Below are 57,056 nucleotides of genomic sequence, written 5' to 3'. Positions count from 1 at the left end.
CTGTCCTGGGGGAATTACTATGGTGCTCTTTATTTTTTATTTATAAACACCCTCTTAGAGATTGATGAGTATAAATTAGCCTTAGAAGCAGCGACACTTGATATCCTTGCTCAAGTTGAGATTAAACAAGGAAATTATGCCAAGTCTCTAGAATCCTCTCAAAAAGCTAGAAAACTGGGGCGAGAATCCGGCTTCCGGGAAATAGAGGCGAATGTGATCGCCGGAACTGGTGAAGCTTACGTAGCCCTTAAACAACCAGAGAAAGCCATAGAAGCCTATAAAGAACAACTTGCTCTCTATACTCAAATGGGCTTACGTTCTGAACAAGCCCAAAGTCTCTACAACATCGCCAAACTGCAACGCCAAAACAGCCAACTCCAAGCAGCCCTCACCCCCATAGATCAAGCGATCGCAATCATCGAAAACATCCGTAAAGAAGTCGTTAGTTCCGACTTACGAACCTCCTTTTTTGCCACAGTACAAGATTATTATCAACTTAAAATCGATATCTTGATGGAACTGCACAAAAAAGAACCATCTAAAGGATACGACGCTTTGGCACTACACATGAGTGAGCGATCGCGTGCCAGGGTTCTTTTAGAACTATTAACAGAAGCCAATGCCAAAATCCGTAAAGGCGTTAACCCGCAACTACTGGCAGAAGAACAAAACTTGGAGCAGCAACTTGATGCTAGAGATCAACTGCGTCAAGAGTTACTGAATAAAAAAGCACCCACAACCGCAATCCAAAACCTCGAAAAAGAAATTGCCGACCTCCGTAGCCAATACCAAGAACTGCAAACCAAAATCCGTACAAGTAGCCCCAAATATGCAGCACTGAAATATCCTGAACCTCTGAAATTAGCTTAAATTCAGCAACAACTCGATTCAGACACCCTGCTATTGCAATATTCTTTAGGTAAAGAACGCAGCTATCTTTGGGCTGTCACTCCCAATTCTCTCGATACTTATGAACTACCTGGACGCGAACAGATAGAGAAAGCTACAAATGATTTTCGCCAAAGTTTGGTAGTAGTTACAGACCCGAAGGGAACCGTCAAAGCTGCAACCCAACTGAGTCAAATCATCCTTGCACCTGTCGCTAAGAAGTTAGGGAAAAAACGCTTGGTAATTGTCGCTGATGGTGCTTTGCAAAATATTCCCTTTGCGGCATTAACTGACCTAAACCCCCAACCTGCTTCTCTACCAGGGAAGAAGGGGGAGCAGAATAAACTCCCATCCCCTAGCGGAGGCACAAAGTTCAATTACCAACCCCTGCTTATAAATCATGAAATCGTCAATCTTCCTTCTGCCTCAACCATAGCCATACTCAGACAGGAAACCAAAGGACGCAAAGCCGCACCCAAAGCCCTAGCCATCCTCGCTGATCCGGTATTTAGCGCTGATGAGTCGCGGGTCACTGGTAAACCAGATAAAGATTCCTCAACTCCCGCATTCGACGAACAACGTTCTGCTCTAGCACGATCTGCCAAAAATCTTAACCGCGACGGTTGGGGACGACTTGATGGTACTCGCCAAGAAGCAGAGGCAATTCTCAAACTCGTCTCGCCAAAAGATAGCCTGCAAGCTTTTGATTTTGATGCTAACTACAAGTGGGTAACTAACCCACAACTAAGTCAATACCGCATCATTCATTTTGCAACTCACGGCTTTGCCAACAGCAGCAACCCAGAATTATCAGGCATTGTACTTTCGTTGGTAGACAAACAAGGTAAGCCCCAAAGAGGTTATCTGCGGCTCAACGATATCTTCAATCTGGATTTACCCGCTGATTTAGTGGTGTTGAGTGCCTGTGAAACTGGGCTAGGTAAGGAAGTTCAGGGGGAAGGGTTGGTAGGATTGACAAGAGGATTAATGTATGCAGGTTCACAACGAGTAGCGGTGTCTTTATGGAGTGTTGACGATCAGGGAACTAAGGAATTGATGAGCGAATTTTATCGCCAAATGTGGCAGCAAGGTAAATCTCCTATTGCTGCTCTGAGAGATGCACAACTGTATTTGTGGGAACATAAAAATTGGCAAGATCCCCGTTATTGGGCTGCTTTCACTCTGCAAGGTGAATGGCGAAATAATTACTAATTCGTAATTCGTAATTCGTAATTAATGATGAAATTGCAAGTATTAATTAACTAATACCAATTCTGTATGAAGATGCACATAATCAGTCCCCCCTTCACAAGGGGGGACGGCGTAGCCGGGGGGTAAATATATGCAGCTTCACAAAGAAACGGTATAAGGAGTTCAAACAATGACTAAAAAGCCTATCTACAAACAATTTTTTACTCTCTTTTTTGCTGCAATTATTGGTGCGATAACTTTGGGCGGTTGGGTATCAGTTCATGCACAAGCACAGACAGAAACTCAACAAAGTAAACCACCAACATTCAGCAAATTTCAAGAAGCATCTCAATTCAAGCTACCCGCGAATGGAAAGCCTTTTAAACCTTCTGACCTCAATCAGTCGAAAAAGGCTGATGAAGTTAACCGGGGAATACCTCGCGGTGTCGATGACCGTATCCCCATGACTAGCAGAAAATATCCTTGGTCAACTATTGGCCGAGTTCAGGGTACAACAACTGATGCCAAAAGCTATCATTGCACGGGAACTTTAATTGATGATGATATAGTTTTGACAAATGCCCATTGCGTTATTGACCCTGATACCCATAAATTAAGTCAAAAAATTCTGTTTATGCCAAATGTGATTAATGGTGTTGTGCAGGATGAAGTTTTAGTAGAGCAAGTTGTTTACGGTACAGATTTTACAGATGACAAGCTCACAAATCAGATAAACGACTGGGCACTTCTCAAAATTAATCAGCCTCTCGGTCGGAAGTATGGTCATTTAGGCTGGAAATCTTTGCGTTCTTCGACTCTTATTAATAACCCAAAAACGTTATCCTTTGTTGGCTACTCTGGCGATTTTCCCAATCCCAAGAAAAAAGGCTATGAAGACCTGACTGCCGGTAGAGGATGGACTGCAAGCTTTGAAGCCGGGTGTAGCATTGTTGGGGAGGAGTCAGGGGTACTTTTGCATGATTGCGCTACTGGAGGTGGTTCTTCTGGCGGGCCTCTTATCACCTATGTTGGTGAACAACCCTACATTGTTGCCTTGAATAATGCTGAAATTAAGAACTTGGAAACCAATCAAGATATAACCAATCTGGCTGTAAAAATCGATTTCTTGGATAAGTTGGCTGCTGGTAATTAATCCTTGGTGATTTGAATTTTGTAGGACACGCATCTTGCCTGTCCTACGAAATGGTTGATTTCTGGGAGTTGATTAAGCATATTGTCTGTACATTGTCAACCTTATAGTAAATAAATAGAGGATTCTCTCGTTTGCCAGAGTGTCAGGCGATCGCTCCTAAAACCGATAAAATCTATTTGATATAGTTATGGCAATTAGTCGCTCTGTGCTAGGGGCGGTTTATGCAAACAATCTCTAACTAGTGCGATCGCTCACCGTATTTGTGACAGCAGCACGATAAAATTCTAAAACTATAATCGTACTAAAAGGTCTAAATGGCAGAAACACTATTCTTCAACGCCTTACGGGAAGCCATTGATGAAGAAATGGCGCGTGATTCGAGCGTATTCGTTCTCGGTGAAGACGTCGGACACTACGGCGGTTCCTATAAAGTCACCAAAGACCTGTACCAAAAATATGGCGAACTCCGCATTTTAGACACCCCCATCGCCGAAAATAGCTTTACCGGCATGGCAGTGGGAGCCGCAATGACTGGGTTGCGTCCGATCATCGAAGGCATGAATATGGGCTTTTTATTGCTCGCCTTCAACCAAATAGCCAACAACGCTGGGATGCTGCGCTATACTTCTGGCGGTAACTTTAAAATTCCGATGGTAATTCGCGGCCCTGGAGGTGTCGGACGACAACTAGGGGCAGAACATTCCCAGCGACTAGAAACTTACTTCCAAGCTGTGCCAGGGTTAAAGATTGTTGCCTGCTCCACACCAAGAAATGCTAAAGGACTACTAAAATCCGCTATCCGCGATGATAACCCTGTGTTGTTCTTTGAACACGTTCTGCTTTACAACTTGAAAGAAGATTTACCAGAAGAAGAATATTTACTACCCCTAGATAAAGCAGAAGTTGTGCGTCAAGGAAAAGATGTCACAATTATCACTTATTCCCGGATGCGGCATCATGTGCTGCAAGCGGTAAAAACTTTGGAAAAACAAGGTTATGATCCAGAAGTTATTGATTTAATCTCGCTTAAGCCATTAGATTTTGATACCATTGGCGCATCAATACGTAAAACCCATAAAGTGATTGTAGTGGAAGAATCGATGCGAACTGCGGGCATCGGAGCAGAAGTCATCGCCTCAATAAACGATCGCTTATTTGATGAATTGGATGCGCCAGTACTGCGGCTTTCTTCCCAAGACATCCCCACGCCTTACAACGGCAATCTGGAACGATTAACAATTGTCCAACCAGAGCAAATAGTAGAAGCTGTAGAAAAAATGGTAGCGTTGCGGGTTTAAAAGTTAGGAGTGAGGAGTTAATAATTTAATGAATTTACAACTCTTAACTCCCAACTCCTAACTTGCAACTCATAACTCCTAACTTGCAACTCATAACTCCTAACTCTACAAAAGAGCGCTATTATAGCCTTTGTCAGTTGCGAGTTATGGTATGCAAAGACAGCGATCGCTTTTAATTTTGATTGTAGTCCTGATAATCGCCGCCATTGCGGTGATTAACACAATTTCGATTCCGCTAGGACTAGACTTGCGCGGAGGCTCACAGCTCACAATTCAAGTGAAAACAACACCGGAGATTAAGCAAATCACCGACCGCGAATTGGAAGCCGTGAAAAAAATAGTTGAAGGTCGCATTAATGGTCTTGGCGTTTCTGAACCAGTGGTACAAACTGTAGGGAAAGATCAAATCCTAGTGCAGTTACCCGGAGTCAGCGATCCACAGCAAGCTGAACGGGTTCTAGGGGGTACGGCGCAGTTAGAATTTCGCACGCAAAAGCCTGGTACGGAAACCCAACTGTTTGCTTTCCAATCATCACGAGCTGAATTGAAAGCAAAGCAACAAGATTCGATAAAGAGTAACGATCAAGCAGCAATTCTCAAAAATCAGCAAGATTTGCAGAAAAATAATCAAGCGATCGCTGAATTATTTGAAAGCACAAACCCCCCACTCGCAGGAAAATTCCTCAAAGATGCAGCCGGTGAACCCACTCAAAACAACAATTGGAATGTTGCCATTCGCTTCGACCAAAAGGGTGGTGAACTGTTTGCCGAACTGACGAAAAAACTTGCCGGTACAGGACGCAGCATTGGCATTTTTCTAGACAATGAACTGATCAGCGCTCCGAGTGTCGGGCCAGAATTTGCTGCTAGTGGTATTAGTGGTGGTGCTGCTGTAATTACAGGTAGGTTTACCGCCCAAGAAGCCAACAACTTAGGTGTGCAGCTACGGGGTGGTGCTTTACCCTTACCAGTGCAAATCGTCGAAAACCGCACTGTTGGGGCAACTTTAGGTAAAGATAGTATTCAACGCAGTATTTACGCTGGTAGTGGCGGATTGCTGTTAGTATTGATTTTCATGTTAGTTTACTACCGACTACCAGGGTTAATTGCCGACTTTGCTTTGATTATCTATGCGCTATTGACCTATGCCACCTTCGCTTTGTTAGGCGTGACATTAACTCTCCCCGGTATTGCTGGGTTTATCCTCAGTATCGGCATGGCAGTTGATGCTAACGTATTGATTTTTGAACGCACCCGTGAAGAACTACGCGCTGGTAAAACTTTATATCGTTCTGTAGAGGCAGGATTCTACCGAGCTTGGTCTAGCATTTTAGATAGTCATGTCACATCATTAATTTCTTGTGCAGCACTGTTTTTCTTAGGAGCAGGTTTAGTTAAAGGCTTTGCTTTGACATTGGCGCTAGGCTTGGGGGTAAATTTGTTTACTGCCATTACTTGTAGTCGCACACTGCTGTTCCTATCATTGCAATTTCCCAACTTGCGTAAGCCAGAGTTGTTTTGTCCTAATCTCTCAACGTCAATTAAGTCTGGTGCGGAGGTGCAGTCATGAAATTTAGTGTGATCAAACAGCGAGGACTATGGTGGACAATTTCTGCCACCCTGATGATCATTGGCATCGTGGCGATGGTGATTTCTTGGCAACAACTAGGCGCACCACTACGTCCCAGTTTAGATTTTGTCGGTGGTACGCGGCTACAATTTGAACGCGATTGTACACAACCAAACAACTGCACTCAACCGATTGAAATCTCTAACGTCAGGGAAGTAATTGACGCTCAGAAGCTAAATAATAGTAGCATCCAAGTTGTTGGTCAAAACCAACAGGGAATATCGATTCGCACGAAGACATTAGATGTCGAGCAACGCACCCAATTGCAAACAGCTTTGACTGAAAAAATTGGAGCCTTTGACCCGAAAGCCACCCAAATTGACACCGTTGGCCCGACACTTGGTCGTCAATTACTTTCCCAAGGGTTATTAGCTCTGGTTGTCTCCTTCGCAGGGATCGTTATTTATTTAAGTGTGCGGTTCCAGGTGGACTATGCCGTAATCGCAATTATTGCCTTGTTCCATGATGTTTTGATTACGGTGGGTGTTTTCTCCATCTTGGGATTAGTAGCAGGTATTGAAGTTGATAGCCTTTTCGTCGTTGCTATTTTGACTATTACTGGTTTCTCGGTGACAGATACCGTGGTAATCTACGATCGCATTCGGGAAATACTGAATCTACATCCTAACGATCGCATTGACAAAGTGGTTGATGATGCAATCAATCAAACTTTAACGCGATCAATTAATACCACGTTTACCGTTTTGCTAACATTATTTTCCCTATTCCTATTTGGCGGCGAAACTCTGAGAAACTTTTCTTTAGCTTTGATTATTGGATTCACAATGGGTGCATATTCAAGTATTTTCATTGCCGGTTCTCTTTTAGCTTGGTGGCGAGAGCGTAGGGAGAAATCCCAGGTGGTAGGCGCCGAGTCGATTGATACATCTGCCAGTTCCCAAGATAGTTAAACTTGTGTGTATTTCACAATTGGGTTAAAGCATTTTGAATTGCTCATCTATGCTTTGCAATTTTATTCCCCTATGGATCAACCGGAAGAACCATTAACTACTGTCCCAGATTTGGAGAAATCTGACCCATCGTTTGCTCAACAAGTACAAAGGCTACATCAGCTGACAGTATATGGCAGATGGCTGTTTGTGGGCTGTTTATGGCTGACCATTGCGCCTGTTTCCTTGTGGGGTCTACGTGAAGAAATTTCTCTGTGGCAACAATATTTTACCTGGGTGGCAGTGAGATTTGGACTCTTTTACCATCCACTGTCTACCTTCGGTTTAGCCTTCTGTATTGGGATGACTGCTGCTGTTTTAGTTTGGCAAAGTCGGAATATTCTACTCGGACTACCACAGCAGGAAAAACAACGTTTAGAAAAACAAGTTTATCGGATACGTCAACAGGGGCGGACTCATCCTCTGTGGAAGTGGGTTTGTGATTAATTTTTCTTTCTCGTTGCATATACATATACAGGTACAGCAAGTACAGCAATTTCCAGCAAAGTGGGATTTAACCATACAAAGATACTGCCAAAAGTGGATGCCATAAATGAAAGAGTCTCAGATTCAATTTAGCGAACAGATGCGCTGCGCCAAAGGCGAACGCAAGTCTGAAATTGACCTTTACCAACTCCAAGAACTGTTAAACGTTTCAGCTTTCTGGGCAAAGGGACGCAGTATTGAGGATTTAGGTATAGCCATTGCCAATAGTGAGCCAGTAATTTCCGTCTACGATCGCGATCGACTCATTGGCTTTGCTAGAGCAACATCTGATGGCATATATCGCGCCACGATTTGGGATGTTGTGATTCATCCAGAGTATCAAAATAGTGGGCTGGGAAGCAAATTAGTAGAAACCGTTTTGAGTCATCCCCACATCAGGGGGGTTGAGCGGGTTTACCTGATGACTACTCACCAGCAGGGTTTCTACAAAAAGATTGGTTTCCAGCCCAACACCACCACTACGATGGTGCTATATAACCAAGCTAACCTTGGTTTCGTTCCTGCTACAGAAGATCAGCTTCAGGAATCACTAGGGGGATAGAGATTTGCAGTCTGGTAAGCTGCTGAGTTGGTTCCTTCGCAATGGTCGAAGGGAGGATTTCCAACTTTCCTCCCATAACTTCCACCAGAGTCTGATTGATCAATAACCTCATTCCTGGGGAAAGAGCAGCCTTTTGTTGGTAAATCTGGGTCGGCTGATCTTCAGATTTGATCAAATCAATCGGCTCGCTCCAAAGTATGGCATGGGTTGGTACATCCAGCCAAATGTTGACAAAATTACTTGTAGGGATGCTGGTAGAAATACAGATGCTGCCTTCGTCCATTTGAGTAATGGCAGTGTCTATTAAACTTATCAATATTTGGCGAAGCCAGAGGTAATCTGCCAAAACATAAATTTCTGGGTCTGCGGGTAACAATTGCAAGGGAAAATTGCGATTAGCCGCCAGCATATAAGTTAAGTTATGAACCTCCTCCAAAATTTGGGCTAACGGTCTGGGCTGAATATCTAATTTATTCATCCCGTGTTCAATTCTAGCAACGCCGAGAATTTCATCCATCAACTTCAGCAACTTCAGTGTTCGCTCCTGAGCTTGGGCAATAAATTCTCGTTCTTCAGCTGGATCTTCACACAAATCTGACAAAATTAACTGATGCAAGCCAATCAGACCATTAAGGGGCGATCGCAATTCATGGGTAGTCCGCGCCAAAAAACCGGCTTTAAACTGGCTCATTTCCCTTGCCATTTGGTATGCTAGCTGCGTTTGCTGTAGCTGTTGCGATATTGGTGGCATATCCTCTTGATCTAATGGCGCTACTGGGGATGAGCTAGATAAAACGTTTGACGATGCCTGCTTTGGGCGTAGCCATCGCACAAATAACCTAGAAAAAAGCATATTTAGTGCTATTCCTGCTCCTAGATATATCCAGTTGCTCCAATTCATAATCTGGCAATTATTAACTTGTTAATTAACCACAACAGCGCAAACTAAAGTTTTTGATTTCTCTGTTGTTCAAATCAGGAAAACAACATTATAGCTACCTATATCTGGTTATCACTCGAAATATCTAACTTGATCGCACCTGGCCGCAAAATTTGCCAATTTATCCCTGTCCATTTAGCAACGGTGGAAGGTACACCTATACCCAGTATTTCACTCTGGTATTCTGTCATTGCTAGAGTCAGAACCTTGGGAAACTGAGCCTCAATTTCTGCGATCGTTTGCAAAGGCGGCTGACCAGAAAAATTAGCGCTAGTGGTGGCAAGAGGGCCTGTTTGCGCCAAAATAGTTTGAGCGATCGCACTGTTTGGTACTCGGATACCAATTGTCGTTGGGTCAATGGGGTTCATAACTTTTGGCAGGCGATCGCTTGCTGGCAAAACTAATGTCAGCCCTCCTGGCCAATATTTCTCTGCTAGTTCTTGCCAAACTTTATACTCCTTTTCACTACCTTTGACATAAAGCCACAAATCTTCAGCACTAGCAGCCATCAAAATCAAAGGTTTGTCTTGACTGCGTTGCTTCGCCGCAAAAATTAATCCTGCTTTTTCTGGTATCGCTGCAAGTGCAGGAACAGTATCGGTGGGAAAACTCACTAATAGACCAGCGCGTGCGCCAGCTATTAGATTCGTTAGAGAAACTTGTGTCATATTTACGAACTTAGGAGTTAGAAGTGAGCAATTTCATACTCATCACTCCTAACTTTTATACGCCAGGGCAAAGCGTTCAATTCCAGCTAAATCAGCATGAATTTGAATTTTACAATAGCTACCTTGATTTTGCAAAAGTTCTCGCACTAAATCCGCCTGTCCTGCCATCATCTCAATCAACCACACGCCACCAGGTTGCAAATAGCTAGGGGAGATTTCTATCAAATGGCGAATGCAATCTAAGCCATCAGCGCCACCATCCAGGGCTAGATCTGGTTCATGGTTAACTACTTCTGGTTGCAGGGTAGGTAAGGTACTGGTGGGTATGTAAGGGGGATTCGATACCATACCACTGAACTGACCTTTTAAAAATGCCAGTGGCTCCCACCAGGAACCTTGATAAAATCGAATCCGGTCAGCAAAACCCAAGTTCTCGGCGTTGGCTTGGGCGATCGCCAGAGCTTCTAAACTGTAATCAACTGCATGAATTGTTGCTTTTGGCAAGACATCTGCTAGTCCCAGTGCGATCGCTCCACTCCCAGTACCCAAATCTGCCCAGTGTCCTGATGCATTGCTAGCAGCTGCTAAAGCTAAATCAATTAAGGACTCTGTTTCTGGTCTGGGAATCAAAACCGCACTGGACACTGCAATATTAAACTGACGCCAAGGTGCAACTCCGGCAATATACTGCACTGGCAAGCGGTCATTTAATCGCCTCTGCCACAATTGATCTAACTCTTGTAGCGGCAATTGCAGCTGAATTTGCGGCCAGTTTTTGAAAGACTCCAAACGCAGTGCCAAGCGGTCTAACCCAGCCACCTCTAGAAGCAGCCAATCTACCTCCCTTGCTGGGATATCAGTGGCGATCGCTGCTTTAATCGCTGCATTCCGCCACTGCCAAAGTTGTAAACCAGAGATCAGATGTTTCTCCCCCATGCTTCAACCTTGGAGTGCATATCCGTTATTTTTTCGGAGCGGCGGCAGGAGCGGGCTTGCCAGCTGGTGATTGATTCGGCGCAAGCGATCTAATAAAATTGATTGACTCCCGCGATGGATACAGAACAATTTTATTTATACCAGGATCGTTGCTACTATTGAGAGCCTCCAGAACACCGTACAAATCCACCACCTGAATCTCAGTGTTGTTTGCTTCCTTTGGCACGGCTTTTTTGAATTGGTCTAACAGAGCCACTGCTTGTTCTTTTTCAAAAAAGAATGGGATTAATCGCTCGTTGCCTTTGGGGACAGGAATGGTCAAATAGCTATTATCTTTCTTAAATTTAGGTACAAACAAGGGAATACCATTGAATTGCTGCCCTTTTTTACCATTTTGATTCAACATACTTGTTGCCGAAGCTACTTGTTGTTGCGTCGGCACTAAAGTATAAATTACAGAGTCTGATTTCTTTTTGCTTTCTTGGACTATTTTATAGTAGTCTGCCAAGGACAAAGGTCTAACCTGTAAGGTGCCTGCTAGCTGGGGATTTTCTTTTTTGAGCCGATTGTCAAGGAATTTTTGAGCATCTTGCTTGCTAATAAAAAATCCTACTTGAGAGATCGGCTTGGATGCGTTGTTCCTCGAAAGAACTACGAATTCGCCTTTAGGATTGGTCAGCGTAAAGACAGGTACTTCTTGAAGTTTTTTCACTACCTGATCTTGTGGCAAAGCGATCGCCTCTAGATTGCTTATTCCTGGTAGATTGCCTATTCCTGAAAGTCCCGCTAAAAATACACTGCCAGCTATACCCAATGTTGCGCCCAAGCGAATAAATGATTTCATGACTGCTCCTCGCATCAATAGTCCAATTGAATTAAACAAATGGTTGGATTTGCACAGCACCAACTAGCTTCAGTTATATAGCAATCTATTTCAGTTGTGAAAAATTCATTGTGCGCGTTGAGGTTGAGTGTTAATCATCAACGGCCAAAATCCAATATTCCGCAACTATTTAGGGTTGCTGTAGTCTCGTTTTCACAAATGGATTGTGCTAACGTTGTGTTTTTCTCGGTTTCGCTTCCCTATTCACCGCGAAATGCCGTAGATGCCTATTATATGTCTTCTCAAACAGTGAAAATTATCTCCATCTCTGGGACTTTGGAGATGATAAATGCCATTTTATCGGCTTTTTGTAATATCGAGTGACGCTATTACTTAATCAATCGTTCCATCTGCGCTTGCTTCAATATCTTCTTAAATCTATACAAAGCTCAGTGTCAGCAATATTTTACTGCTTAAGGACAAAATTTGCTGGTTAAGCTTCAACAACCAACCCAACAGCAGAACAGCCTAATTGATCTTCGCCGTAAAAATATGCAATTAAATTGCACATCTTAGCTAAAAAACCCTAGCCAATCCGCCCTAAATGTTAACTATACTAATTAAATCGGGATGACAGGATTTGAACCTGCGGCATCCTGCTCCCAAAGCAGGCGCGCTACCAAGCTGCGCTACATCCCGGTTACACTTATCTACTTTTTCTGGTTTTGTTTTAACTTACCATCAAAGCGATCGCGCTTTACCAAAAGGCATTAATCTAATTATATCAGATAACACTGCTTATGTCTAATCTTTTTCATCTTTTGTCAAAATAAGATAGATTAGATTGTTAAACTGATAAAGGTTTTTTGCCGACTTAGTTTTACAAGATAATATATACTACTTGCGCCTTCGTCGGCTGAACCTTACAAAACCACATCAAAATAATAGATTTTTGCTATACCTGATTTTATTGTGCAAATCGGGTTTTATTTTGATTGAGCGCTAGTGAGGATACCAGAACATGCCTTTGATGCCTTCCGGATCAGCCATAAACCCCATAGTTCGGTAGAAATCTACAACATGCGGGTCAGCGAAGAGAGTGACATTACTAATTTCTTCACTCCTAAGTTTTTTGAGAACGTATTTCATCAGTGCCTTGCCCAGTCCTTGACTTTGAAAGTCTGGGTGAACCACCACATCCCAAATAGTGGCATTAAACGCGTGATCTGAGGTAGCGCGGGCAAAACCAATGAGCCGCTTTTGGTTTCCTCTCACCTGCCACATTGAGGCGACAAGAAAACTATGCTCAATAGCTTTTTTCACTTTTCTTAGAGGACGACGCGACCAACCAACTGCATCACAGAGTTCTTCTAGCTCATACAGGTCAATGTCTCGCTCCGTACTGAAAACGATGCGAGCGTCCTTTGAAGAAGCTTCGCTAATGCTGCTGGGGTTGGAGTTACCCGCAGTTTGCGCTGTATGCTCTTCAAAAGGATTTGTCCTAGTTGTAGCTACAGATTCAGGAGTACTAAACCAAGTTTTCCAAAAACCCATGCCAACGTGGTTCGGGTAGTATAACTGAATTGGTTTCCACTCTCAGGAGTGTTGATTTACGTTTAACATCGCTACCCCCATTTACTACCCCTGACACTCAAATTTTTTCGGTTGCTTTCGGGATTTGCAATGGCAACAGCTAGTTAGAGCGTGTTTCACACCAATCATTTTCAACTTTAGCATTTTGTTTTGACGTTCGCCCCGGCGTGAACGGGCGGGAATTCTAAATATTACTATTTAGGTTTCCTCTTTCATCGACTATTATTTCCCGGACTATCGTGTTTCACTTATTTAAGTCGTCCTGTATTGGCGGTTATTCTACCTGAGACACCTGATCCTACCATAAAAGCCGTCTTATAAGTCCGGGGCTTTAGACCCAATTTTTCGGTAAAGGCTAGGAGAAATTCACCAAAAGGGTAAGGATATAAACAATTCACTCATTCACTCATTCACTCATTCAAAATGGAAAACTTAATCCTGGCAATTGCTCGTATAGAGCTTAAATGCACGTTAGCTTAGGAGTGAATTGTATACAAGGGATTGGGCATGGAGCATTGGAGATTGGGGACAAGAGAACACTCTTTTGTTATCCCCCTTGTCCCCCTTGTCCCCCTTGTCCCCCTTGTCCCCCTTGTCCCCAACACCCAACACCCAACACCCAGCCCCTAGTCCCCAGGTGATGAAAGCAAGCGAGTCTTACCCTTAACAATGGCTTCTGGTTTAAAATCTTCAACACTGGAACTCCTAAAGCGCTTTAACCGAGCGTTTCCCCAGTTTTATGAGCAATTCGTCAGCAGTGAGATTCAACTGCAAAATTTACGGTTAGCCTACCGTCTTTATAAAACTAGACGCGCTGTTATTGAACTGAAACCGGAAGGTAGCAAAAGTGCCTTGCATTTTGCTTACCGCAACCAGTCTTTTCTCCTCAGCGATATTTTTGGTGTACTAGCAGCTTATGGGTTGACTATCCACGGTCTGAGTCTATACGGTCAGATCCGTCCGCCGATGTTAGTTTTTATCAAACTGTTGGTGTCTCGTGGTAGTAAAGCCTTGACCGACAAAACCGCAGAAAATGTCTGTCGCGCCATTCGCGAGGCTTTAGGAGGTCGGTTTGAGGTAGAAGAGATGCTAGCAGTAGAATTCAATCTTGATACTGGCTTAGAGCAGGTACAAACTGAATTCTATGTCGATCCGGTCTTTCATCTCCCTGCCCTAGTGATTGAAGCCGATAATCAACCAGGATTATTTTACAAAGTGATGTACGCCATCTGGCAGGAAGACTTGTTGGTAGTCAATGCCAATTTACTGGTTTGGCGCGGACGTACACGGCTAATTCTTTACTTGTTGGGGCCAAATGAAAGCCTCATTCCTGAATATCTCGGTCACAAAATTGCTGAAGGGGTGCGGCAGAGGTTGCTAGGTAAATGATAAAAGTGAAGAGTTATGAGTTATGAGTTAAAAATTAACAACTCCTCACTCCTAACTTCTAACTCTTCGCACTCCGTATTTAGTCGCACCCGCCCTTAGGGGTACGATATAAGTATGGCAACTATCGAAATCTTGGGCGTTCAACACGCATACGAGCTAACGGCTCCCACCTCCTGCCCCCATGCTTTAGTATTTATTCACGGTTGGCTCAATAGCCGTGGATATTGGCAACCTGTGATTTCCCGCCTATCAGATGATTTGCAGTGCCTTTCCTATGATTTGCGGGGTTTTGGTGAATCCCAGTCCCAGGTAAAAACCGATTTTAGTCGGGCACAAACGTCTCTGAGTCTTACGTCCATCTCCGGTAGTGCGGTTGGCTCACCTTTCGATTCTGTTTATACTCCTGCTGCCTATGCTCAGGATTTAGCAATTCTCCTGAAACAGCTGAATATTAACAGTGCTTGGCTCATTGGTCACTCTTTAGGAGGTACGATCGCTCTTTGGGGAGCAGATCAAATACCTGAGTGTGTTAAGGGAGTTATCTGTATCAACGCTGGCGGTGGTATTTACCTCAAAGAAGCTTTTGAGCAGTTTCGCTCCGCGGGTCAGAAATTTTTGCAAGTCCGCCCGCGTTGGCTGTCTCAAGTGCCTTTGATTGATTTGCTGTTTACTAGAGCCAGTGTGGCACATCCTTTGGAGCGCTATTGGGCACGTCAGCGCCTGATTGATTTCGTTGTGGCTGACCCGGAAGCAGCTCTTGGAGCTTTGTTAGACTCCACAACTGAGGAAGAAATCAATCGTTTACCTGAGCTAGTATCGCAATTGAAGCAGCCAGTTTATTTTTTGGCTGGTGCTGAAGATAAGGTTATGGAACCCAAGTATGTGCGCCATTTAGCTAGCTTTCACAGACTGTTCCAATATTGTGGTGACAATGTTTTGGAAATTCCTGATTGCGGACACCTGGCTATGTTGGAACAGCCGGATGCAGTAGCTGATCACATCCGGTCAAGAGTCAAGAGTCAATAGTTATTGGGCATTGGGCATACTACTCAACTTCTTTGATACAACTTCATCACCTGGGTAAGCGCTAACCTAGACTCAACGCCGAGTGTCAGGGGGGATGTATGACCACAAGATAGATGGTCAGATGCGGCACAGCCGATCATGGCGGCATTATCAGTACAGAATTTCAGGGGAGGAAATAGGACGCGTAGGTTATTTTCAACGGCGGCGGCTTGGAGGTTTTTTCTCAACCCGCTATTAGCTGCTACACCGCCACCAATAGCAATTGTGTCTAGACCATAGTCTAGGGCACAGGCGATCGCTCTTTTGGTTAGCGATCGCGCTACGGTTTCCTGAAAGCTAGCTGCTACATCTGCCACTGGCACTTCTCCACCATCTTTCTCTAACTGCTGCACTAAACGTAATACAGCCGTTTTTAACCCACTAAAACTCGTATCATAACGATGAAACCCACCGCCCGGTAGAGAAACTTTTCCGGATGGCAAAGCGAAGGCTTGAGGATTCCCCGCTTGTGCCAGTTTGTCAATTATTGGCCCACCCGGATAACCCAGCTTTAACAATCGCGCCACTTTATCAAAGGCTTCACCCGCAGCATCATCACGGGTTTGTCCCAAGGTTTCGTAATTACCACAATCTTTGACATAAATCAAGCTTGTATGTCCGCCTGAAACCAGTAAGCTAAGGAAAGGGGGATTTAAAGTTGATTCGCTCAAATAAGTTGCGTAAATGTGACCTTCGAGGTGATGAACTCCCAAAAATGGTTTGTTGTGTACCATCGCCAGGGTTTTGGCAGCAGTTAACCCCACCAATAGCGCTCCTACGAGTCCAGGGGCGCAAGTGGCGGCAATTGCGTCAATTTTCTCCCAGTCTAGTTTGGCTTGCTCAAGGGCTTGAGCGATCGCAACATTTATCGTTTCCAAGTGCTGGCGAGATGCTACTTCTGGCACTACCCCACCATACTGCTGATGGACAGAAATTTGGGAGGCGACGATACTGCTGTAAACTTTACGATTGTTAACAATTGCGACGGCAGTTTCATCACAGCTTGTTTCTATTGCTAAAACGGTTGCCATTGGGAGTAATGAGTGCTGAGTCTGGAATCCTGAATAATAGAGAGAAAATCTTCCTTCTTTACTACCCTACAACAACAATTCTTATACTCGGCACTCAAAACTCAGCGCTTTATTTTGGTTGAGAAACTTTAACTTTTATTTACTTAAACTTTACTCGGTTCCCACCCAAGAGTATGATGACTTCCTAGTTATGCAAATAAACAACTGTACAAGCCGCTTCGTTTTGTACAAAGAACTTTTTGTTTTGTAATAAAAGGAAACAACTCTATGCGACGATTGTTTGCTTTGATGTTAGCGATTTGTCTTTGGTTGAATTTTGCCCCCCCAGCAAAAGCTTTAGGGGCTAATTTGACACCCTGTAGAGACAATCCCGCTTTTCAACAGCTAGCAGCTAATGCCCGTAATACCACTGGTGACCCCCAATCTGGGATAAAGCGATTTGAGCGTTATTCTCAAGAGCTGTGTGGGCCTGAGGGTTACCCCCACCTGATTGTTGATGGTCGTTTAGATCATGCTGGTGACTTCCTGATCCCTAGCATTCTCTTTCTATATATTGCTGGTTGGATTGGTTGGGTAGGTCGTGCCTATCTGCAAACGATCAAAAAGGAACCTAACACTGAACTCAAAGAAGTCCAAATCGATCTTGGTTTGGCACTACCTATCATGGCGTCAGGCTTTACTTGGCCAGTAGCAGCACTCCAAGAGTTTCTCTCTGGAAAATTAACAGCCAAGGATTCAGAAATTCCCATTTCCCCACGCTAAATCAGCTTAACTAATTTATTGGTTTTGGAGACTAAATTCATGGCAGACAAAAGCGACCAATCAGCTTATTTGATTAAATTCCTTTCCACAGCGCCCGTGGCAGCTACCATCTGGCTGTCGCTCACAGCAGTTCTGTTGATTGAAATCAACGCCTTTTTCCCCGACCTACTTTTCCACCCACTGCCATAAGTGTCAAATGGGATTTAGGGCAGTTGAATGTCTTGCTTTTTGCCTAATATTGTGTAATTGATGTATTCAGCTTAATTAGGCAGAATTATCACCAAGATAGGCGGCAAAAATAGTTTTTTGAAACTCGTGATTTTCTTTACAGATCGCGAGTTTCAGAGCTAAAAAACTAGCTAAATTAATTTTTCTAAACTTCCTAGCTAAAAGACATCTTTAGCCACAATTATTATTAATATAAAAATGCCAACATTTTAATTTAGAGGCGAACATAAAATATGGCACAAGCAGTAGATGCATCAAAGAATCTTCCTAGCGATCCCAGAAATCGGGAGGTTGTTTTTCCCCCATTCGGCGATCCACAGCTAGGGAACCTAGAAACCCCGATTAATTCTTCTCCCTTAAGCAGGTGGTACATTAATAACTTACCTGCCTATCGCCCAGGTCTTAGCGCGGGTAGACGTGCGTTAGAAATAGGAGCAGCTCATGGTTACTGGATATTTGGCCCCTTTGCCAAATTGGGGCCACTGCGGGACACAAATAATGCTAACTTAGCTGGGTTACTGTCAGCTATCGGCTTGGTTGTGCTTCTCACGGCTGGTTTATCCCTGTATGCGAATAGCAATCCTCCCAAAGCACTTCCTAGTGTTACCGTACCCAAGCCTCCGGCAGATGCTTTTAACTCTAAAGAAAGCTGGAACAATTTCGCCAGTTCTTTTTTGATTGGTGGTATTGGTGGTGCAGTAGTCGCTTACTTTTTGACTAGTAATCTGGGACTAATTCAAGGTCTATTTGGTTAATTTAGAAGTTAGGAGTTTGGAGTTAGGAGTTTGGAGTTTAAATTCCTAACTCCTGTACAGACGCGATTAATCGCGTCTCTCCAAACTTATTTAAACAAAACCGCTTCAATCTCATTTAAAGCAGTTTCAAAATCGTCATTAACGATTTTAATATCAAATTCATCTGCGGCTTGAATTTCTACTTTGGCACGACGCAGACGACGGGCGATCGCTTCTTCGGAGTCTTGGGCGCGAGAGCGTATCCGTTTCTCCAATTCATTAAAGGAAGGCGGTAGAATAAAGATTCTCAGGGCACTGGGGAAGGAAGCACGAATTTGTCTTGCCCCTTCTAGTTCAATTTCCAGCACTACCAACTTACCGGAATTAATTTGGTTAAGCACAGCTTCACGGGGAGTGCCGTAATAGTTACCAGCAAATTCTGCCCATTCCAAAAATTCACCTTCAGCAACTAATTGTTGAAACTTACTGCGGCTAATAAAATAATAATTTTTGCCATCGATTTCCCCTGGACGGGGAGAACGAGTTGTTACGGATACGGAATAATATAGTTCCGAATGACGTTGTAAGAGCGATCGCATTAAAGTGCCTTTACCGACCCCACTGGGGCCAGTTAAAACAATTAACCTGCCTAAATGTAAATATTCTTCGGTAGTAGCACTACTTTGGATGGGTAAAACTGGCATCATCCCTTCAACCTGTGAATCAATCAATAGATATTATTCATTAGTCTTGTGTTCCTGGTCTAGCCCACTATTGACTAAACAATTTGTCGCAAGGGTGACAGAAAACTTGTCTAATTCACATGGTACTGCCGATAGGGTGCAAATAGAAGTGGGAATAACCCACTGCTAGTTAATTATCTACAGTCTGATGCTCGCGGGAAATCACAAAGCGATTCGCTACCGTTTCCGGCTGAATCGCCGACAGAATTACGTGGCTAGAATCGGTGATAATTACAGCCCTAGTCCGACGACCGTAAGTTGCATCAATCAGTTGACCTCTGTCCCGTGCATCGGTAATAATCCGCTTAATTGGGGCAGACTCTGGACTGACAATGGCAACTACTCGGTTGGCAGACACGATGTTACCAAAACCAATGTTGATTAACTGAATGTCCATAAAAAAACTGACGCTAAACGCGGTTTGAGAAGCTTAAAATCAACTTATTCCCATGTTATCGCCAAAAAACGGCAGTTACAACGCTTATATTCAAGCCAGCATTCGTTTTTAAATAATGTCTGCTTTTTTTTACCTATTTATCAGCTATATTTCCTAAAAATCTTCCCAAATACATAGGTCAAATCATACTGATACAGGCTAGTTAGCTGATGCATCATTATAAAAGGAACTAGTACACTGTGGTGCAAGTTTGCCTACCTTTAACAAGGGGCTATGCCGCGCCAGAGTATTTCATACCAATTCTGTATGAAGATGCGCTAAACCATATTTAAGTACAAGAAAGAAAAACGAACCGCGAAGGACGCGAAGGACGCGAAGAAAGAAAGAAAGAAAGAAAGAAAGAAAGAAAGAAGTTAAAAGGGTTTGGCGCAGCTTTACAAAGAAATGGTATCAAAGTAATGGCTCTTAAAACTTTTTTTTATCAATAAAGCAAAGGCTCTCGTGTCGCCCACCCCACAAGAAGTAGTTGAGTATTTTTTTATTTGCAAGTCCCTAAACAAATGGTGGTAAATAATCCACATCTAAAATTTGCTCAATGCTATAAGGACAAGTTTGTGGAAAACAATTCAATCCACTTTTCTTTTTTGCTTGTCGTAGCGCATCAATGTAGACTTCTTCAAGCACTGTGAGCAGATAGCTGTAGAGGTTTTGAGATTTAGTTAATTTCCTGAGTTCCACCCGGAAATTATCAATTTCCACTTCCCAATGATTTTTACATTCAGGAAGACTCCAATGTTGATACAAAAGCAAATGTTTGAGAAGTTGCAGTAGATAACTTTCGAGCTTGTATTTCTGTTCGTTACCCAATCTTTCAATCTCTTCAATCAAATGATCCCAATCAAGATACTCTAAATCTCGTTTTTGCAATTGTTTCAATGTAGTTTCTAACCACAAGTGATAATCCTGTTCATAGAGAATTTGAGTGAGTATTTTAGACATTATTTAATATTCTCCTAATTTACGAAGATTTGGAATTAGGTTTTTTTTGACGTACACTTCCCGCTTGACAATCCCGTAACCAAGTTTTAACCCCTTGGGCAACGGTACCGTTACTACTATCGCGTGGCGGGGATAGTGGTTGCTGTGCTGAATGGGAACCAATTTGAGAAAACATCATCACTAGTTGCCAACCACTTTTAGTTTTAGTCAACAACAGCCAGTGGAATTCCTGCAATTCTACCGCTTTCTTTGCTATGTACTGGCGCTCCAAGGTAGTAAAGAAAACTTGCTCAACTCCTGATGCAGTACTTTTTGGCGCATCTGCACTATATTCTTCAAGGTTAAGCGGCAGAGGAGTCAACTCCGGTCTTCCTGCCACTAGCATATAACTGTAAACATCACTGCTTCTACTGAGGCGGCGGGCGCGTTGACTAGCGCGATTAGTATAACTAGGTAAATCTTGCAGTAGCTGTATAGTTAATGTTTCTAAATTTTGCTCAGAACACAAAGACCTCACCCCACCGTTGACATTTTCCTTTGGTGCGATCGCAGAGAGTTTAGGGGCGAGATTTGTCGAGAACGCTGGATAAGCAAGGCTATTTGAGACTAAAACCCAGAATCCACAAGCTAAAAGGCAACTATAACTTCTCTTGGTGAGCGAAGAGGCAGAATTACTCTCGCCTACACCCTGCATGTCTGGCAGTTTTTCACTGACTCTTAGCTTCATGCCACCGTGCTTAACTCCTCAGAAATCCGCTTCCAGGCTAACTCCGGCTCAGTAGCAGTAGTAATGGGACGCCCAATCACTAGATAATCTGCACCAGCAATGATTGCTTGTGCTGGGGTGAGCGATCGCTTTTGATCACCTTTATCTGCCCAAGTTGGTCTAACCCCCGGACAAACAAGTAAAAAGTCATCTCCACAAGTTTGCCGTAGTTGTGCAACTTCTTGGGGCGAACAAACTGCCCCATCCAATCCCGCCTTTTGAGCCATTAATGCCATTTCTAGGGCGTATTCTGGTAATTCTAGGGGAATCTTTAAATCAAACGCCAACTGTCTAGCAGAAATACTCGTTAACAAAGTAATAGCAATTAACTTAGGCGGTTTTACACCCGCTTGGGCAGCCCCTTGTTGCGCCGCCTCTGTTGCAGCTTTGAGAGCATCTATACCACATGAAGCATGAATTGTCAACAAATCTACCCCATAATTAGCTGTACTACGACAAGCACCAGCGACTGTGTTCGGGATGTCGTGAAACTTTAAATCTAGGAAAATGCGCTTTTGTCGGGACTTTAACAGTTCCAGAATTTTCGGGCCAGTGCTGGTAAACAACTCTAAGCCTACCTTCCACCAAACGACTTGCGGAAGTTGATTTATAAGAGCGATCGCACTTTGTTCATCTGGCACATCCAAAGGCACAATAACTCGTTGTTCTGCGTTCATTTGCAATTCCCCACTCCCCATTCCCTACTCCCCACTCCCCATTTAAACTAAGCGCACAAACTTATTTTTCCCAACTTGTAAAACCTTACCTTGTAACTCACCGGGATCAGCAAAAGTAATATCGACATCGGTAATGCGATCGCCATCTAAGCGCACCCCACCCTCTTGAATTTTCCGCTTTCCTTCTCCGGTACTTTTGCACAAGCCAGTGACATTGAGAATATAAGCTAACTTAGTCGGAAACTGCTGCACGCCAGAAGAAAGAGAAAATTCTGGAACTGCACCTTCTTTGCCGCCGCTTTGCGCTGCTTCTTTTGCCTCTTGGGCTGCGGTTTCGCCGTGGTACTGTTTGACAATTTCCCATGCTAGGAGTGTTTGGCGATCGCGGGGATTTTCTGGCAGTTTATCCAAAGGTAAATCCGTCAACAGTTCAAAATACTGTGACAGGAGATTATCTGGAACTCCTTGTAACTTCTGGTACTTTTGCCCTGGATGTTCCGACAACCCAATATAATTACCCAAAGACTTGGACATTTTTTGCACCCCATCTGTGCCAATCAAAATTGGCAGTAGCATCCCAAACTGGGGCTTTTGACCAAAATGGCGCTGCAAATCTCTGCCCACAGCAATGTTAAATTTCTGATCAGTCCCTCCCAATTCCACATCTGCCTCAACTGCAACCGAATCAAAACCTTGCATCAACGGGTAGAGGAACTCATGGATAAAAATCGGGTTCTCTTTTTTATAGCGATCGGCAAATCCTTCCTTCGCCAACATCTGCCCCACCGTCATCGTCGAGAGTAACTCCAAAATTTTCTCTAAGTTTAGCCCAGACAGCCATTCGGAGTTATAGCGCACCTCTAACCTTCCTGGTGTGTCAAAATCCAAGATAGGACGTACTTGGTCAAGATAAGTTTGAGCATTTTGAGCTACATCTGCTTCTGTAAGCTGACGACGCACTTCAGATTTACCTGTCGGATCACCAATGCGTGCGGTAAAATCTCCAATAATTAGAACTGCTATATGGCCTGCATCTTGAAACGCTCGCAGTTTTCGTACTGGTATGCTATGACCAAGATGAATATCAGTACCTGTAGGATCAATCCCCAATTTGATCCTCAAAGGTTGGTTTGTAGTTACCAAGCGCTTTTCTAGACTTTCACTGTTAACATCAACTGGTTGTGGGAAAACTTCTACTACACCACGACGCAGCCAAGCAAAATCTTGCGTCATACTAGAAAATCCACTGTTAGCTATGTTTTGCACACTAGAAGTTAAGTTGGTTATAAACACTTGCAATTTATCCACTTTCTCATCTGCCAAACTACTATAATTGCAAAAAATTAACCGCCTTGCTTCGCCCAATCAATTACAGTTAAATTTACAAGTGAGGAAGTGTAATAGCCGTGTCGTCGTCTAGGACTTTTGAAGATAAGCAGCCACAACGTCGGGCTTCATCAGGTTTTGAGTTTATGAAAGGGGTCGGTCAGGTAACTGGCGGTACTCTGCTTTCAATCACCATGCTGGCAAGTTCTATTGTAGCCGGAGGACTGGTTGGTTTAGCCATTAGTTTCCGTAATTTGCCAGATGTGAGACAGCTACGTAACTTCTTTCCCTCAGAAACGACTTACATCTATGACGTTAAGGGTAAACTTTTAACGAGTATTCACGGGGAAGCCAACCGGGAAGTCGTACCCCTAGATAGAATTTCCCCGAATCTCAAACGGGCGGTATTGGCAAGTGAAGATAGCCACTTTTACGATCACCACGGTATTAACCCCGTCGGGGTTGGGCGTGCTATTGTAGTTAACGCCGCAGCAGGTGGAGTCCGAGAGGGTGGCTCTACTGTTACCATGCAATTGGTAAAAAACCTGTTTTTATCTCACAAGCGTGCCTTTACCCGCAAGTTAGCAGAGGCGGTGCTGGCAATCCGGTTAGAGCAAATTCTCAATAAAGACCAAATTTTTGAAATGTACCTCAATCAAGTTTATTGGGGTCATAACAATTATGGTGTACAAACGGCGGCACGCAGTTACTTTAATAAGTCAGCAGAATATTTAAGCTTGGGTGAGTCAGCAATGATGGCGGGTTTGATCCAAGCACCAGAAGAGTTCAGCCCGTTTGTGAGCATGAAGCTGGCAAAACAGAAACAAAAAGAAGTGCTGGGACGGATGCTGGAATTAAACTGGATCAGCCAGTCAGAGTATGACGATGCTCTCAAGCAAGAAATCAAACTTGGTAGAATCAAATCCTTTCAAGGTAGTGCCCTACCCTATGTAACCAATACTGTAGCGCAGGAGTTAGCTAAGAAGTTTGGGCGTGAGACACTACTCAAAGGCGGGATGCGAGTTCAAACTACAGTTGATGCCGACTTCCAAATGATGGCAGAAGAAACTGTCAGTAAGTGGCATAAATTACTACTAGAGCAGGGATTATCTAAGAATCAAATGGCCTTGGTGGCAATTGATCCGCGCACACATTTTATCAAAGCACTGGTGGGTGGTATAGATCCTAAGTCCAGCGAGTTCAATCGTGCAACTCAAGCTGAACGCCAGCCCGGATCTTCTTTTAAACCGTTTGTATATTATACTGCTTTTGCTAGTGGTAAATATACGCCAGACTCAACGGTAGTAGATTCTCCAGTTAGCTATCGAGATGGTAACGGTATGTACTCTCCGAGAAATTATGATGGCACTTTTAGGGGAGCTATGCCAATCCGCACAGCTATAGCCCAATCGCGCAACATTCCCGTGATCAAGGTTGGTAAGGCTGTGGGCATGAATAGAGTCATAGAAACCTGCCGTACCTTGGGGATTATGAGTCCGATGGCGCCTGTGTCTTCTTTGCCACTTGGTGCAATTGGTGTCACCCCTCTGGAAATGGCTAGTGCCTATGCTACTTTTGCTAATTATGGCTGGCAATCTCCACCAACTGTAATTGCCCGTGTCACCGATAGTAGTGGTAACGTGTTGCTAGACAATACCCCGAAACCCCAGCTAGTTCTCGATCCTTGGGCTTCAGCAGCCATTATCGATGTGATGCGATCGGTAATCTCTGAAGGTACAGGTAAAGGGGCTGCTATAGGTCGCCCAGCCGCAGGGAAGACGGGAACAACATCATCAGAAAAGGATATTTGGTTTGTTGGTACTGTGCCACAGTTAACAACTGCTGTCTGGGTAGGGAGAGACGACAACAGACAATTAGCTGACCATGCCACAGGTGGTGTTATGGTCGCTCCCATTTGGAAAGATTTTATGCAGAAGGCACTTAAGAACGTACCAGTAGAAAACTTCAAGCCAACTTCGCAGTTTTCTCGTCCCAAGTCACAATAATTTTAGATTTTAGATTTTAGATTTTAGATTTTGGATTAATTGCTAATCCAAAATTCAAAATCTAAAATTGACTAAGGCTGTTTTTCTAGCTCGGCTTTCATCCGTTCTAAAGTAAGGTGCATTTGGTCAAACATTTGTTGCGGAGTGACACCGAACTGACCTAATTGCGTTTTCAGTTGTTCTACTGTCATTTGTGCCATGAAATCTTCTGATAGCTCGAAGCGCTTCATAAAGATGCGATACCGATCCATCATGGCTTCCATTTGCTCAATAAACAGCTTTTTGCCATCGCGGTCAAATTTGCCGTAGTTGTTACCAAGCTTGATCAGCGCTTGATAATCCTCAAACAGCTGTTTTGCTTCTTGCTGAATTATCTCAGAATCGAAGAATCCCATATTGCTTATATTAAACTGAGTGCCCAGACTCAGTAGCTTAATAGTTTTACTTCTATTTTTATTTTAGTCTAGGGGAGTAATCTAGTCACGAAGCTTCGGTTTTAGTACGGTTTGTTACCGAAATTTCAACACTTGACTTGAGAAGGTTTCCCCTCGCTAAACCGACTTAAATAAAGGTCTGTGGAACTTACTGAAATTTCTTCAAATACTAAGTCGTGGGATTTCCGACTCCAAAAGTCCGAAGGGCAAGACAGGTTAGTTGACTAAAATGAATTTATATGGCCACTAGTAATTAGAAATTTGGCAATATAGCTAGGATGTTTAGTAGAATTACTTTTCTTCTGTAAGTGGTTACGCAAATTTATTTATGTCATTGCGAGCGAAATGAAATGTAGAGAAGCAATCCCAAACCCTTGCGATTGCTTCATTCCGCTTCTCTACGAGACGCTACCGCGAACGCTCCACTCGCAATAACAAATATATATTTAATTTTGCACAACTACTTACGAGACGCTACGCGAACATTTGGAATTTTGAATGAGTGAGTTTTGAATTGTTTCTGTGCCTTTTGACTGTCTTATTGTAATAACTGTGGTATTGGTATATTTGTTAGGAATATGTTGACTAAACGCAAAAGCCGAAGTGTTGCCGCCGTTTTAGCTTTTTCTGGCACACTGACAATTTCAGGATTACATAAATTCTATCTGGGACAGCCGTTGTGGGGTGTTTTGTATGTGTTGCTTTCCTGGACGCCGATCCCCAAGGTAGCTAGTGCGATTGAGGGAGTTTGGTATTTAGCTCAAGACGAAGAAGCTTTCGATCGCAATTTTAATCTAGGCAAGTTAGGGGTAAAGAACTCACTCAGGATGAGTAATCACGTAGGAGCGATCGCTGAGGCAATGCGTGAGTTAGATGCTCTACGCCAAGATGGACTAATCTCAGAGTATGAATTTGAGCAAAAGCGCCGCCAATTGCTAGACCAGATTTCTTGAGGTAAGCAACAATCATGAATAACTGGCTACCTTTGAACCCCAGGCTGCAAAAACTCCGTGCCAAGCTCCTCAACGATCCCTACTATCGCCTACAATCTGGGGAAGAAATTCAGATAGCGGCAAAATTAGGTATTCGCATTGATGCTAATCAAGCGACTGTAGATGATTGGTTACGCCTACCAGGTTTGTCAATTCACCAAGCGCGATCGCTTGTGGAACTTTCGCGATCGGGTGTGAAATTTTACTGTATTGAAGATATCGCTGCGGCTTTGGCTATACCAGCACCGCGACTAGAGCCTTTAACGCCTCTGCTGAATTTTATTTACTATGACCACGAATCTTTAGAAAATCCGACCCATTTAGTCAACCCAAACATAGCAACCGTTGAAAAGTTAGCACAGATTCCATTTATAGATTTGTCTCTAGCCCAAACAGTGGTGCAAAATCGGCAATCAGCCGGGCCTTACCGTAACCTGGCTGATTTCCAACGGCGGTTGGAGTTAACTGGTGATGCGATCGCTCAGATAATGTATTATTTGAGGTTTTAAGTTAAAAGTTAGAAGTCTTAAAATAACTCCTAACTCTAGCAATTTTGGATTGAAAGAAAAATCTCAAATCCAAAACTGATTAAATGAACCCAATGCGATCGAGAGGCCAAAAGCGAAACGTTGCCCGACCGATGACATTTTTTCTGGGTAAAAAGCCCCAATAGCGAGAGTCATTACTATCGTTGCGATTATCTCCCATAACAAAAAATTCGTCTTCTGGGACTTTTACTGGTTGATATGGCTGATTTGGAGGTTCCGCGATGTAGTCTTCTGCCAAGGGTTGACCGTTAAGGTAGACTTTGCCAGAAGCAACACTAATTACTTCACCAGGCTGGCCAATAACCCGCTTGATAAACGCTTGGTCTTTGGGATATCCTCGACGTTGTAGTTCTGCGGGTGGCTGAAAAACAATAATATCCCCAGTTATGGGAGGGTGAAAATGGTAGGAGATTTTTTCAACTACCAAGCGATCGCCAGTATGTAAGGTGGGTAACATCGAGTCAGAAGGTATATAGCGCGGTTCGGCGATAAAAGTCCTGATTAAGAATGCCAAACACAGTGCGATCGCAATTAAAATCAGATTTTCTTGCCAACTACGCCATACTTTTAACGACGCACGCTCTTCTTTTACATCACTTTCGTGAGGAATCATAAAAGTTTCTAGCCAGTTTCAGAAGTGGGACAAATACCTTGATTATTTTGACTCAAAAGGTATACTGATAGGGAAGGTGGGTTCTGCACGAATCCATACAGATATTAAATAATACAGTTATTGCATCTACCAAAGATAAGCAAAAATACTGTAAATAAACTATGACCTGTCTAAGGCAATATAAGCTGATGATTAGGATTCCTAGATAGATAATTGAAAATTTTAATTCTAATTGCTGCAATTATAAGGCAAGTTATGAGATAACTTACGCTTTTGTTTCTTCCTACTAAAAAAGCTGTTACCTATTGGTAGAGCGATACAGCCAGTCGGTTTTTTCTTTGAGCATAAAATTGGTCGTTGAGTGGCAAAAGAGTTTACCGAATGTCTGACAATATCTGCTTCACTTTACCGAAAAAAGGCAGAGGGCAGTCTTGCTGGAGGCTCAGTTGGAAGAAAATATATTTTGGTATTATTAAGTGATATTACATAAAATTCATCTGCATTTTGAGGTACTTTTAAATACATAAAATTAGCTTAATCAAGTGTAATTAATCAAAAATATGGGATTTAAATGTAGATTTCATGCTTCAATAGATACATCCCATACTATTACGATTTGAAAACTTTGCCTATATGAATGCGATTAAGTCCCGTAATTCTACGGTGACAGCGCATATAATATTGTACTATTAATAATATATCGAGAAAAACATTAACGGCTAAAATATCAGCATCAAGAATACAGCTAAACTGCCGAGAAAATTATTTTTGCGAAATGAGTCAAAAGTATCTAGATTAACGAATAAGTGCCCCTTGGCAATGAGAAACTATATTGAATCAATTTTCGTCTCTCTATTTCAGAGAAACTACAGGGCTAGATTCTGTCAGTTAAAAATTTAACTTTTTCTTAAAAAGGAAGCAATGGCAGCAGGGAGTAAAATATATCTTATCAAGAATAGAACTAATAGTTTATTAGACTCTTTTTTGAAAGACACTCCGCCCCTTGTAAATAGTTTTGTATGTTAATGAAATAATTCATTAAGTTATAAATTATACAACTTTCTTGTTAGGAAGTCTTGCTATAAAAACTTCAGCCCGCAAAAAGTGCAAATTGTAGGCGCGACAGTTTAGCTGATCTTATTTGCAAAGCTATAAAACTTGAAAGGATAATGCTGCCTTAGCGGTGAAGTGAAAGACAGTAACTAATTCAGAACTGCTATTAAGAGGATTTTGGGGTGTGACTAATTATCTGATTGTGCTGCTTCTGAGAGCTAGCGGCAAGAATGTGGAAGTGCAGACCCTGCCTTTTATGAGTGGGTTGGCATTAAACAGTACCAAGTATTGTATAAGCATTCGTCCAAATTTAGGGCATCTAGATTTCAGTTAAAGCCTATAGTCTCTCTTCTCGATTGTGAATTTCTGTTAGTCTCAATTCCAATTTTCAGGATTACCAGAAAGCAACTGTATCTAAATATCTAAAAAAATGTGCTATAACATACCGTCATAACCGTGGTTGATGGTTCGATCTTTGAAGGAGCTATGAGGTGGAAAACAATAAGTCGTTTCTGTGGCCAGAAGGCATATTAATTGCACTGCTTGCCTTATGTGGTGTTTTTAGCCTTGCTTTCATGATGCTTCTAAGGCCAAATGCTTCCGAGGCTCAGAATAGACAAAGTATAAATGTCAAGGATGTAGCTGCAAACGTTGGAACTCAGCAGCGCATTGAGAAATTAAAGGCGGCGATGCTTACAAGTTGGCAGCAAGAAGCACAAACAAAGGGACTATCCTACCCTGTGCCATCACGTTTTCAAGGGGCAATAATTAATGCTGCAAAACTCACTCAGGGTGAGAAAGTAATTGCTCTCACCTTTGATGATGGTCCTTGGCCTGAAACCACAGAGAAAGTGCTAGATATTCTGAAATCAAATAATATCAAAGGGACGTTTTTTGTCGTCGGGCAGAATCTGAAAAATTATCCAGAGATAGGAAAGCAGATTGTTGCTCAAGGTCACGTCATTGGCAATCATACTTGGCATCACTGGTATCACTTCTTTAATCCACAAGCAGCTGCTTTTGAAATTGATCGCACAGAAGACCTAATTTATCAGGTTACAGGTGCTAAAACAAATCTGTTCCGACCGCCTGGGGGCATCCTGCACAATGGATTAGCTGCTTATGCTAAAGGAGAGAAATATACTGTGGTGATGTGGTCGGCTGACTCCACAGACTACAAGTTGCCAGCTGTACCGAAGTTGATCAATAACGTGATTAAAGATTCAAAACCTGGTGGGATTGTGCTAATGCATGATGGCGGTGGGAACCGTTCTAGAACTATACAAGCTTTACCAGAAATTATTAGCAATTTTAGAAAGCAAGGCTATCGTTTTGTTACTATTCCTGAACTTTTAGAAATAGAAGATACTGACCAAAAGTTGCTTGCTAACAAAAAGCAATAATTATTTATTATGTGGCAACCAGACAGTCTAACATTATCAAGACTTCTCACAATATTATTTGGATCGCCTTTTCCTGAACCACCAAGCACTCTAGAGTTTTTAATATTTGTTACAACACTCTTTGGACTAATTTTTTTTGGAGGAGCATTTGCTGGGATAGCTACTCTAATTATCACAAAGAAAAGTAATTTTTTATTGAAATATTTAGACTATTAATTGGGGCTATAGGAGGGTATGAAGGTGCATTAATCTATATTTTGCTTAATTCTTCATTTAAAAATCCAAATGAAATATTTGAACTAATTATTGATTTTCATCATGGAATAGCTAAAATAATTATTGGTTCTGCCCAATTTCATTTGATATCTTTAATTCCGGGTATAGTAGGGGCAACAGGTGCAAGTATAGCTATATTTATGATCATAAAGGTATTTGGTTGGCGTTCATAAATCAATCCAGTTCAGTTAGCAAGAAAAGACTTAAGTAAGTCGGCGCTAATATTTCAATCTATACATTGAATTTTTCTTACCGAAAATCATTGGTAGACACAATTCGTGAATTGTGCCTACGTGATTTTTATTCCGATGTCTAATGACTAGTCACTAAACTGAACTCAGTTGTTTTTTCGGGATTAGCTTCTGGACTATCAGCTTCAGAAGGTGGAACTAACTGCCAGAATTTCGGCAAAAATTCTGGCCAGTTTTGCAGAATTTTCTTCGCCTTTGGTGAACCTGTGCGTTCTGCATGAGTTTGGATTAACTCTTGCAGCTGCTTTGCACCTACTTCTGTAATCACCCTCTGGATTTTGACAATTTCCGGGTTGACTAACTCACGAAATGAGTCGTCTTGATCCAAGAAGTATGCCAGTCCACCAGTCATTCCAGCTGCTACGTTACGTCCTACTTTGCCGAGGACGACAATTACACCACCAGTCATATATTCGCAGCAGTGATCCCCAGCGCCTTCAATCACTGCTATGCCTTTGGAGTTTCTCACAGCAAAGCGTTCTCCTGCTAGTCCGTTGGCAAATAACACGCCACCAGTAGCACCATAGAGGCAGGTATTGCCAACTATCACGTTTTGTGCTGCTTTATAGGTAGCATCAGTTGGAGGTTTGATGATGATTTCACCACCATGCATCCCTTTCCCTACGTAGTCGTTTGCCTCTCCTTCCAGGGTCAGAATTATACCAGGGAGGTTGAACGCACCAAAGCTTTGCCCAACACTGCCTGTAAAGTTGAGATTAATTTGTCCTTCAAAGCCACTGTCACCGTATTGAGAAGCGATCGCACCTGCTAATCTTGTACCCACTGTTCTGTCAGTATTGACAATAGGGTAAGTCTTGGTGACAGTAGATTGGTTGCGAATGGCAGCTTGAATATCGGGATCGGCAAGAAATTTGTCATCCAAAACCACGCCGTTGCTGTGGACTTCTTCATGTAGCAACCAACTGCGATTGTCTCTGCTATCTGGTAGCTGAAGTAAACAGTCAAGATTCAGCGATCGCGTTTTGGTGAGTTTTGCCTCTGGGCGCAGTTTCAACAAATCTGCACGTCCAATGATTTCTGATAAAGAACGGTAGCCAAGTCGGGCTAGCAGACTACGCACTTCTTCGGCGATGAAGTAGAAGAAGTTGACAACCTGTTCCGGTATTCCCGTAAACCGCTTGCGGAGTTCTTCTTTCTGAGTAGCAACACCTACAGGGCAGGTATTCATGTGACAAACTCGCGCCATAATACAGCCTTCGGCAATCATGGCAATGGAGCCAAAACCGAATTCTTCACCGCCCATCAATGCACCTATTACCACATCCCAACCACTCTTCAGACCGCCATCCACGCGTAAAATCACGCGATCGCGCAGGCTATTTTCCATCAAGACGCGATGCACTTCACTTAAACCCAGTTCCCACGGTGAGCCAGCGTGTTTAATCGAACTTAGTGGCGATGCACCTGTACCACCATCATGGCCAGAAATCTGGATGATATCAGCGTTTGCCTTAGCTACACCAGCCGCGATCGTCCCAATGCCAACTTCTGCAACTAGCTTCACCGATACCTTTGCTTTGGGATTAATTTGGTGCAGATCAAAAATCAGTTGTGCTAGGTCTTCAATAGAATAGATATCGTGGTGAGGTGGTGGCGAAATCAGCGTCACACCTGGTTTCGAGCGCCTTAACATCGCAATATATTGGCTTACCTTCGGACCTGGCAGTTGTCCACCTTCCCCAGGCTTGGCACCTTGGGCAATTTTGATTTCAATTTGTTTGGCGTTGACTAGATACTCTGGTGTGACACCAAAGCGTCCCGATGCAACTTGTTTAATGGCACTATAAGCTTTATCACCATTCCGCAATCCTTTTAAATGAGGTAGGGTTGGCGAGTGACCAAACTCGTCTACATCATCTAGAACTACATAGCGCACTGGGTCTTCGCCGCCTTCCCCAGAGTTAGATTTACCGCCAATGCGGTTCATGGCGATCGCTAAAGTTTCGTGGGCTTCTCTTGACAAAGCGCCTAAAGACATCCCACCAGTGCAAAAGCGCTTGACAATTTCAGTTACAGACTCTACTTCTTCTAGAGGAATTGGGGAGCGATCGCCTTGGAAGTCCAGCAAGTCCCGCAAGGCTGTTACTGGTCTGCCTTGGAGATGCTTTTTATAAACTTCGTAGTGGTCGTAGTTTTTGCCATCTAGAGCCTTATGCAGCGCCTTGACCAGTTCGGGGCTATTCATGTGGTACTCGCCACCAGGACGGTATTGCACAAAGCCCAGGTTTTCTAACTTCTTGGTCGTCAGTTCTGGGAAAGCCTTGCTGTGGAAGGAAAGCACTTCATCAGCGAGTTCGCTAACACTCAAACCACCAATACGGGAAGTCGTACCACGGAATCCCAGTTCTAGTAAATCCCCACCAATGCCAATAGCTTCAAAGATTTGGGCTGCTTGATAGCTGGAGAGCAGAGAAATTCCCATCTTGGAGAGAATTTTTAGCAAACCTGACTCTACTGCTTTGCGATAGTTTCCTAAAGCTTGTTCTAGGGTAAGGGTGGCAATTTTCTCAACAGCCATTAACTTTTGAGTTTTGGGATCAGACCACCAATCACGCACCGTATCCAAAGCCATATAGGGGCAAACTGCACCAGCCCCGTAGCCAATGAGACAACCAAAGTGATGAGTACTCCAGCATTGGGCAGTATTGACAATTAGGGATGTTTTCATTCGCAACCCTTCGCGAATCAGGTGGTGATGCACGGCACCCACTGCTAACAGGGGAGGAATGTAGGTGTGTTCCGTGTTGATACCCTCATTATTAAGAGAGCTTGGGGGGATCTGGTCGCTTAATATTAAAATCTTTGCACCTGCGCGTACTGATTCAGCTGCTTGTGCTTGTAAAGACTGGACTGCGGCTTTCAATCCTTCAGGGCCGGTGGCGATCGCAAATAGGGTTGACAACTCGGCTGTGGCAAATCCTGACAGCTTAATTGCCTCTAATTCAGCATCCGTTAATACTGGCGATTCGAGTTTCAATCTCCGCGCATATTCTGGTTTGGGTTCTAATAAGTTACCCCGTTCACCCAGTTCCACTTTCAGAGACATCACTAGCTTTTCCCGCAGGGGATCGATCGCTGGGTTCGTCACCTGAGCAAAGCGCTGTTTAAAATAGTCATAAAGCAGGTGAGGCTTTTGTGACAGCACTGCTAAAGGAATATCATCCCCCATGCAGAAAGTTGGCTCTGAACCTGCAAGAGCCATTGGCTGAATCACCATTTCTACATCTTCTGTGGTGTAGCCAAAGGCAGTTTGACGCTGAAGCAAGGTTTGCTTGTCAATTTCGTGAGTTGTACTATGCCCGTTACCATTTTCAGCAGCCAGATATCCATTTCCATTAACATCTGACGACTGACTACTGACAATTTGTTTGAGTTCTTGACGGTACTGTTGCAGCCATTCACCATATGGGTGCTGCTTGGCGATACGCTGCTTAATCTCCCAATTCTTCAACACTTCATGGTTGACTAAATCCACAGCAATCATTTGCCCTGGGCCGAGTCTACCTTTCTCGACAATATCGGCTTCTGGGAAATCAATTACACCAGCTTCGGAAGCTACAACAATGTAGTCATCTTTGGTGATTAGATAGCGAGCTGGTCTTAAACCATTACGATCTAGTGTTGCACCAACTTTTTTGCCATCGCTGAATACTAAAAGTGCTGGCCCGTCCCACGCTTCTTGCAGACCACTGTAATATTCGTAGAAATCAACAATTTCTGGAGAGTCACGCAAAGAAGGCTGATTTTGGTAAGCCTCTGGAACCATAATCATTAAAGCTTCCAAGGGGCTGCGTCCAGAACACACCAGCAATTCTAGTACGTTGTCTAGGGTAGCTGAGTCGCTGTTATCAATATGAACTAATGGCTTGAGTTCGTTGATGCGAGTCTCCTGCGGAAAGGCTGCGCCAACGCCCCATACAGGATGATTCAGGCTAGCTTCTCGTGCCATCATCCAGTTGATATTTCCCAACAAAGTATTGATTTCGCCGTTGTGACCCAAAAGCCGCATTGGTTGGGCTAGGGGCCATTTGGGCATCGTGTTGGTACTAAAGCGGCGGTGATAGACAGCAAAGGCGCTTTTGTAAGCTGGATTTTTTAAATCGTGATAAAAGTTGCCCAATACAGCCGAACGCACCATGCCTTTGTAAACAATTGTGCGGTTTGACAAGGAGCAGATATAAAATTCTTCTGAGATGTTGGTTGCAACTTTACTAATTCGGCGGCGGGTAATATACAACTGTCGTTCCAATTCATCGCCGCTTTTGTCAACAGAAGCTAACAAAACTTGTTCAATTTGGGGTTGATTTTCTCTTGCTTGTACCCCCAGTAAATCAGGTTGCACTGGCACTACTCGCCAACCCAGTACAATCAATTTTTCTTCGGCAGCTATTTGCTCAACTGCCGCCCTAGCTTTTTCTGCTGCTTGCTGGTCTTGTGGTAGAAATATCATCCCAACAGCTATATTATTGATGGATGGAAATTCCTTCCCCCTTTGGGCAAAGTCTTGTTGGAACAACTCCCAAGGTATTGCTGTCAATACTCCAGCGCCATCACCAGAGTCTTGATCAGCGCTACAACCTCCCCGGTGTTCTAAGCAGGTTAAAGCAGCTAAGGCTTTTTCGACAATTTCGTGGCTGGTATGATTCTGACGATGAGCAATAAAACCGACACCACAGGCATCTCGTTCCTCTACTAACCACTTTTGCCCCTGATAAGTATCTCTTGAGTTTATTTTTGCTGTGATTTTCTGGTCTTGATTCATCGGTTTATTATTCATACCCTGTTCCTGAAATATTGAGTTACCAATTTTGCCACTACTTATCGGAAAAAATTTCTAAATTCAGCGATGGATAATATAAGCACCAAGTAATCACTGAAATTTAGGGAAAAAAATTTTTAGGTTCTACTTTATTAGTTCACCCGTGTTATATTGCCTATTTTTTATGTATTTATGCGGTGTTAGACAAATTAGCTCCGCCAAGACATTATTTCTGCCCTGACAGTTTCTTTTTTATATTGTGAAGCTAACTATTTTTTCAATCCCCTTTTTCCAGATGCACGCTAGCTACTCCTAGAGCCTATTTCGGTTGACCTGAAAAACTAAAACTGAATGCTCCACTATGTTTTAAAGCCAAAGTCATCCTGATCCAGCAATAAAATCAGCGTATTACAATATATAGCCATTTGACAATTCCCAAATATTTTTGTTGTTGTCTAAAGTTTTGCTGCTTACCAGTTTAAAGACATCTGACTATTAACTACACCTGACTGAAGTAGCAACAATAGCAACCTTTAGTCAGGATTGAATATCTTAATCTAGTTTTGATAACCAAGACTACCGTGTATAGTGTGGTTGGAATTAGTGCCAGTTCAAACACTTGGTTGCAGTGGACTTAGCGCCTAAATGGTTATTTATGGTTAAAGGAGACAAGAATCCAATCTATATATTAGCATATTTTTTCAAGAAGAAAGTCATGTTTTTTTTATATTTCCAAATAATTAGTTAGTTTATACCTTGGGTGATAGTTTTCAAAAGTACCTAGTAAATTATGGTAAAAATGCCGAATTGTTGCCAATCCCTTATTGGCGAACGCAGGTTTTTCCGGGCTACTGTGTCACCAATACTTTTGACAGCAGTGTGTTTAACTACTACCTGTGCTACCAACGCCCAGGAGTCGCCGAAAAGCAGCAAATCAATACCCAGGTTAACCTCACAGTCACCTGCATCTCCTTTAACAAGTGTGGCATCCTCTGGTAATCAAATTTCCCTGAATGGGCGTACTTTAGCAGGAACTTGGTTACAGCGACCTGGAAAAGCTGGTCAGGTAACAACTCATCTCAGTGACGGGGCATTCAGGCAATTAATTGGAGTAAATTTCTTAAACAGTACTAATTGGGCGAAGCAACCAATACAGTGGTTTTCATCGGTGACAAAACCACTGGTTTTAGCCACCAGGCTGCTAGGAGCATATCGCTATCTGGATATTACTAATTTTGCTCAAACAGCCGGATGGCAAATCCAAACCAATGGCAGCACCTTGGTGATTGCTACCCCAAAGACGCAAGTGAGAAATATTATTCAGAGCCAGCAATCTTCAGAGGCGAGTGTTACTCCTTTACAACAGGCTCGCATTCTTGTAGATTTAGATCGTCCAACTCCCTGGCAAGTTACACAAGGGTTAGCGATCGCAAAACCCCAAATTCCATCCTCTGATCCAGACACGCCAACTCCTAAATCCACCGCACCGCCAAATCGAGAGTGGACAGTTACCTTGGATGGAATAGCCGATCCTATTTTAATACAACGCTATACCCCCCAGCCACCAGCAGCACCACCAACATTGCTGGAAAACCTGCTCAAACAATTATCACCAGCTATACCAACACAACCAATACCACCAATAGCACCAGCACCAGCAGCAGCCCCTGAACCACTGATTCAGCAAGTGGAGGTGGTGAAAAACCAAACGATAATTAGTCTGAGCGTTCCCTTTGGTCTATCGCCTCAAGTTAGTACTGTCGCTAACCCCAATCGTTTGATTATCGATATTAGACCCGATCCTCTAGAAGAGCGGGATATTACTTGGGCCCCAGGATTGCGCTGGCGACAGCACTATGTCAATTTAGGCACAGAACGCTTTGCGGTGGTCTGGTTAGAAGTTAATCCCCGCAAATTTGGGCTAACGTTGAAACCCATGTGGGCTAGTCTTGATGGGCTTGCGGGTACTGCTCCCTTAATTCAAACAGCACAACGTTACTTAGCAGTAGCTGGAATTAACGGTGGTTATTTTAACCGCAATAACAGATTGCCATTGGGTGCGATTCGTCGCGATAGTCAGTGGTTATCAGGCCCCATTCTTAATCGAGGTGCGATCGCTTGGAATGATTCAGGTCAATTTTACTTTGGTCGTCTCACCTTAGAACAAACTTTAATTACAGCAAATGATCAGCGCCTACCAATTCTATTTCTCAACAGTGGTTACGTTCAGAGCGGCATTGCTCGTTACACCCCAGCTTGGGGATCAACTTACACGCCCCTGACAGACAACGAAATCATTCTCGTGGTAGAGAAAGACCAAATTACTGAACAGTTACCAGGGGGCAAAGTTGGAGGGACGGCGGTTCCCATCCCCCAGGATGGCTACCTACTAACCTTACGCGCCAACGCTGCTAGTGCTGCCTCACAACTACCAATTGGAAGTGCAGTACGCATTTCTAGCGCCACTACTCCAGCTGATTTTAGCCGTTATCCCTACATTATCGGAGCTGGGCCACTATTAGTCCAAAACCGTCAAATTGTCCTTGATGCCAAAGGCGAAAAATTCAGCAATGCCTTTATTGCAGAAAAGGCTATTCGTAGTGGTATTTGCACAACGGCAACAGGCACACTAATGATTACTGCCGTGCATAATCGTGCTGGCGGTTATGGCCCGACTTTGGCGGAACATGCCCAATTGATGCAACTGATGGGCTGTGTGAATGCCCTAAATTTGGACGGTGGTAGTTCTACCAGCCTTTACTTAGGAGGGCAACTACTCAATCGATCACCTAGTACAGCTGCTCGTGTTCATAACGGCATTGGTATTTTCTTGCAACCACGATAATTAGGGAATAGGGAATAGGGAAGCCTCTTAATCACCAATGCCCCATGCCCAATACTTCGACTTCGCTCAGTACAAGTGCCCCATGCCCAATGCCCAATGCCCAATGCCCAATGCCCAATGCCCCATGTTTTTTAAAGTTTAGAACAAGCTGCCATTTTGCTTGATGAAGACTTGGTGTAGAGCTCATAGTTTTAGTAGTGACAATTTACACCACAATGTCTGATTTTGCTATGTTTATCAAGGTGCGACAAAATTGCTAATTTTTAACGTTGCAAGATAGCGCCAGATTTTTTATCAATAGTTAAGATTACCAACGGTTTGCTATGTCTCCAAATGAGGTAACTATGGCTCGATATCAAGAAACTACACAGACTGAAACTCTACATCTACCTCCAGCCATCACTTCCAGAGGCGTTGCTGCAACTGAGTTACGTCCTTGGGGTGCTTTTACAGTTTTGGAAGAAGGGCGCGGATACAAAATCAAGCGCATCGAAGTTAAGCCCGGACACCGCCTCAGTCTACAAATGCACCACCACCGCAGCGAACACTGGATTGTTGTCTCTGGTACAGCTAGGGTAACTTGTGGTGAGCAAGAAGTACTACTGAGCAATAATGAATCAACCTATGTACCCCAATGTACATCTCATCGTTTAGAGAATCCTGGCGTGATCCCCTTGGTGTTGATTGAAGTGCAAAATGGCGAATACTTGGGAGAAGACGATATTATTCGCTATCAAGATGACTATGCACGTACCAAGGATTAAAACTAAAAAAACGCTATTAAAGCTCTAAAGGCTTTAATCCAAAAACTAAATACATTCTTGTGCAAATCCTGTTTTGTAAACACTGCACCCCAGAAGTCCCTACCTAGTTAAGGTGGGGACTCAAGCATGTTAGTGCTATAAATGTAGTAATAGCGATCGCGCTCATGGGTTCGGTGATTTGGCACAGGGAGATAGCGAGGGTCAACCCATCTGTAAAATGAAGATAGGGTATTCAATTGCAAAAAACTAGTTCCATGATTCATCTGAGTCAAGCAGCCGTGAGCGAGATTGGGCGAATAAAGTCCAAGCAGCAGCCAAATGTGTTGTTTAGATTGGCAGTAAAACCAGGTGGTTGTTCCGGGTTCTTTTATGATATGTCCTTCGATAAAACAATAAAAGTTGGTGACCAGGTTTTCGACTTGGATGAGATTCAAGTCGTCATAGATAAAGCAAGCTTAAATTACCTCAACGGTTTGAGGGTGGATTATTCAGAAGACTTAATGGGTGGTGGTTTTCGTTTCCACAACCCCCAGGCGATCGCTACCTGTGGCTGTGGCAATTCCTTCTTCTTGAGTCATTAGTCATTGGTCAAACAAATTGACAAATAATGATTGACATAAAACGCTAAAAAACGATATAATCAGGATTTGTTAAAACTTAGACCATAAGCAGCTTTACGCGCTGTAACTCATGCCAACAATACAGCAGCTAATACGTAATGAACGCGAACAATCGCGTCAGAAAACCAAGTCCCCAGCTCTGAAACAATGTCCTCAACGTCGGGGAGTTTGTACCAGAGTATACACGACCACACCCAAAAAGCCTAACTCAGCTCTACGTAAAGTAGCAAGAGTAAGACTTACCTCTGGATTTGAAGTTACAGCTTACATTCCAGGCATTGGTCACAACTTACAAGAACACTCAGTTGTGATGATTCGTGGGGGTCGGGTTAAGGATCTACCAGGCGTGAGATACCACATTATCCGTGGCACCTTAGATACAGCCGGAGTCAAAGACCGCAAGCAAGGCCGTTCCAAGTATGGAACCAAGCGGCCCAAAGAAGCGAAAAAATAGGATTAGGCGATTAATCGCATCCAACACGATTAATCGTCTGCCTTAAAAGCGCCCAAGGAGAAAAAAAGGATCTCCACCTGTGTTCTAAACAGCAGTTATCAAGGCTGAATCAGTCTGTTTCAAAAAATCAAGCAAGCTACACCTACACTAAGCGAGCAAGTGTAGAAGTTCTGAGGAGAACGTTGTAACCGACAGCAAAATTCTCATCTGGACATTAAGGTTTATAATCTTGTCGCCTTGAGTATTTAGTTGCAGGTAGCAAGTCAAACAATTTTAGATTTGCGATAGCAAAGGGTTAGCGAGTTTTCTCCTAAGGGGAGACGCCAAGGGCGAACGAGCGTCTTTTGGATTAGTCGAACCCAGAAGGGGATGAGGCTTACAGACTTTGGATTTTTTCTGACCCCTGTGGTCGAAACATCTACCGAAAACTCTTAATCTAAAATCCAAAATCTAAAATTGGCAGGCAGTCAATAAATCAGCCTCGCTGCAACGGGGAAAAAAATTGAGGAAGTCTGAGGGTTCGGTTCCACCGCTTTTAGTTTCCGGTGTCTGATAGCATATAATTTCGTTGCCAATTCCGAATTAAAGGTGAAGTATGTCTCGTCGTGGTGTTATTCAAAGGCGCCCAGTTCCGTCTGACTCCGTATATAACAGTCGCCTTGTGAGCATGATTATCAGGCGGATCATGCGTCATGGCAAGAAATCACTTGCCGCACGGATTGTTTATGATGCATTGAAAACTATTGAGGAACGCACTGGTAGCGCTGCCTTAGAAACCTTTGAAAGAGCAGTGCGAAATGCCACGCCTTTAGTAGAAGTAAAAGCTCGGCGAGTTGGCGGAGCAACCTACCAAGTACCAATGGAAGTCCGTACAGAGCGGGGCACTACCCTAGCACTGCGTTGGTTAGTGCAATATTCCCGGTCTAGACCAGGCCGGACAATGGCAAGTAAATTGGCAAATGAATTAATGGATGCTGCCAACGAAACTGGCAATGCTATTCGGAAACGCGAAGAAACGCACCGGATGGCGGAAGCTAATAAAGCATTCGCACATTATCGTTACTAAGTAGAAAAGCGATATATCGCCCTCCCGAAGCGGTATATCGTAGATTTACAAAAAAGGCGGTTTTCCCTAAAAGTATAGAATCTTAACAAAGAGTAATATACAAGATATCATGAGGCAAAAACTATAGGAGGTAGCTGTGGCACGCACGATCCCGCTAGATAAAGTACGCAACATTGGTATTGCGGCGCATATAGATGCGGGCAAAACAACAACAACAGAGAGAATATTATTTTACTCTGGGATAATTCATAAAATTGGCGAAGTTCATGAAGGAACTGCCGTCACAGACTGGATGGAGCAGGAGCGGGAGCGAGGAATTACCATTACTGCTGCTGCTATAAGTACCAGTTGGAAAGATCATCAAATTAACATTATCGATACTCCGGGTCACGTAGACTTCACAATTGAAGTTGAGCGTTCCATGCGCGTGTTGGATGGTGTAATCGCAGTATTTTGTTCTGTGGGCGGCGTGCAACCGCAGTCCGAGACAGTGTGGCGGCAAGCAGAACGCTACAAAGTTCCTCGGATAGCCTTTATCAACAAGATGGATCGCACCGGAGCGAACTTTTATAAAGTTCACGATCAGATCCGCGATCGCCTGCGGGCAAATGCGATCGCCATTCAACTACCAATTGGTAGTGAAAACGACTTCCGAGGTATCGTTGACCTAGTACGGCAACGTGCGTATGTTTACGCCAATGACCAAGGTACTGATATCCAGGAAACCGATATTCCGGAAGAATTGCAAGCGCAGGTAGACGAATTCCGCACCAAGCTCATAGAAGCCGCAGCAGAAACCGATGATGCTCTGATGGCTAAGTACTTCGATGGCGAAGAACTTACAGAACAGGAAGTTCGGACTGCCCTGCGTAAAGGCACAATTGCGGGGACAATTGTACCAGTACTTTGCGGTTCAGCATTCAAAAACAAAGGCGTACAGTTGATGCTGGATGCCGTTGTAGATTACCTACCAGCGCCAAGTGAAGTACCGCCAATTCAAGGCTTACTGCCGAATGGCGATACTGTTGAGCGGCGAGCTGATGACAGCGAACCCCTAGCGGCTCTAGCATTCAAGATTATGGCTGACCCTTACGGTCGCCTGACATTTGTTCGCGTTTATTCTGGTGTCCTGAAAAAGGGCAGCTACGTTCTCAACGCTAGTAAGAATAAAAAAGAACGGATTTCCCGCTTAGTTCTAATGAAGGCAGATGACCGGCAAGATGTCGATGAACTGCGGGCGGGTGATTTAGGAGCAGCTCTGGGATTGAAAGACACCTTGACAGGTGACACCCTCTGTGATGATGGATCGCCAGTAATTCTGGAATCCCTATTCATTCCTGAGCCTGTGATCTCGGTGGCGGTTGAACCCAAAACCAAGAACGACATGGACAAGCTGTCCAAGGCTCTGCAATCTCTCTCAGAAGAAGACCCCACCTTCCGTGTCCGCGTCGATCCGGAAACAAACCAAACCGTGATCGCGGGGATGGGAGAGCTACACCTAGAAATTCTAGTAGACCGGATGTTACGAGAATTCAAGGTGGAAGCGAATGTAGGTGCGCCGCAAGTAGCTTACCGAGAAACAATTCGGAAAGCTGTGAACAAAGTTGAGGGCAAATTCATTCGCCAAAGTGGTGGTAAAGGCCAATACGGTCACGTTGTGATCAATTTGGAGCCTGGAGAACCCGGTACTGGCTTTGAATTCGTCTCCAAAATTGCTGGCGGTACAGTACCTAAAGAGTACGTTGGCCCCGCAGAACAAGGAATGAAAGAAAGCTGCGAATCCGGTGTACTAGCTGGATATCCGTTGATTGACGTCAAAGCGACGCTAATTGATGGGTCATACCACGATGTAGACTCTTCGGAAATGGCTTTCAAAATCGCTGGCTCAATGGCGATGAAAGAGGCTGTGCTGAAAGCTTCACCCGTTCTCTTAGAGCCTATGATGAAAGTTGAGGTTGAAGTTCCTGAAGACTATATCGGGAACGTCATCGGTGACCTCATCTCCCGTCGAGGGCAGATTGAAAGCCAAAGCACCGAACAGGGAATCGCTAAGGTCGCATCCAAAGTTCCACTGGCGACCATGTTTGGCTACGCCACTGATATACGGTCAAAGACCCAAGGTCGGGGTATCTTCACGATGGAGTTCAGCCACTACGAAGAGGTGCCTCGCAGCGTAGCTGAAACTATCATTGCAAAAAGCAAAGGGAACGCTTAGTTAAAATAAGGAAATGAGCATTCATGGCACGCGCAAAGTTTGAAAGGAATAAACCCCACATCAATATCGGTACTATTGGCCACGTTGACCACGGTAAAACTACGTTAACAGCAGCCATCACTATGACCTTGGCAGCTATGGGTCAGGCTATAGCTAAGGGCTACGATCAAATCGATAACGCGCCAGAAGAAAAGGCACGGGGTATTACCATTAATACGGCTCACGTTGAGTATGAAACCGCAAATCGGCACTATGCTCACGTAGACTGTCCTGGACACGCTGACTATGTGAAGAACATGATCACCGGCGCTGCCCAGATGGATGGTGGCATCCTCGTAGTAGCTGCTACCGATGGACCTATGCCCCAAACCCGCGAACACATCCTGTTGGCAAAACAGGTCGGCGTTCCCAGTCTGGTTGTCTTCTTGAACAAGGAAGACTTGATGGATGACCCAGAACTCCTGGAACTAGTGGAACTGGAACTTCGAGAATTGCTTTCCAGCTACGATTTCCCTGGCGATGATATCCCGATTATCAAAGGATCTGGTTTGCAAGCCCTCGAAGCAATGGCCAAGAATCCCAAGACCCAACGGGGTGAAAATCCTTGGGTAGACAAAATCTACGAATTGATGGACGCTGTAGATTCTTTCATCCCCACCCCTGAGCGGGATGTTGATAAGCCCTTCCTCATGGCTGTAGAAGACGTATTCTCAATCACAGGTCGTGGTACTGTCGCCACCGGTCGGATTGAGCGGGGTATAGTCAAAGTCGGCGATAACGTTGAACTAGTGGGTATCAGAGATACTCGCGCCACTACCGTAACTGGTATTGAAATGTTCAAGAAGAGTCTTGACCAAGGTATGGCTGGGGACAATGCTGGCGTACTACTCCGGGGTATCCAGAAGGCTGATATTGAACGGGGTATGGTAATCGCCAAACCAGGTTCAATTAAACCTCACATTCAATTTGAAGGTGAAGTGTACGTTTTAACCGAAAAAGAAGGTGGCCGAAAGACTCCATTTTTCTCCGGCTACCGTCCCCAGTTCTACGTGCGGACAACTGATGTAACTGGTACCATCAAAGCCTTCACCTCTGATGATGGCAGTGAAGCCGAAATGGTCATGCCAGGCGATCGCATCAAGATGACAGTAGAATTGATCAACGCGATCGCTATTGAACAAGGAATGCGCTTCGCTATCCGCGAAGGTGGTCGCACCATCGGTGCTGGTGTCGTTTCCAAAATTCTGAAGTAGCACCTTTTTGCTCATAACGAAGGAGCAGAGATGGTATTTATTATGCCTCTCTGCTCCTTTCTCTTCCCTCTATAAATAAAGTAATAGGTTGCAGGGGACAGGTGATAGTTTTCTGTAACCTATAACTTGTAACCTTTAGCCTCTAACTACTCCCCTAATTACGCAGAACCTGGAAAATTAAAGATGGCAACTCTACAGCAGCAGAAGATTAGAATTCGCTTACAGGCTTTTGACCGCCGCCTATTAGATACATCTTGCGAGAAGATTGTAGATACCGCTAACCGCACCAATGCTACAGCTATAGGCCCAATTCCTTTACCAACAAAACGCCGGATCTATTGTGTGCTGCGATCGCCTCACGTAGATAAAGATTCACGGGAACACTTTGAAACCCGTACTCATCGCCGGATTATTGACATTTACCAGCCCTCTTCTAAAACTATTGATGCTCTAATGAAATTGGATTTACCATCGGGTGTAGATATCGAAGTCAAACTTTAATTAGTCATTAGTTATTAGTCATTAGTACTCAGACAAATCACTAGTGACATTAGTATGAATATTTACATAGCCCTGATGAAATATATCTCAGGGCTTTTATTTAGGTAGGAAACAAATGATAGAATGTAAACAAAGTACGGGAAAAGCAGAGAAAAATTATTTTTTAAGATTAAGTTTATATCAAGGTAACAATGACATCATCTTCTAAAATTGCAGTTCGCGAACTACCTCTGTTCCCGTTACCCGAAGTAGTTCTGTTTCCTACCAGGCCATTACCCCTACACATCTTTGAATTTCGCTACCGAATCATGATGAACACGATTTTGGAGAGCGATCGCAGGTTCGGTGTTTTGATGTTCGATCCTGTTAAAGGTACAATTGCAAACACTGGCTGTTGTGCAGAAATCGTTCATCACCAGCGTCTGCCAGATGATCGGATCAAGATGTTGACTTTAGGTCAGCAAAGATTTCGTGTATTAGAGTATGTTCGTGAAAAGCCATACCGCGTTGGCTTAGTGGAGTGGATTGAAGACCAACCGCCGACTAAAGATTTGCGACCTTTGTCTTCTGAGGTAGAACAACTAGTTCGAGATGTTGTGCGTCTGTCAGCCAAATTAACCGAACAAAATATCGAGTTGCCAGAAGATTTGCCTGATCTACCAACAGAATTATCTTATTGGGTAGCCAGTAATCTTTATGGTGTCGCCGCAGAGCAGCAGTTGTTGCTAGAAATGCAAGATACTGTAACTCGTCTAGAGCGGGAAGCAGAAATTTTAACTTCTACTCGTAATCACTTGGCAGCTCGCGCCGTTCTCAAAGACACATTTAATGAAAAATAATCAGTGAGGAGTCAGGGGTGAGGGGTGAGGGGTGAGGAGTGAGGAGTTAAGAGTTAGGAGTTAGGAGTTAGGAAGAAATAACAAAAAATAAAAGATTGACAACTTATAATTTATACTGCCTAACTGATAACTCCTAAATCCTAACTGATAATTCTTAACTCCTAATTGATAACCGAGAATTCCTCACTTCTCAAGTAACAGCGTTGATCGGCAAAACATTGTAAACGCCAAGAATTTTTAAAATTTCTGTGTGGATAGTTAATTCTGCTAAAGCAGATTGCATTTGTGCTTCCTTGGCATCCGCTTCTAAATCGATGAAAAACAAGTATTCGCCTAGCGATCGCTTCGTCGGACGAGATTCAATCCGACTGAGGTTAATCCCTAGTTGAGCAAATATTTGCAAAGGTTTGACCAATGCTCCAGGTGTATTAGCAGGCATACTAAAAGCCAGCGATGTCTGACTGGTAGGCACTTTTGATGTTTGGTATCCAGCCTCCGCTTCACCCTGACTTACCACCCAAAAACGAGTAAAGTTTTCTGGATAGTCATTAATACCACTAGCAAGTATCGGCAATTTGTAGATTTGGGCTGCTCTACTAGAGGCGATCGCTGCTGTTGTTGTTTCTTGCTCTAATCGCTGTAGTGCTTCGGTTGTGGAATTGCTAGGAATAATCTGTACAGTCGGGAGAAACCGCTCTAACCATCCCTGACATTGTGCCAAAGCTTGCGGGTGAGAGTAAACAGTTTTAATCTTATCTAAGCTAGACGCGCAAGAAATTAACGTATGGACAATGGGTAATACCAAAGCCAACTGAATTCGCAAACTGTCCAATTGCCATAGTGTATCCAGTGTTGTAGTCACACTCCCTTCAATAGAATTTTCCACTGGCACAACAGCCAAGTCGGCTTGACCATCAGCAACAGCGTGCAGTGATTGGGAGATGGTGAGATAAGGGCTTAATATAGCTTCAATTCCCGTACTTTTAGTCAACCAGTTGACATAAAAAACAGCTGCTTGTTCTGTGTAAGTGCCGGGAGGCCCTAAATGTGCGATCGATAAAGTCATGCATTTAGCCTTGAGTTGCGAGTTTAATCGGTAAACAGAGGTATGATACTTTGGTCTTGGCAAATATATCCAATATCTACTCTTACGCACTAAAGTAATAGACCTAAATATGTAAGTAAGTGGGCGGGAAAATTTATAAGTATGTAATATGTAAATTTAGCACACACCTCACAAATACCTTATTTCACCGTTTTACAAAACTAAACATATATTCGTTTTATCGTGCCTACTTACTTATCCAGAAAAACGAGTTATGGAAATCAGTCTTATAGCAGATAGATTTCCTGAGAGTTTTTTTGCTAAATTCTTATGAAGATTTAAGAGCAATTATATTGTTTTCTGACCAAATAACAATGCATCTTCTTGATTTTGTGTCAAGAGTTAAATCCTAATATATATTTATTGAACTAAAGATAATAATGAGCTTACCAAGTTTTTGCTAATCATGTATAGCTGATAAGCAATAATCATTTTTATGGTGAATAAATTTTCTACTTTTCTAATAATCAGAACTAAGTTGTTAAAAAATATTAAAATTAAGAAACAGATATTTTTATCCGCTCATGGCTACCCGGTTTACTGCCTCCCAATCGGTTGAAATTGCTGTTCCAGAGCAGCCTATTCCTATTCAGCACTACTTGCGTCAGCCTCAACGTCTGGTTAAGGCTTTGGTTGACAATAGCCGGATTCAGCAGCTTTCTGAGGAGGTATTTCGGTTGAAAATGCGTCCCCTAAGTTTTATGTCACTGAGTATTCAACCTACTGTAGACATGAGAGTTTGGGCAGAATCAAATGGAATAATTTATTTGCGATCGCTAGGCTGTGAAATCCTGGGTTTCGAGTATATTAACCAGCGCTTTACTCTCAATTTAAAAGGGCATTTGTCTCCTAAAGAGTTTAGCACTGGCACTCGCCTGCAAGGAATAGCTGATTTAGAAGTGCTGGTGGATTTTCCACCGCCATTTTCCTTCACTCCTAAGCCAATTTTAGAAGCTACTGGCAATGCTTTGCTCAAAAGCGTGCTGTTGTCGGTCAAGCAACGGTTATTAAATCAACTTTTGGCAGATTATCGCTACTGGGTGATATCACAAACCAAAGATAGAGGACTTGACGGTGATAATACTGAGTTACCAATCCTGAATGCTGAGTAACTATTTAATCACTCAATACCCAGATGTTTGATTTGGCAAGGACGAAAAGACTGACGATGTAAGGGCGAGGGCCCGTATTGTTGCAAAGCCAGCAAATGCCGCTGGCTACCATAACCCTTGTTACACTCCAAGTTATACATAGGGTATTTTAATGCTAGACGCATTACCAGTTCGTCACGCCAAACCTTAGCGACAATACTAGCAGAGGCAATAGCGAGCGATCGCTCGTCCCCTTTGATTATTGTTTGTTGCGGCAGTAGCAAGTTTTGGATTGACTGATTGCCATCAACCAGGCAGAGTGCAGGCTGTACCTTTAACTTCAGCACAGCCCGCTTCATTGCTAACAGCGTCGCTTGCAAAATATTTATCTTGTCAATTTCGGCAGTAGAAGCAAACCCAATTTTCCAGTCTATAGCCAGCCCACAAATTTGCTGCGCTAGCTGAGTTCTACGAAAACTAGATAACTTTTTACTGTCTTTAATTTTAGCTGCCATCAGTATTGGCAAAGCATGATCTGGTAGAATCACTGCTGCCGCCACCACAGGGCCAAATAGAGCACCTCGCCCGACTTCATCCACACCTGCAACCAATCCTGGAATTCCTGACAAGCTAGAAAACTCCAGCCAACTTGATTTTTCCAAGGGTGCTGGCGACGTTTCTACCATAAAGCAAATTAATTATCCTCGAGCGCGGAGGAACGACGGCGACGGCGACGGCTGGCAGTGGCGCTACTATTGGCTTCACTTTCATCTGCTACAGTGTTCCCGGCAGAGGCTTTCGCAGACAAGCGTCCCGAAGGGTTCGGCGTCAACTCCGATGGTTCAGTTGTCTCTTGTGTCTCTTCTATGAAAGATTTTTGTTCTGGTTCAATAACTTTTGGTGCTGGTATCTTGCTTGCGGTTATTTCAGGTGTTGCTTTTTGGGCAATAGCGGTTATTTCAGGTGTTGCTTTTTGGGCAATAGTTGATTCTGAGGTTGATTCAGTTGGGATCGTTGGCAGTTGACCGGGCTGAATCACATTAATAATCACAGACTTGGTATTTTTAACCTCTTGCTCTAACTTCACCAAGGGAGAGATTCCCATCAAGGCAAACATATCCTGTTCCTGGAGGCTCATTTCTACAGTTTTAATCTCCGGCGGTTCTACCACTGGTTTGACTGGCTCTGCCTTGGTAACTTTAATGCGCTCTACTCTTTCACTCCAACCTGGTTTACCAAGGGTGGGTGAGGGAATCTCTGGTACAACTCCTAGTTCTGGTTCCACATCAAGCTCTAAGTCTGCCTCGTTGACAAAAGCCAGGGGATTGGGAACAACACGAGCTTCATCTTTCCCGTTTAACCCATTGATGCCAATTCGACTGCGGCGAGTCCGGGTACGACGCTTATTATCATTAAGTTCTTGATAACTAGGATGATTGATCAGATTTAGATTACTCAATTCCGAGTCGCCGTCAAATGTTTCCCCAAATCCATCATAGGTTTCTCGTGGTTCCGGGGTGCGGGCAGATGGCTGACGTGGTTCTCGGTGAGGCAGGGATACAAAACGCTCACGCTCTGCTGTCTCTGTTAATATTGGTAATCGGTTTTCGATTTCTCCAGGCAGACGCACAGTATGCCCTAAACCGCCACAGGTGGGACAAATTTCACCAAACAATTCGTAAATGTTTTGGCCTTGACGCTTACGGGTCAGTTCTACTAAACCCAGTTCGGTGAGCTGGGCAATCTGGGGACGAGCTTTGTCTGCTTTGAGTGCTTTATTAAAGTGTTCGAGAACTTGCAGTTGGTCACGTCGCAATTCCATATCAATAAAATCAACGACGATTACCCCGGCAATATTCCGCAGACGCAACTGACGAGCAATTTCTGTTGCAGCTTCGCAGTTTGTCCACAAAACTGTTTCTCTAGCTGTTGCCGATCGCGTGAAGGAACCTGAGTTAACATCGATTACGGTCAATGCCTCAGTCGGCTCAATAATGACGTAGCCTCCAGAAGGTAGGTCTACTCTCGGTTTTAGGGCTTCTCTAATGGCGGGACTGATCCGGAAGTACTCTAATATTGGGGAGCGATCGCGATGATGGTCAATCAACAATCCCTGCGGTGTTTGACCTCCACTCCAGTTTTGCAAGTACTGTTTCACGCGCTTTAAACCAGTACTGGAATCCACGACAATCCGATTTACATCCGCGCCGTACATATCCCGCAATACTCGCTGGATAAAGTCATCGTCCCGATTCAGCAGTGCTGGAGCACGGGTGGACTGCGCTTCTAGCTGGATCGCCTCCCATTGCTTTTGCAGCACCTCCAAATCTTCCATAATCGCTTCTTCGGGTTTGCCTTCGGCTTCTGTACGCACAAGCAAACCCATTCCCGCCGGTTTGACTAAAATCGCCAGTGCCCGCAAGCGGTTGCGCTCACTTTCACTTTTAATTCGTCGGGATAAATTTACGCCCCTACCATAGGGCATCAGTACTACGTAGCGTCCAGGTAAGGTGATATTACCCGTGAGCCTGGGCCCTTTTGTCCCCGTTGGCTCTTTCATTACTTGCACCAAAACTTTCTGCTGTGGTGCTAGTAATTCTGTAATTGCCGCTGCGCTACGCTTTAGCTTCAATGGCCCTAAGTCAGTGACGTGAATAAAACCGTTACGCTCTGGGTCGCCAATATTGACAAAAGCCGCATCTATCCCAGGCAATACATTTTCTACTACTCCTAAGTAGATATCACCTATTTGATGATGACCTGTAGCAACAACGAGTTCCTGTATTTGATCTTCAGAAAAAACCGCAGCAATTTGGTGCTGCTCCGCGATGATAATTTGTTTTGGCATTCAATTTCCTCAAAAACTGGCGGCACCAATAGGTCTGGAGGTTTGTTATACCTTTGTTGTCCCTAAAACCCTTAAAAGGTGCTGCTGGTAATAAAAATCGCAAACTTGAGCTTCTAAGTTAAATAGCTATTGGCGCTCTTAAGAGCGTTTACACGGCTGCATATTATTTCAGCAATTAAATCAACCTCCGTGGTTGATTCGTGATGCAATACCCTCAATCAAGAGAGTTCTGAGTTGAAAGTTCTAAATCCTGAGTGAGCTTTTAACTCAGGATGCTTGATTTGAGAGTAACCTACTGAAGTCGTTAAGAAAAAGAAACTATTTCTATTTTCCATTCCCCAGATTTATCTTTAGGGTTATACTCAGCAACGCCAGTTGCTACCTTGCCTTAAGCTGCCCTAGCCTATGGCAAGCCGCCCTTTTTGCGTCTGTCAACGCCTAAAAGTCGGCATAACCGACGGCAGTTCCTTCAACTCTAGAAAAGTAATGCACTAGCTCTTGGGCACTACTGTAGATTAGACATTCAGCAGTTGTTTAAAAAGTATGGATTTAGAGAAGCTAACCGAGCCTGCTGTTAGTTACTGATTCACAAGGTAGCTATAGAGAGAGTGTTCTTTAATCTGCCTTTTGTTTATCCGGGATAAAATCCTAGAAGTTGCACTCTAATATGTATGCTTTCGTCCCCTGAATACCAGGGTAGTGAACCAGCTAATTTCAATGCAGCGCCAGAAAATTTCTCTTCACACTATTCTAACGCAACCTTGCTAAAAATCAATTCCTATGATCTGCGATGTTAGGACAACTACTAGCAAGCTGCCCTACAGGGATTATACCCCTAAAATTAGTCGATTGCGGTGGATGTGCAGGAGTTGAAATTCTACACTAGCCACTGACTCTAGCATAAACAGGATTTGTTCGGGACGCAATAGCAAACCGTCCTGGCGATAGCTACCTAAATAACGGATCACAGATGATATAGATTCTGCTTTGCTATTATGGGTTTCTACTAATTCCAGTTCAAATAAGCGATCGCGCAGATTTATTAACTGGCTCTCGCCTGACTTAGTTATTTGCTCGTACCAAAGTTCCTCTTTTGCTTTGATTGTATCAATCCAATTTTGCCATTGTATAGGTGTTGCTTCTTCAAGCGCTGCTACAGTAATCAAATACTCTGCGGACTCCAGCAGTTGGGTAGCGGCACTAGCTTTTAAATCTATCTGCTCCACATGATATATAGGTATGTCTGTGGGCATTTCACCAGCCAACTGTTCTCGGAAAGTCTCGACTGCCACTGGCACAGTTAACTCAAAATCTACTATTTCACCACTACTAGTAGCCCCTAAAGCCAAAGCAGTTGCTACAGAAATTCGCGGCATGGGATGGAACCCACCAGTGAAAGCGATTGGCAAGCTTGCTCGTCGCACAACTCGGTCAAACAGACGGATTAAATCTAGGTGGCTGATCAAAGCCATATTACCCTGTTTGCCAAACCAAACTCGCAGCCGTTGTGCCTTAGTTGGATTGGGGACAAACTCGCCAGCGAATTTTGGAATAGCGGGTGATTCAATCACGACGTTATGGCCAAAGTCGGTGCCACAGACACCACAGTGAGAACAACCTTCAAAAGAGCAGTCGGGTACAATTGTAGCTTCTAAGGCGCGTTGCAAGTCTTCTTTGAGCCACTTTTTCTCAATTCCGGTATCAATGTGATCCCAAGGGAGGGGAATATTCAGGGAGTGGGGAGTGGGGAGTGGGGAGTTAGGAGTTAGGAGTTGGGTATTTTCCGTATCTGCCGATCTCTTCTGCTCTTGTATATGAAACAAATTCCATTCACCATTTTCTACTTGGCGGTATTTCCAATCTAAACCGGCTTGAGCGATCGCAGACCCCCAAGCACTAAAAGCTTGATCTAAATTTTCGTACCAAGAATCCATACCTGCACCCAATTCCCAGGCGCGGCGCACTACTTTGCCCAAACTGCGATCGCCTCTTCCCACAAAATCTTCCATTGCCGAAATGCGGACATCGGTAAAATTTACCTTCACTCCTTTTATCCAACGGAATTCTTGCCGCAACAGGTTTTGTTTGCGCTTAAATTCAGTGGTAGAGACTGAATGCCACTGGAATGGTGTATGGGGCTTGGGCGTAAAGTTAGAAATTGTCAGGTTAAAGTTTAGGGGTTTTCTGCCTTTGCCCCGACATTCTCGCTGTAGCCAGCTTACAGTTTCCGCAATCCCCAAAACGTCAACATCCGTCTCACCCGGCAAGCCAATCATAAAATACAACTTTATTTTATCCCAGCCTTGCTCCCAAGCCGTTTTCACCCCCCGCAACAATTCTTCATTCGTCAAACCCTTATTCACGATGTCTCGCATCCGCTGAGTTCCAGCTTCTGGAGCAAAAGTCAATCCACCTTGGCGCGTACCTCCAAGGATATTGGCAATATTCTCATCAAATCTGTCTACCCGTTGGCTTGGTAGAGTCAAAGAAATATTTTCATTTTTTAGGCGATTTTTGATTTCCATCCCCACTGCTGGTAGGGACAAATAATCAGAACAACTCAGAGATAGGAGGGAAAACTCATTGTAACCAGTTGCTCGCATACCCTGTTCAATCGCTTCTACCACCTGATCCGGTTCTACATCCCGTGCTGGTCGAGTCAGCATTCCTGGTTGACAGAAACGACAGCCACGAGTGCAACCACGCCGAATCTCAATGGTCAAGCGGTCATGCACCGTTTCTACGTAGGGAACTAACCCAATGGAATATGCTGGTATGGGAGTTGCAACCCGTCGCAAAATTCGTTTTGGCACGTCTGGGCGACAAGGATCAACTGAGCCATCCTCTGCCATGTCGTAAAACTGGGGGACATATACGCCTGGTATCTGTGCCAAATCCAGTAACAGATGTTCCCGACTCAATCCTGCTTCTTTGCCTTCTGACAATACCAAACCAATTTCTGGCAGCAGTTCTTCTCCATCTCCAAGGGCGAAAAAGTCGAAGAAGTCGGCATAAGGCTCAGGATTTGATGTTGCTGTTTGCCCACCAGCAAAAATCAATGGAAACTGGGATTGGAGATTAGTAAATTCTCCCCCTGCTTGCCCTGCTTTTTGCCTCTCTCGCCACGTCAAGGGAATTCCAGCCAAATCCAACATTTCCAGGATATTAGTTGCACCCAGTTCATAACTGAGGCTAAAACCTAAAATGTCGAATTCTGTCAGCGATCGCTTTGACTCTACCGCAAACAATGGCGTATTAGTTTCGCGTAGTTTGGCTGCCAGGTCTTTTCCTGGGAGGTAGGCGCGATCGCACAATTGACGCGGTTGGGCATTCAAGATGTTATACAGGATGATGTGCCCTAAATTGGATGCACCGACTTCATATACTTCTGGGTAGGTTAACACCCAGCGTATTGCTGCCGTATCCCAAGGTTTGTGTACAGCTAAACGCTCATTACCCAGGTAACGCGCTGGTTTTAAAATATCCGATGTTATTAATCTTTCAACTGCAACAGCCACTGTGCTATCTTCTAGCTACCTTAATTACAGCTACTCAACACCAACCTTAGCATTGAATTAGGTCTTTTAACATACTTTCTCGTTGCAACTTACAACTCCTTTACATAAAGTCCACTTCTTAGCCGAACCTTTGTGCTTTTACATAAAGTTATGTTGCAGCCAACTCGGCTTCACTGTCTAATATTTCAAACACCCTGTCGAGTTGCGTTAGTTCAAAAATAATTCTAATTGACGGACTAACAGCACAAAGTCGGAAACCCCGTTCTAAACTCAGAGCTAGTTTGTGTATAGATAACAATGCCATTAACCCCGCGCTGTCTAAGGATTCTACTGCTACTAGGTCTACCACCAAGATGGAAATACCATTTTGTGCCAACGCTGTGGTCATATCTCGTTCAAATTCCAAGGCGTTTGCAGCATTCAAACAGCCTTGGGGGCGAATAACTGCAATCTTGGGATAGTTAAGCACTGCCTGCATAGTTACATCCTATTGATAATTGTTGAAGCGTCAAGCTAAGAATTATTTGAACATAAACTCTATTTTGTTGCATCGGCCATATGTCTTAGCTCTCTTTGCTGAATCTTTATTGCTTTTGTATCTCTGTTTAAAGATTGTTATAATTCCAGTTTAAAATGTGTTTATATATACTTTTTTTTTATCTCAGTTCAAAAACAATCAACATAGACAGCCATAGAGCAGACACCTCATCAGTAACCATGCTGATAAAACTTGCTTAGTCTATAACTAAAGCTAATTTAGCTAAGTCTTAAGGGTAAGTTAAATCTCCCACTTTAGCGTTGCTGATGGCATACGCCAGAGTTATAGCGCATTATCTATTAACTAATTGCGATGTGATATGGATCACTATAAATTAGTATTTAGATCACTGTTTATACTTAGAAAAATCTGGGATAATTAGTATCATATACAGTTGGGTTATTACTTATGAGAACTCAGTACGCTATTCGTAAATTGGTAGAAAAAGCTCTTGACATTAAAAAACTAACTCCTGAGATAGAAAATGAAATCAACTCAGAGCTGACGGAACTGGGTTACATTTCTGATGTTGATTACGAAGCCCTAGAATTATTAATGGCAGAGATGGATGCTGGTCGAATTCAGTTGGTTTCTAGCTGGGGATATTCTTAATTGCTTAGGCATAGAGGCTTTTTGGCTATATCCGATGAATTTGATTAAGACTGGAGCAATCAAGATTTCAAGTAGGTAAAACAAGTTTTAGTAAAGGCGCGATATGATTGTTTGTATTTTTCTATGAAGTCGATTATTTAAATACCTCAGGTGGCGTAAACTGTGCTAATAACCCTCTACATTGTGCATTCGTAGTAAATCGCCATGCAGTTCGCTAAAGTCCTAGAAAAAATTCCTCCCTATCTGTTTACTGAAATTGTCCACAAACAGAATGAACTCGTTGCCAAGGGAGTTGATAAGCTGTTCCACATTTAACTTGCATAATTAGGGCGGGCTTTCCGGCCCACCCCACAAGATTTTAATTAAATTTAGATATGTAAACTAGATGTGGAACAGCTTATCATTAATATGGCGATTGGCGATCGCGATAAACCTAGTTCCAGTCATATCCTCCAGGTAATGCATGAGGCAATTGACGACGCTGCCAACCACAATTATCCACTTTACCAAGGGACGAAAGAATTCCGAGAGACTGCGGCTAAGTCGATGGAAAGTCCGTTTGGGGTGACGGGGTTGAACCCGAATACAGAGGTTGTTTCTTCAATTGGTTCCAAGGAAGCAATTTATAATACTTTCAATGCCCAATGCTCTAATCCCTAATGCCCAATCCCTCTTGGTATGCTTGCCAAAGTTGGTGAATAAACTGATTGAGTTCCTGCTTTGCAGCTAAATCAGGTTCAGTTTTTGGTTCTTTTGCTAAAACTTGGCTCAAGAAGGTAATTACTTCTGTGTCTAAAGCTGGCCGAAATAAATTGGCAGGCCAAAGCAAGTCAGACGCATCTCGCAAATCGGTAATTAGGGGCGATTCTTGAATCAAAGTAACCATTAATAAAGGACGCACCCAGCACAACTGGCGGGAAACTACAAATTGAATGACTTCTGCATACAGATTCCTGTCGTCATGCTCTAAAGACACAATTTGTCCCGGTTGAAGAAAATCTAGGCTGATGTCCATGATTATGCAGTTTGGGCAGGGGCAAGGATTATTTTGCAACTTGCTTAATCTTAAAAGTCAAAATGCGCTACGTTTAAGGCAAGGTTCTGTAAGATTAAGGTAGCACTGTCAAGGCAACTATGTCTAAGAGGGTGTTTATAAAATAATTCTTAAGCAGGTGAGCTACTATGATTACGAGCTA

Annotated in this window: 51 protein-coding genes, 1 tRNA gene and 1 pseudogene; 30 read left to right on the top strand and 23 right to left on the bottom strand. The window is 43.6% G+C overall.

What is annotated here, in order from left to right; translation table 11 throughout:
* The 8 genes from HWQ23_RS19125 to HWQ23_RS19090 all read left to right on the top strand — a co-directional run.
* Positions 1-870, top strand: an 870-nt coding sequence (locus HWQ23_RS19125; protein ID WP_292831190.1) for a tetratricopeptide repeat protein, incomplete at its 5' end; no start/stop codon positions are given.
* A 33-nt stretch (positions 871-903) separates the two neighbouring features.
* A complete protein-coding gene (locus HWQ23_RS19120; protein ID WP_292831187.1) occupies positions 904-2,100 on the top strand; it encodes a CHAT domain-containing protein in 1,197 nt (398 codons plus the stop codon).
* 169 nt (positions 2,101-2,269) lie between these two features.
* Positions 2,270-3,232: a trypsin-like serine peptidase gene (locus HWQ23_RS19115; RefSeq protein ID WP_292831184.1), complete on the top strand. Its 963-nt coding sequence runs from the start codon at positions 2,270-2,272 to the stop codon at positions 3,230-3,232.
* 314 nt (positions 3,233-3,546) lie between these two features.
* A complete protein-coding gene (locus tag HWQ23_RS19110) occupies positions 3,547-4,530 on the top strand; it encodes an alpha-ketoacid dehydrogenase subunit beta (RefSeq protein WP_292804050.1) in 984 nt (327 codons plus the stop codon).
* A 151-nt stretch (positions 4,531-4,681) separates the two neighbouring features.
* Positions 4,682-6,100 carry a protein translocase subunit SecD gene (secD, locus tag HWQ23_RS19105; RefSeq protein WP_292831199.1) on the top strand — a complete coding sequence of 473 codons (1,419 nt, stop codon included), beginning with the start codon at positions 4,682-4,684 and terminating at the stop codon, positions 6,098-6,100.
* On the top strand, positions 6,097-7,071 hold the full coding sequence (secF, locus tag HWQ23_RS19100) for a protein translocase subunit SecF (RefSeq protein WP_292831181.1): 975 nt from the start codon (positions 6,097-6,099) through the stop codon (positions 7,069-7,071). The genes secD and secF overlap by 4 nt, the downstream gene beginning before the upstream one ends.
* A gap of 72 nt (positions 7,072-7,143) precedes the next feature.
* On the top strand, positions 7,144-7,557 hold the full coding sequence (locus HWQ23_RS19095) for a hypothetical protein (protein ID WP_292831177.1): 414 nt from the start codon (positions 7,144-7,146) through the stop codon (positions 7,555-7,557).
* Positions 7,558-7,663: 106 nt separating this feature from the next.
* Positions 7,664-8,158 carry a GNAT family N-acetyltransferase gene (locus HWQ23_RS19090; protein ID WP_292831175.1) on the top strand — a complete coding sequence of 165 codons (495 nt, stop codon included), beginning with the start codon at positions 7,664-7,666 and terminating at the stop codon, positions 8,156-8,158.
* Here HWQ23_RS19090 and HWQ23_RS19085 read toward each other — a convergent pair.
* The 6 genes from HWQ23_RS19085 to HWQ23_RS19060 form a co-directional block, all read right to left on the bottom strand.
* Positions 8,121-9,059, bottom strand: a complete 939-nt coding sequence (locus HWQ23_RS19085; RefSeq protein WP_292831173.1) for a sensor histidine kinase — start codon at positions 9,057-9,059, stop codon at positions 8,121-8,123. The genes HWQ23_RS19090 and HWQ23_RS19085 overlap by 38 nt on opposite strands.
* A gap of 98 nt (positions 9,060-9,157) precedes the next feature.
* A complete protein-coding gene (locus tag HWQ23_RS19080) occupies positions 9,158-9,766 on the bottom strand; it encodes an L-threonylcarbamoyladenylate synthase (RefSeq protein ID WP_292831170.1) in 609 nt (202 codons plus the stop codon).
* Between the two features lie 48 nt (positions 9,767-9,814).
* Positions 9,815-10,702, bottom strand: coding sequence for a peptide chain release factor N(5)-glutamine methyltransferase (gene prmC / locus HWQ23_RS19075; RefSeq protein ID WP_292831167.1), 888 nt, complete (start codon positions 10,700-10,702; stop codon positions 9,815-9,817).
* 25 nt (positions 10,703-10,727) lie between these two features.
* Positions 10,728-11,546 carry a Tic22 family protein gene (locus HWQ23_RS19070; protein WP_292831164.1) on the bottom strand — a complete coding sequence of 273 codons (819 nt, stop codon included), beginning with the start codon at positions 11,544-11,546 and terminating at the stop codon, positions 10,728-10,730.
* Between the two features lie 604 nt (positions 11,547-12,150).
* A tRNA-Pro gene (locus tag HWQ23_RS19065) sits at positions 12,151-12,224 on the bottom strand.
* Between the two features lie 303 nt (positions 12,225-12,527).
* Positions 12,528-13,079 (bottom strand): GNAT family N-acetyltransferase, encoded by a 552-nt coding sequence (locus HWQ23_RS19060; protein WP_292831161.1) that lies wholly within the window; start codon positions 13,077-13,079, stop codon positions 12,528-12,530.
* 708 nt (positions 13,080-13,787) lie between these two features.
* On the opposite strand from HWQ23_RS19060, the gene HWQ23_RS19055 reads away from it, so the two are divergent.
* Together HWQ23_RS19055 and HWQ23_RS19050 are read left to right on the top strand one after the other, a co-directional pair.
* Positions 13,788-14,507, top strand: a complete 720-nt coding sequence (locus HWQ23_RS19055) for a hypothetical protein (protein ID WP_086763971.1) — start codon at positions 13,788-13,790, stop codon at positions 14,505-14,507.
* A gap of 114 nt (positions 14,508-14,621) precedes the next feature.
* Complete coding sequence (locus tag HWQ23_RS19050) at positions 14,622-15,533, top strand: alpha/beta fold hydrolase (RefSeq protein WP_292831158.1); 912 nt, start codon at positions 14,622-14,624, stop codon at positions 15,531-15,533.
* A gap of 23 nt (positions 15,534-15,556) precedes the next feature.
* Here HWQ23_RS19050 and tsaD read toward each other — a convergent pair whose 3' ends face one another.
* Positions 15,557-16,603, bottom strand: a complete 1,047-nt coding sequence (gene tsaD, locus HWQ23_RS19045; protein ID WP_292831155.1) for a tRNA (adenosine(37)-N6)-threonylcarbamoyltransferase complex transferase subunit TsaD — start codon at positions 16,601-16,603, stop codon at positions 15,557-15,559.
* A 267-nt stretch (positions 16,604-16,870) separates the two neighbouring features.
* On the opposite strand from tsaD, the gene HWQ23_RS19040 reads away from it, so the two are divergent.
* From HWQ23_RS19040 to HWQ23_RS19030, 3 genes are all read left to right on the top strand, one after another.
* The gene (locus HWQ23_RS19040) at positions 16,871-17,365 is read left to right on the top strand and encodes a Photosystem I reaction center subunit III (RefSeq protein ID WP_292831152.1); all 495 of its coding nucleotides are present in this window, start codon (positions 16,871-16,873) and stop codon (positions 17,363-17,365) included.
* 39 nt (positions 17,366-17,404) lie between these two features.
* Positions 17,405-17,554, top strand: a complete 150-nt coding sequence (psaJ, locus tag HWQ23_RS19035; protein ID WP_292831149.1) for a photosystem I reaction center subunit IX — start codon at positions 17,405-17,407, stop codon at positions 17,552-17,554.
* Between the two features lie 272 nt (positions 17,555-17,826).
* A complete protein-coding gene (locus tag HWQ23_RS19030) occupies positions 17,827-18,348 on the top strand; it encodes a photosystem I reaction center protein subunit XI (protein ID WP_292831146.1) in 522 nt (173 codons plus the stop codon).
* 86 nt (positions 18,349-18,434) lie between these two features.
* Here HWQ23_RS19030 and gmk read toward each other — a convergent pair whose 3' ends face one another.
* The 6 genes from gmk to tyrS all read right to left on the bottom strand — a co-directional run bounded on the left by gmk (position 18,435) and on the right by tyrS (position 23,142).
* Positions 18,435-19,034, bottom strand: a complete 600-nt coding sequence (gene gmk / locus HWQ23_RS19025) for a guanylate kinase (RefSeq protein WP_292831196.1) — start codon at positions 19,032-19,034, stop codon at positions 18,435-18,437.
* Between the two features lie 166 nt (positions 19,035-19,200).
* Complete coding sequence (gene remA / locus HWQ23_RS19020) at positions 19,201-19,467, bottom strand: extracellular matrix/biofilm regulator RemA (protein WP_041233849.1); 267 nt, start codon at positions 19,465-19,467, stop codon at positions 19,201-19,203.
* Between the two features lie 552 nt (positions 19,468-20,019).
* Entirely contained in the window at positions 20,020-20,466 is a 447-nt protein-coding gene (locus HWQ23_RS19015; RefSeq protein WP_292831143.1) for a DUF29 domain-containing protein, read from the bottom strand.
* A gap of 19 nt (positions 20,467-20,485) precedes the next feature.
* Positions 20,486-21,193: a hypothetical protein gene (locus HWQ23_RS19010; RefSeq protein ID WP_375466636.1), complete on the bottom strand. Its 708-nt coding sequence runs from the start codon at positions 21,191-21,193 to the stop codon at positions 20,486-20,488.
* Positions 21,190-21,909 (bottom strand): orotidine-5'-phosphate decarboxylase, encoded by a 720-nt coding sequence (gene pyrF, locus HWQ23_RS19005; protein WP_292831140.1) that lies wholly within the window; start codon positions 21,907-21,909, stop codon positions 21,190-21,192. The genes HWQ23_RS19010 and pyrF overlap by 4 nt, the downstream gene beginning before the upstream one ends.
* A 42-nt stretch (positions 21,910-21,951) precedes the next feature.
* Positions 21,952-23,142: a tyrosine--tRNA ligase gene (tyrS, locus tag HWQ23_RS19000; RefSeq protein WP_292831137.1), complete on the bottom strand. Its 1,191-nt coding sequence runs from the start codon at positions 23,140-23,142 to the stop codon at positions 21,952-21,954.
* A gap of 173 nt (positions 23,143-23,315) precedes the next feature.
* On the opposite strand from tyrS, the gene HWQ23_RS18995 reads away from it, so the two are divergent.
* Positions 23,316-25,241 carry a transglycosylase domain-containing protein gene (locus HWQ23_RS18995; protein ID WP_292831134.1) on the top strand — a complete coding sequence of 642 codons (1,926 nt, stop codon included), beginning with the start codon at positions 23,316-23,318 and terminating at the stop codon, positions 25,239-25,241.
* 71 nt (positions 25,242-25,312) lie between these two features.
* Here the strand turns inward: HWQ23_RS18995 and HWQ23_RS18990 are convergent, their stop codons facing one another.
* Entirely contained in the window at positions 25,313-25,636 is a 324-nt protein-coding gene (locus HWQ23_RS18990; RefSeq protein ID WP_292831132.1) for a DUF1825 family protein, read from the bottom strand.
* A gap of 617 nt (positions 25,637-26,253) precedes the next feature.
* Here HWQ23_RS18990 and HWQ23_RS18985 point away from each other — a divergent pair.
* Together HWQ23_RS18985 and HWQ23_RS18980 are read left to right on the top strand one after the other, a co-directional pair.
* A complete protein-coding gene (locus HWQ23_RS18985; RefSeq protein ID WP_292831129.1) occupies positions 26,254-26,628 on the top strand; it encodes an NINE protein in 375 nt (124 codons plus the stop codon).
* Positions 26,629-26,642: 14 nt separating this feature from the next.
* Positions 26,643-27,176, top strand: a complete 534-nt coding sequence (locus HWQ23_RS18980; protein ID WP_292831126.1) for a ComEA family DNA-binding protein — start codon at positions 26,643-26,645, stop codon at positions 27,174-27,176.
* A 79-nt stretch (positions 27,177-27,255) separates the two neighbouring features.
* Here the strand turns inward: HWQ23_RS18980 and lepB are convergent, their stop codons facing one another.
* Entirely contained in the window at positions 27,256-27,828 is a 573-nt protein-coding gene (gene lepB, locus HWQ23_RS18975) for a signal peptidase I (RefSeq protein ID WP_292831123.1), read from the bottom strand.
* A gap of 1,544 nt (positions 27,829-29,372) precedes the next feature.
* On the opposite strand from lepB, the gene HWQ23_RS18970 reads away from it, so the two are divergent.
* Together HWQ23_RS18970 and HWQ23_RS18965 are read left to right on the top strand one after the other, a co-directional pair.
* The gene (locus HWQ23_RS18970; protein ID WP_292831121.1) at positions 29,373-30,284 is read left to right on the top strand and encodes a polysaccharide deacetylase family protein; all 912 of its coding nucleotides are present in this window, start codon (positions 29,373-29,375) and stop codon (positions 30,282-30,284) included.
* Between the two features lie 257 nt (positions 30,285-30,541).
* Positions 30,542-30,733 (top strand): hypothetical protein, encoded by a 192-nt coding sequence (locus HWQ23_RS18965; RefSeq protein ID WP_292831119.1) that lies wholly within the window; start codon positions 30,542-30,544, stop codon positions 30,731-30,733.
* 139 nt (positions 30,734-30,872) lie between these two features.
* Here HWQ23_RS18965 and HWQ23_RS18960 read toward each other — a convergent pair whose 3' ends face one another.
* A complete protein-coding gene (locus tag HWQ23_RS18960) occupies positions 30,873-35,609 on the bottom strand; it encodes a glutamate synthase-related protein (RefSeq protein WP_292831116.1) in 4,737 nt (1,578 codons plus the stop codon).
* Positions 35,610-36,390: 781 nt separating this feature from the next.
* Between HWQ23_RS18960 and HWQ23_RS18955 the strand changes: the two genes are divergently transcribed.
* Positions 36,391-38,436, top strand: a complete 2,046-nt coding sequence (locus HWQ23_RS18955) for a phosphodiester glycosidase family protein (protein ID WP_292831113.1) — start codon at positions 36,391-36,393, stop codon at positions 38,434-38,436.
* A gap of 31 nt (positions 38,437-38,467) precedes the next feature.
* Here the strand turns inward: HWQ23_RS18955 and HWQ23_RS18950 are convergent, their stop codons facing one another.
* Positions 38,468-38,623, bottom strand: coding sequence for a hypothetical protein (locus HWQ23_RS18950; protein WP_292831110.1), 156 nt, complete (start codon positions 38,621-38,623; stop codon positions 38,468-38,470).
* A 157-nt stretch (positions 38,624-38,780) separates the two neighbouring features.
* On the opposite strand from HWQ23_RS18950, the gene HWQ23_RS18945 reads away from it, so the two are divergent.
* The 8 genes from HWQ23_RS18945 (at position 38,781) to HWQ23_RS18910 (ending at position 46,148) form a co-directional block, all read left to right on the top strand.
* Positions 38,781-39,200 (top strand): cupin domain-containing protein, encoded by a 420-nt coding sequence (locus HWQ23_RS18945; RefSeq protein ID WP_292762000.1) that lies wholly within the window; start codon positions 38,781-38,783, stop codon positions 39,198-39,200.
* A gap of 254 nt (positions 39,201-39,454) precedes the next feature.
* A complete protein-coding gene (locus HWQ23_RS18940) occupies positions 39,455-39,781 on the top strand; it encodes a HesB/IscA family protein (protein WP_292831107.1) in 327 nt (108 codons plus the stop codon).
* Between the two features lie 109 nt (positions 39,782-39,890).
* Positions 39,891-40,274 (top strand): 30S ribosomal protein S12, encoded by a 384-nt coding sequence (rpsL, locus tag HWQ23_RS18935; RefSeq protein WP_292831104.1) that lies wholly within the window; start codon positions 39,891-39,893, stop codon positions 40,272-40,274.
* Positions 40,275-40,869: 595 nt separating this feature from the next.
* Entirely contained in the window at positions 40,870-41,340 is a 471-nt protein-coding gene (gene rpsG / locus HWQ23_RS18930; RefSeq protein ID WP_292831101.1) for a 30S ribosomal protein S7, read from the top strand.
* A gap of 136 nt (positions 41,341-41,476) precedes the next feature.
* The gene (fusA, locus tag HWQ23_RS18925) at positions 41,477-43,555 is read left to right on the top strand and encodes an elongation factor G (protein ID WP_292831098.1); all 2,079 of its coding nucleotides are present in this window, start codon (positions 41,477-41,479) and stop codon (positions 43,553-43,555) included.
* Between the two features lie 23 nt (positions 43,556-43,578).
* Positions 43,579-44,808: an elongation factor Tu gene (gene tuf, locus HWQ23_RS18920; protein ID WP_292831095.1), complete on the top strand. Its 1,230-nt coding sequence runs from the start codon at positions 43,579-43,581 to the stop codon at positions 44,806-44,808.
* A gap of 183 nt (positions 44,809-44,991) precedes the next feature.
* Entirely contained in the window at positions 44,992-45,309 is a 318-nt protein-coding gene (gene rpsJ, locus HWQ23_RS18915; protein ID WP_008232935.1) for a 30S ribosomal protein S10, read from the top strand.
* Between the two features lie 191 nt (positions 45,310-45,500).
* The gene (locus HWQ23_RS18910; protein ID WP_292831093.1) at positions 45,501-46,148 is read left to right on the top strand and encodes an LON peptidase substrate-binding domain-containing protein; all 648 of its coding nucleotides are present in this window, start codon (positions 45,501-45,503) and stop codon (positions 46,146-46,148) included.
* Positions 46,149-46,338: 190 nt separating this feature from the next.
* On the opposite strand, the gene pheA is transcribed toward HWQ23_RS18910, so the two are convergent.
* Positions 46,339-47,214: a prephenate dehydratase gene (gene pheA / locus HWQ23_RS18905; RefSeq protein ID WP_292831090.1), complete on the bottom strand. Its 876-nt coding sequence runs from the start codon at positions 47,212-47,214 to the stop codon at positions 46,339-46,341.
* A 563-nt stretch (positions 47,215-47,777) separates the two neighbouring features.
* Between pheA and HWQ23_RS18900 the strand changes: the two genes are divergently transcribed.
* Positions 47,778-48,365 carry a DUF1997 domain-containing protein gene (locus HWQ23_RS18900; protein WP_292831087.1) on the top strand — a complete coding sequence of 196 codons (588 nt, stop codon included), beginning with the start codon at positions 47,778-47,780 and terminating at the stop codon, positions 48,363-48,365.
* Between the two features lie 8 nt (positions 48,366-48,373).
* Here the strand turns inward: HWQ23_RS18900 and HWQ23_RS18895 are convergent, their stop codons facing one another.
* The 4 genes from HWQ23_RS18895 to HWQ23_RS18880 all read right to left on the bottom strand — a co-directional run bounded on the left by HWQ23_RS18895 (position 48,374) and on the right by HWQ23_RS18880 (position 55,188).
* On the bottom strand, positions 48,374-49,030 hold the full coding sequence (locus tag HWQ23_RS18895; RefSeq protein WP_292831084.1) for a ribonuclease HII: 657 nt from the start codon (positions 49,028-49,030) through the stop codon (positions 48,374-48,376).
* An 8-nt stretch (positions 49,031-49,038) separates the two neighbouring features.
* On the bottom strand, positions 49,039-51,192 hold the full coding sequence (gene rne, locus HWQ23_RS18890; RefSeq protein WP_292831081.1) for a ribonuclease E: 2,154 nt from the start codon (positions 51,190-51,192) through the stop codon (positions 49,039-49,041).
* Positions 51,193-52,019: 827 nt separating this feature from the next.
* Positions 52,020-54,710 carry a TIGR03960 family B12-binding radical SAM protein gene (locus tag HWQ23_RS18885; protein WP_292831078.1) on the bottom strand — a complete coding sequence of 897 codons (2,691 nt, stop codon included), beginning with the start codon at positions 54,708-54,710 and terminating at the stop codon, positions 52,020-52,022.
* Between the two features lie 148 nt (positions 54,711-54,858).
* Positions 54,859-55,188, bottom strand: a complete 330-nt coding sequence (locus HWQ23_RS18880; protein ID WP_292831075.1) for an STAS domain-containing protein — start codon at positions 55,186-55,188, stop codon at positions 54,859-54,861.
* Between the two features lie 468 nt (positions 55,189-55,656).
* Between HWQ23_RS18880 and HWQ23_RS18875 the strand changes: the two genes are divergently transcribed.
* Together HWQ23_RS18875 and HWQ23_RS18870 are read left to right on the top strand one after the other, a co-directional pair.
* Positions 55,657-55,860 (top strand): hypothetical protein, encoded by a 204-nt coding sequence (locus tag HWQ23_RS18875; RefSeq protein WP_292763530.1) that lies wholly within the window; start codon positions 55,657-55,659, stop codon positions 55,858-55,860.
* A gap of 399 nt (positions 55,861-56,259) precedes the next feature.
* Positions 56,260-56,502, top strand: a pseudogene (locus HWQ23_RS18870) (aminotransferase class I/II-fold pyridoxal phosphate-dependent enzyme); the annotation flags it as partial.
* A gap of 7 nt (positions 56,503-56,509) precedes the next feature.
* On the opposite strand, the gene HWQ23_RS18865 reads toward HWQ23_RS18870, so the two are convergent.
* On the bottom strand, positions 56,510-56,875 hold the full coding sequence (locus HWQ23_RS18865) for a hypothetical protein (RefSeq protein WP_292831072.1): 366 nt from the start codon (positions 56,873-56,875) through the stop codon (positions 56,510-56,512).
* Positions 56,876-57,056 lie beyond the last annotated feature (181 nt).

The sequence above is a fragment of the Nostoc sp. JL33 genome, assembly GCF_017114985.1.
GTDB lineage: Bacteria > Cyanobacteriota > Cyanobacteriia > Cyanobacteriales > Nostocaceae > Nostoc.
The sequence above is the reverse complement of the archived record's forward strand: the minus strand, read 5'-3'. Positions and strand labels throughout refer to the sequence as shown.

Bases quoted from the DNA above. Each gene is read 5' to 3' on its own strand.
- HWQ23_RS19080 (WP_292831170.1), bottom strand. From the start codon at position 9,766: ATGACACAAGTTTCTCTAACGAATCTAATAGCTGGCGCACGCGCTGGT.
- HWQ23_RS19015 (WP_292831143.1), bottom strand. From the start codon at position 20,466: ATGTCTAAAATACTCACTCAAATTCTCTATGAACAGGATTATCACTTG.
- HWQ23_RS19010 (WP_375466636.1), bottom strand. From the start codon at position 21,193: ATGAAGCTAAGAGTCAGTGAAAAACTGCCAGACATGCAGGGTGTAGGC.
- gmk (WP_292831196.1), bottom strand. From the start codon at position 19,034: ATGATGCCAGTTTTACCCATCCAAAGTAGTGCTACTACCGAAGAATAT.
- HWQ23_RS18910 (WP_292831093.1), top strand. From the start codon at position 45,501: ATGACATCATCTTCTAAAATTGCAGTTCGCGAACTACCTCTGTTCCCG.
- lepB (WP_292831123.1), bottom strand. From the start codon at position 27,828: ATGATTCCTCACGAAAGTGATGTAAAAGAAGAGCGTGCGTCGTTAAAA.
- tsaD (WP_292831155.1), bottom strand. From the start codon at position 16,603: ATGGCAACCGTTTTAGCAATAGAAACAAGCTGTGATGAAACTGCCGTC.
- HWQ23_RS19085 (WP_292831173.1), bottom strand. From the start codon at position 9,059: ATGAATTGGAGCAACTGGATATATCTAGGAGCAGGAATAGCACTAAAT.
- remA (WP_041233849.1), bottom strand. From the start codon at position 19,467: ATGGACATTCAGTTAATCAACATTGGTTTTGGTAACATCGTGTCTGCC.
- HWQ23_RS18990 (WP_292831132.1), bottom strand. From the start codon at position 25,636: ATGGGATTCTTCGATTCTGAGATAATTCAGCAAGAAGCAAAACAGCTG.
- tyrS (WP_292831137.1), bottom strand. From the start codon at position 23,142: ATGACGCAAGATTTTGCTTGGCTGCGTCGTGGTGTAGTAGAAGTTTTC.
- HWQ23_RS18945 (WP_292762000.1), top strand. From the start codon at position 38,781: ATGGCTCGATATCAAGAAACTACACAGACTGAAACTCTACATCTACCT.
- HWQ23_RS19090 (WP_292831175.1), top strand. From the start codon at position 7,664: ATGAAAGAGTCTCAGATTCAATTTAGCGAACAGATGCGCTGCGCCAAA.
- HWQ23_RS18895 (WP_292831084.1), bottom strand. From the start codon at position 49,030: ATGGTAGAAACGTCGCCAGCACCCTTGGAAAAATCAAGTTGGCTGGAG.
- HWQ23_RS19030 (WP_292831146.1), top strand. From the start codon at position 17,827: ATGGCACAAGCAGTAGATGCATCAAAGAATCTTCCTAGCGATCCCAGA.
- HWQ23_RS18880 (WP_292831075.1), bottom strand. From the start codon at position 55,188: ATGCAGGCAGTGCTTAACTATCCCAAGATTGCAGTTATTCGCCCCCAA.
- HWQ23_RS19060 (WP_292831161.1), bottom strand. From the start codon at position 13,079: ATGGGTTTTTGGAAAACTTGGTTTAGTACTCCTGAATCTGTAGCTACA.
- HWQ23_RS18950 (WP_292831110.1), bottom strand. From the start codon at position 38,623: ATGAGCTCTACACCAAGTCTTCATCAAGCAAAATGGCAGCTTGTTCTA.
- HWQ23_RS18960 (WP_292831116.1), bottom strand. From the start codon at position 35,609: ATGAATAATAAACCGATGAATCAAGACCAGAAAATCACAGCAAAAATA.
- prmC (WP_292831167.1), bottom strand. From the start codon at position 10,702: ATGGGGGAGAAACATCTGATCTCTGGTTTACAACTTTGGCAGTGGCGG.
- HWQ23_RS19070 (WP_292831164.1), bottom strand. From the start codon at position 11,546: ATGAAATCATTTATTCGCTTGGGCGCAACATTGGGTATAGCTGGCAGT.
- HWQ23_RS19110 (WP_292804050.1), top strand. From the start codon at position 3,547: ATGGCAGAAACACTATTCTTCAACGCCTTACGGGAAGCCATTGATGAA.
- secF (WP_292831181.1), top strand. From the start codon at position 6,097: ATGAAATTTAGTGTGATCAAACAGCGAGGACTATGGTGGACAATTTCT.
- HWQ23_RS18875 (WP_292763530.1), top strand. From the start codon at position 55,657: ATGAGAACTCAGTACGCTATTCGTAAATTGGTAGAAAAAGCTCTTGAC.
- rne (WP_292831081.1), bottom strand. From the start codon at position 51,192: ATGCCAAAACAAATTATCATCGCGGAGCAGCACCAAATTGCTGCGGTT.
- pheA (WP_292831090.1), bottom strand. From the start codon at position 47,214: ATGACTTTATCGATCGCACATTTAGGGCCTCCCGGCACTTACACAGAA.
- HWQ23_RS19055 (WP_086763971.1), top strand. From the start codon at position 13,788: ATGGCTTCTGGTTTAAAATCTTCAACACTGGAACTCCTAAAGCGCTTT.
- HWQ23_RS18900 (WP_292831087.1), top strand. From the start codon at position 47,778: ATGGCTACCCGGTTTACTGCCTCCCAATCGGTTGAAATTGCTGTTCCA.
- HWQ23_RS18865 (WP_292831072.1), bottom strand. From the start codon at position 56,875: ATGGACATCAGCCTAGATTTTCTTCAACCGGGACAAATTGTGTCTTTA.
- HWQ23_RS18955 (WP_292831113.1), top strand. From the start codon at position 36,391: ATGCCGAATTGTTGCCAATCCCTTATTGGCGAACGCAGGTTTTTCCGG.
- secD (WP_292831199.1), top strand. From the start codon at position 4,682: ATGCAAAGACAGCGATCGCTTTTAATTTTGATTGTAGTCCTGATAATC.
- HWQ23_RS18980 (WP_292831126.1), top strand. From the start codon at position 26,643: ATGAATAACTGGCTACCTTTGAACCCCAGGCTGCAAAAACTCCGTGCC.
- rpsJ (WP_008232935.1), top strand. From the start codon at position 44,992: ATGGCAACTCTACAGCAGCAGAAGATTAGAATTCGCTTACAGGCTTTT.
- HWQ23_RS19040 (WP_292831152.1), top strand. From the start codon at position 16,871: ATGCGACGATTGTTTGCTTTGATGTTAGCGATTTGTCTTTGGTTGAAT.
- pyrF (WP_292831140.1), bottom strand. From the start codon at position 21,909: ATGAACGCAGAACAACGAGTTATTGTGCCTTTGGATGTGCCAGATGAA.
- HWQ23_RS19050 (WP_292831158.1), top strand. From the start codon at position 14,622: ATGGCAACTATCGAAATCTTGGGCGTTCAACACGCATACGAGCTAACG.
- psaJ (WP_292831149.1), top strand. From the start codon at position 17,405: ATGGCAGACAAAAGCGACCAATCAGCTTATTTGATTAAATTCCTTTCC.
- HWQ23_RS18940 (WP_292831107.1), top strand. From the start codon at position 39,455: ATGATTCATCTGAGTCAAGCAGCCGTGAGCGAGATTGGGCGAATAAAG.
- tuf (WP_292831095.1), top strand. From the start codon at position 43,579: ATGGCACGCGCAAAGTTTGAAAGGAATAAACCCCACATCAATATCGGT.
- rpsG (WP_292831101.1), top strand. From the start codon at position 40,870: ATGTCTCGTCGTGGTGTTATTCAAAGGCGCCCAGTTCCGTCTGACTCC.
- HWQ23_RS18985 (WP_292831129.1), top strand. From the start codon at position 26,254: ATGTTGACTAAACGCAAAAGCCGAAGTGTTGCCGCCGTTTTAGCTTTT.
- HWQ23_RS19115 (WP_292831184.1), top strand. From the start codon at position 2,270: ATGACTAAAAAGCCTATCTACAAACAATTTTTTACTCTCTTTTTTGCT.
- rpsL (WP_292831104.1), top strand. From the start codon at position 39,891: ATGCCAACAATACAGCAGCTAATACGTAATGAACGCGAACAATCGCGT.
- HWQ23_RS19095 (WP_292831177.1), top strand. From the start codon at position 7,144: ATGGATCAACCGGAAGAACCATTAACTACTGTCCCAGATTTGGAGAAA.